Source organism: Streptomyces sp. CB01580, from assembly GCF_001905795.1.
Lineage (GTDB): Bacteria > Actinomycetota > Actinomycetes > Streptomycetales > Streptomycetaceae > Streptomyces.
On sequence record NZ_LIXJ01000010.1, the window covers coordinates 113,383 to 170,926 of the forward strand.

A 57,544-nucleotide genomic window follows, 5' to 3' on the forward strand; every position below is an offset into this window, starting at 1 on the left:
CTCGGGCCACTTCGGCCCCCTGATTCCCTTCATCGACGCGTGCACGGCACGGGGCGACGACGTCCTCGTCGTCGCCCCGCCCGGCCTCGAAACGTTATTGGCGTCCCGGCCCCAGCCGTACCGCATCGGCGCGAACCCCCCGGACGACGAACTGCGGCGGATGATGGACCGGTTGCGCCGCCTGCCCCCGGACGAGGGCGTGTCCTCGATGACCCGTGAGGTGTTCGGCCGGCTGTACCCCGACGCCCTGCTGCCCGCGCTCGACGAGGCCTGCCGCGAGTGGCGCCCCGATCTCGTGCTGCACGAGACGTACGAGCCGGCGTCGGTGGTGGCCGCCGAACGCCACGGCGTTCCGCACGCCCGGGTCGCGATCTGCGCCGCCCGGTTCGCGCGGGCGGGCGACCCGATGCTGGACGCCGCGCTCGACCGCTACGGCCCCGGCCTCGCGGACCGCATCCGGTCCTCCCCGTACCTGACACGGCTGCCGGCCTCCCTCGACCCCTCGCCGTACCCCGTGACCCACCGCTACCACGTCCCGGGGCCGCACACCGCGCCGCCGGAGGGGCGGCACCACGGCGAGGAACCGCTGGTCTACCTCACCCTCGGCTCCGAGGTCGGCGCCCTGCCGACCGCCCCCGACCTGTTCCGGGCGCTGCTCGACGCGATGGACGGACTGCCGGTGCGGGCGCTGCTCACGGTGGGGCGCGGCATCGACCCGGCGAGCCTCGGACCCCTGCCTCCCGGCGTCCGGGTGGAGAGGTGGGTGCCGCAGGACGACGTCCTCGGCAGCGCCTGTGCCGTCGTCTGCCACGGCGGCTCGGGCACGGTCTACGGCGCGCTGGCGGCCGGTCTCCCGCTGGTCTGCGTCCCGCTCTTCGCCGACCAGCCGTTCAACGCGGGGCTGGTCGTCGAGGCGGGCGCCGGGCTCGCCGTCACCCCGGCGAACGGCTCGGCCGGCACGACGGTGACGTTCGGCGGCGACGACGTCTCCCGCATCAGGTCCGCCGTCGAACAGGTGCTCAAGGACCCGGCGTACCGGACCCGGGCCGAGCAACTGGCCGACGAGACGCGGTCCACGGCCACCTGCGCGCAGCTGCTCGGCCTCCTCGACCCCCGCGGCTGAACCGCTGCCACCACGGCCCGCGGGCCCCACCGGCCTCCGGCACGTCCGTACGGTGGGGTTCGCGACCCGGGTGCGGTGCGGCGGCGCACCAGCGGGCATGGGAATGAGATGCCAGCAGTATCCGAGCCCGTGATCAAGCTCGTCCGGCGCACGACCGAGCCCGTCGGGGCGCAGACCCTGCGTTCCACGGCGGCGTCCGTCATCGCCTATGTCGTGGCGGTGTGGACCCTGCCGCATCCGGCCCCCCTCACCGCACCGCTCACCGCGCTCCTGGTCGTACAGGTCACCCTCTACGCCACCCTCACCACCGGGATCAGACGGGTGAACTCGGTCGTCGTCGGCGTGGTCATCGCCGGCGTGTTCAGCTCCCTGGTCGGCCTCAGCTGGTGGAGCCTCGGGCTGACGATCTTCGTCTCGCTGATCATCGGACGACTGGTGCGGGTCGACGAGTTCGTGCCCGAGGTGGCGATCAGCGCGATGCTCGTCCTGGGCGTCGCACAGGTCGCCTCCACGGCGCTGGACCGGGTGCAGGAGACGCTGATCGGTGCGGGCGTGGGCCTGTTGTTCAACCTGCTCTTCGCCCCGCCGGTATGGGTGCAGAGCGCGGGCGCCTCCATCGAGAGCCTGGCGACGTCGATGGGGGCGATGTTCCGCGCGATCGGCGAGGACGCCCACGGCCGGCTCCCCGTGGCCCGGGCGGCCGACCGCCTGCACGAGGCCCGCCGGCTGGACCACGACATCGTCGAGGTGGACGCCTCGCTGCGGCAGGCCGAGGAAGGACTCACGCTCAACCCCCGTGTCCGGCAGGGACTGCTGTACCGGGTCGTGCTGCGCACCGGTCTGGACACCCTGGAGATCTGCGCCGTGGTGCTGCGGGTGCTGTCCCGCACCCTGACCGACCTCGCCAAGGCCCGTACCGAGGAGACGCTGTTCCCCGCCGATGTGGCCGACTCCCTCCGAGAACTGTTCGGGCAGATGGCCGACGCCGTCGAGGCGTTCGCGGCGCTGATCACCACCCCGCTGGCGGAGAACGCCGAGGCGGCGGAGGACCGGCTGGCCCACGCCCTCGCCGCCGGCCGCACCACCAGGGACCGAGTGGCGGGGCTGCTCCTGGAGGACGTCCAGGAACACCCCCGCCAGTGGCAGCTGCACGGCGCGCTGCTCGCCGAGGTCGACCGGATCCTGGACGAGCTGGACATCGACAAGCGCACCGAACGGCTCGGCAAGGAACTCGACCGGCGCTCGGCGCAAGCGCACGAACGCCACCCCTGGCTGCGCGCGGTGTCCCGCAGACTGCGGGGCGGAGGCGACGAGTCCGAGCGGCGCTGAATCCGGATCCGACCGGATCCGCGGGCCGGGATCCGGCGCTGTCCCGATCCGGGCGGCACCGGGCGGGCGCGGAGCCGGACGAAGCGGGGGCCGATGCCGGACCGGTGCGGGGCGGGCGGCGGCTCGCACCGCCGTCGCTCACCCGGACGGTCGGCCGGTTTCACTCCGCTGCTTCCCGCGTCGCGCCGACCGGGCCGGACCCCGGGAACGCTGGGCTCACGACCCCGCCCCCGACGAAGAGAGACCAGCATGACCGCCTCAACCCCCACTGCCCCGCGCGCACGGACGGCCGGGCGCCGCGGACGGACCGTCGCCGCGGCCCTGGTCGCGGCCGCCATCGCCGCGCCGGCCGTACCCGCCGCGGCCGCCGACGGCGCCGATCCGGCGGACGGCAAGCCCACGGTGGTGCTGGTGCACGGGGCGTTCGCCGACGCCTCGGGCTGGAACGGCGTGGCGCAGCGACTGCGGAGCGACGGCTACCAGGTCGTGGTCCCGGCCAATCCGCTGCGCGGGCTCGCCGGTGACTCCGCACATCTGACCGACGAGCTGAAAGGCGTCCGGGGTCCCATAGTGCTGGTCGGTCACTCCTACGGCGGTGCGGTGATCAGCAACGCCGCCGCGGGGAACGCGCAGGTGAAGTCGCTGGTGTTCGTGTCCGCGTTCATGCCGGACAAGGGCGAGTCGCTGAGCGACCTGGGAGCGAGGTTCCCCGGCGGCCGGCTGAACTCGGCCCTGAGACCGAAGCCGTTCAAGAAGGCCGACGGCACCGAGGGCACCGATCTGTCCGTCCACCCCGACAGGTTCCGCGAAGTCCTCGCGGCGGACCTGCCGTCGGACACCGCCGCGCGGCTGGCCGCCGCCCAACGCCCCATCAGCGGGGACGCGTTCACGGACAGGGCGACCGCCGCGGCCTGGCGGACCATCCCGTCCTGGGCGCTCGTCGCCACCGGGGACAAGGCCGTCGTGCCGGATCTCGCCCGCTTCGAGGCCCGGCGCGCCAAGTCGCACACGGTCGAGGTCGACGCCTCCCACAGCGCGATGATGTCGCGCCCCGACGCCGTCGCCGACCTCGTCCGGCAGGCCGCGGGGGGCCGGGCCCCCGACACCTCGGCCCTTGCGTCGATGGGCACCGGCGCCCTGATCCTGGCCGGTCTCGGCGGACTGGCGGGCGTGGCCGCCCTGATCGGTGTGGGCCTCGTCGCGGCGGCCCGCCGACGCCGCGCCGCCGACGGCGGGCCGGGCCCCGCCCTCTGACCTCCGCCACCTCTCAGGAGCAGGCGCGCACCGCCACGATCCGAGGGCGGCGCGCGCCGTTCGTCGCGTCGACCCGCACCCGCAGGGCCGAGACCGAGCGCGGCGTGAACCGGTGGACGCGGTGGCGCCTGCGATTGCCCGTCTCCTCGGCCACCCGCTGCCAGGCGCCGTCCGCCCGCACCTCGACGTGGTAGTCCCGTACCAGCTCCGGCATGATCTCGAACGGTGTGCGGTGCAGGTGCAGGTTGTTGAGGTACTCGTCGACGTCGTCGTCGAAGACGAGCCGCACCGAACCGAGCACGACGGGGGAGTCCCAGTCGAGCCGCAGCCAGCCCGGACCCTCGTCCGCCGCGTGCCACAACTGAGGCCCCCCATAAGGACGTTGACAGCCGCCGACGGCCTTCTGCGGCAGGTAGGCGGCGGTGGTCCCGGATCGGAAGCAGAAGCTGCGCCGGCGCAGCCCGCGCGCCGGCCACTCGGTCACCAACTGGCGTTCGGTCCCTTCTCGGGTGGGCGTGACCGCGGACCGGGGCGCGGCCGGACGGGCACGGTTCTTCGGACACGGGCCCGTTCACGGCACCAGCCTCGAATCCGAGAGACGCGGTGAGGGCGGCGCCGCACCGTCGAGCGTCGCCGAGTACAGCGCGGCGTGCTCCTCGCGGGACACCACCGACCGGCCGCCGCACAGCGTGAGCCGGTTGCCGCGCGGAGTCGTCCAGCGCACCTCGGCGTGGTCACCGGCCGTGGCCACCTCGGGGCCCGGACCCCCGTCGTGCTCCGCGTCGGACGGCACCAGGGACAGCGAACCCGCCGCGAAGGCGTCGCCGACCGCCGCCCAGTCCAGCTCGGCCGGGGTCGCACTCTCGAAGAGGACGACTTCGAGCCGCGCCCCGTCCGCGCGCGGCACCAGCCCGACCGTGGGCGTACGACCGCCGAAGGAGCCCCCGGCCAGTCGGAGTTCCAACCGCGCCGTCCCCAGGTCGAGTGCGATGCCGCGCTCCACCTCGATCGCCTCGGGCACGGGCGGCGCGCCGATCAGGTCCACCACCAGCCGCAGCGACCGGGCCCGGAACCGGTCTCCCGGCCCGATCATGTCGAGGTGGTGGTGCCGGTCGCCCGCCGGGCAGGCGAAGCCCGCCATCCAGGCCACGTGCGGGCCGCTCTGCACGGTGGACAGGACGCCCGAGGCGAAGTCGAAGTCCTCCGCCCCGTCGTCCTTCACCAGGTGGACGTGCAGATGCCCGGCGGAGCCGTCCGGCCGCACCCAGTGCCCGAACAGCGCGCGCCGCTGCAGCCAGGTGTCCTGATGGTTGACGCTGCCCAGCGTGGTGACCGCGTCCAGCCAGGTCGTCCCGGTCTCCGGATGGGCGGATCCGGCGAACAGCTCCCGGTGCTCGTGCTCGCCCTCCAGCGCCGCCAGCCGGGCCGCCGCCCAGTCGGGCATGCGGTAGTCGACACAGGCGTGCACCCCGATCGACATCTCCCCGCCGACCGGGCCGATCTCCGGTGTGCCCAGCGCCCCGCGCACCGCCTTCACCAGGAACGGCGGAACGCCGAGATCGTTGCTGTAGCAGCGGGCCATCGGGCCGGAGAGCTGGCGGGTCGGCGGGTGCCAGCGGGCCAGGAAGTGCAGCCAGAGCCGGTCGTGCAGCCGGTCGTTGAGCTCCAGCACCCGTTCGTCCCGCACGTGCTCCCGGATCAGCGTCAAGGTCTGCAGCACGACGCCCCAGTAGGACGGGCTGTTGAACTCGGTGAAGCTCCCGGTGGTGTCGATCGCCTCGCACAGCCGCGTCATGCGGTCCTTGCCGTAGGCGAACAGGGCCTCGTCGTCGAGGAGTTTCCCGGCGGCGAGCGCGACGAAGGTGCCCATCACGGCGACATTGGTGTACGTCATGGGGACGTCCCTGCGGACGATCGAGGCCGCCGCGTGCCGCACCGACTCCCGCAGTTCGTCCCGTACGCGTGCCGGCAGGAGGTCGCCGTGCCGGGCGTGGATCAGCAGCAGCTGGATGCCGAGGAAATCCGCCCAGTTCCAGTCCGGCGGGTCCATCTTTGCCGCCGGCTCCTCGGCGTAATAGCCCCAGATGCCGTAGGTCGGGCTCTCCTCGGACCGGTCCTGGAGCTCCGCGACCCGCAGGATCGCGGCGTGGGCGCGCTCGTTGTCGCCCGCCGCACCCCGCTCCAGCAGGAGCAGCGCGTACTGCAGGGAGTTGCGGGTGGGGTGTGCGAGACCACCCTTGATGTGGGTGTGGATGGGGTTGTAGGGGGCTTCGACCTGCAACAGGTTCGCCTCGGGGTCCCAGTGGCGGTCGCCCCCGGAAAGGGCCGCTCGCAGCAGGGCGCGGTCGTACTCGGCGGCCGACCAGACAGGGTGCACGGGATGTCCTCCAGCTCGCGATCGTCCGTCCGACGATCTCCGGCAACGCTTGGGAAGCGTTTTCCAGAGGCTAAGCCGAGGGTCACCCTCCGGCAAGGGCCGCGTGGAGAAATCGGGGGCGGAAGACCTGTCCTGACCCATTGACGCGACGATATCGAGCGGTGCAAGGTGACCCCGGCTGGAAAACGCTTTCCGGCCAGTTCCGGTCTGTCCTGAATGGAGTCCCCGATGAGACCCTCCCTGCGCATCGCCATGACGGGCGTCACCGCGGGCGCGCTCGTCTGCGCGCTTGCCTCGTGTTCCGGTTCCGGCGACGACACCGCCGCCGACGGCAAGGTGACCATCACCGTCTCCGGGCGCCCGCCGGCCACCAACGCGGCCGCGGTCAAGATCTTCAATGCGCGGGTGGCGGAGTTCGAGAAGGCCAACCCCGGGATCAGGATCAAGACGAACGAGTACCAGTACGACCAGCAGAGTTTCCAGACCAAGGTCGGCGGCGGCAGCCTGGAGACGATCGTCCGGGTGCCGCTGACGGAGATGTCGGGCCTGATCAAGCGCAGGCAGGTGGCCGACCTCACCGAGGACTTCGAGAAGCTCAAGCACAGTGAGGACTTCAACCAGGTCGCCCTCGGCAGCGCGAAGGGCCTGGACGGCAAGATCTACGGCATACCCACCGAGGAATACGCCCTCGGACTGCTCTACAACCGCGACCTGTTCCGCAAGGCCGGGCTCGACCCCGACAAGCCGCCCGTCACGTGGACCGAGGTCCGTGCCGCGGCCAGGGCGATCTCCGAGAAGACCGGCGCCACCGGCTACGCCCAGATGACCAAGGAGAACACCGGCGGCTGGATGCTCACCGCCATGGCGTACTCCTTCGGCGACTCCATGCAGGAGGAGTCCGGCGGCAAGTGGGCCAACACCTTCGACCGTTCCGGCAGCGGCGCCGAGAAGTCCCTCGACATGCTCAAGCGGATGCGCTGGGCGGACGACTCGATGGGCAGGAACCAACTGCGCAACATGACCGACGTGGAGAAGGACTTCTCGGCCGGGAAGATCGGCATGACGATCGCCGGGCCCAGCTCCGTCAACCACCACGTCCAGCAGTACAAGGGCGACCCCGGGGCCGTCGGACTGGCCGCCATGCCCACCGACGGCACCGCCAAGCGGACCCTGGCCGGCGGCACCATCGCCGTGATCAGCCCCCGAGCAACCCCCCGACAGCGCGAGGCGGCCGCGAAGTTCATCGACTTCTACTACCTCTCCGCCAAGTACGACCCCGCCCTCGCGGAGCGGGACGCCGCCGCCAAGAAGAAGGACGGCGCCATCATCGGCGTGCCGGCCGTCCCGTTCTACGAGCCCGCCGTCGCCGGCCCGGTCGACGAGGCGGTCGCCAAGCAGGCCAACGTACCCGTCGAACACTTCACCCCCTACAGCAAGGCCCTCGGTGAGTTCGACCTGGTCATCGAGCCGCCGGTGGAGGCGCAGAACGTGTACAAGGCCCTCGACAGCGCCGTGCAGGCGGTGCTGACCCGCGAGGACGCGAACCCGGCCGAGCAGCTGAAGAAGGCCGCCGCACAGGTCGAGTCCCAGGTGGAACGGGCGCAGCACTGAGACGTGCCCGGCACGTCGGAACCGAGCACAGCACGAGGAGAGGCGAGGAGAGGTCCATGAGCAGGTCGCACGTGCCTGCGGCGCCCGCCGGGAACCGCACCCACAAGGACCGGACGAACGAACAGCGTGGTGACGACGACCCCGCGGAGCCGGCACGGACCCCGCCGGAGCCGCCGCGCACCGCCCCCTCGCGGCGCGCCCGCACGGTGGAGCGCTTCGTCCGCTGGGCCGGGCAGGGAGGGATCAGCACCATCCTGTTCGGCCTGCCCATGGTGCTGTGCTTCGCCTACTTCTCCTGGTGGCCGATCGTCCAGAGCGTCCGGCTCAGCTTCGAGCAGACCAACCTGATCGGCCCGGCCACCTGGGTGGGCCTGGACAACTTCCGGCACGTGCTGGAGGACCCGCTGCTGTGGACGGCGGTCAAGAACACCGCGCTGTTCGCGGTGCTCGCCCTGGTGATCGGATTCCCGCTGCCGCTCTTCCTCGCGGTGCTCATCGCCGAACTGCGGCGCGGCGGCACGCTGTTCCGCATCCTCGCCTACCTCCCGGTGGCGGTCCCCCCGGTGGTCTCCGTCCTGCTCTGGAAGGTGTTCTACGACCCGGACGGCGGCCTGTTCAACCAGCTGCTGGCCCACGTGGGCCTCGGCCCGTACCCCTGGCTCCAGTCCACCGACACCGCGATGCTGTCCATCGTCCTGGAGTCCACCTGGGCCGGGTTCGGCTCCACCGTGATCATCTACCTGGCGGCGCTGGGCTCCGTGCCCACCGAACTGTACGAGGCCGCGGAGATCGACGGCGCGGGCATCTGGCGCCGGGTCTGGCACATCACCCTGCCGTCCCTGCGCGGCGTCGTCCTGATCATGCTGCTGCTCCAGATCATCGGCACCCTCCAGGTCTTCACCGAACCCTTCGTGATGACGGACGGCGGCCCGGAGGACTCCACCGTCACCGTCCTGATGCTGATCTACAACTACGCCTTCCAGAACGGCGACTTCGGAGCCGCGACCGCGCTCAGCGTGCTGCTGGCCCTCGTGCTCGGCGCGCTCTCGGCGATCTATCTGCGGGCGACGAGGAGCTGGAGCAACTGATGGCCGTACAGACACCCCTGCGCATCCGCCGCGGCAACCGCCCCGAGGAGAGCGGACGCGGACTCGTCTCCCGCGCCGACCGGCGACGGACCTCCGTGCGCGTCTCGCTCGGCTCCGTCCAGGGCCTCACCTTCCTGCTGCTGCTCGCCTTCGGCGCGGCGCCCCTGTACTGGACCTTCAAGGGAGCCGTCTCACCGACCCAGGAGCTGCTGCGCGACCCGCTGGCCCTGTGGCCCGACCACGCGCAGTGGGAGAACCTCTCCCGCGCCTGGAACGAACTCCAGGTCGGCCAGTACCTCTGGAACACCGTGGTCCTGGTCACCGGCTCCGTCCTCGCACACCTCCTCGTCGCCACCACCGGCGGGTACGTCCTGTCCGTGCTGCGCCCCAGGTGGGCGGCGCCCGTGCGCTGGATGGTGCTCGCCACCCTCTTCATCCCCGGATCCATCTCCCTGGTCGCGCTCTACCTCACCGTGCTCGACCTGCCGGGCCTCGGCATCTCGCTCGCCAACAGCCCGTGGGGGGTCTGGCTGCCGCACGCCGCCAGCGCCTTCACCGTGCTGATCGTGATGAAGTTCTTCGACGGCATCCCGCGCGAGCTGTTCGAGGCCGCCAAGGTCGACGGCGCGGGCCCACTGATCATCTTCCGCCGGATCGTGCTGCCCATGTCGCGGCCGATCCTCGCGGTGGTGACCCTGTTGACGGTCATGAACTCCTGGAAGGACTTCCTCTGGCCGATGATCGTCATCTCGGACACCGAGAAGCAGCCGATCTCCGCCGCTCTTCCGCGCCTCGCGGAAACGGCGGAACAGTCGCTGCTCATCGCCGGGATGCTGCTCGCCATCCTGCCCCCGGTCGTGCTGTTCCTGATCTTCCAGCGGCAGATCGTACGCGGCGGGGGAGGCTTCACCGGCCTCAAGGGATGAGCACCACCCGGGAACGGGCGCGGACCGGGTCCGCGCCGGCCGGCGGCGGCAGCGGTGCGCGCCGACGGCTCAGGACCGGTGTGCTCCGCCGGATTACGGCCGACGGAGCACACCACCCGGGAACCCCAAGGAAGCACCGCGCCGATCCGATCGAGAGGTTGCCTCGATGGAACAGAACGGCACGATCCGGCCAGGTCCCCTGGCACCGGCCAGAATAGGGGGCCGCGTCGCGCGGCCCGCCGCATGGGGCACGGCCGCCGCCCTGCTCGGCTGCCTGCTGGTGGCCGCGCCCCTGCCCGGTACGGCCCCGGTCGCCCACGCGGCCGGCACCCTGACCGTCACCTCGCCCGACCTCCTCTTCATCAAGGGACAGGCGAAGATCACGCTCGCCTCCGACCAGGCGTCGGTGGCCTGGAAGGCCGTCGACGACCAGGGCCTGACCGCCGCCTCCGGCACCGCACCGGTGTCGGGCGGCACCGCCACCGTCGACGTCGCACAACTCGGCAGCGGCCACTACACGCTCCGGGCCACGGCCGGAACCACCACCCGGACCGCGAATTTCGGCGTGCTGACCGCGCTGACCGGCGCGGAACAGCGGGACGTGCGCTTCGGCACGGGCATCCACTACGGGTGGAACGACGGCGACGACCAGAAGCTGCTGCGCTCGGTCGGGCTGATGGGCATGCACGGGATCCGCTCCGACATCAACTGGGGCGCCATCGAGAAGACCCCCGGCACGTACTCCTGGAGCAGCTACTCCACCGACCAGCACATCCCGTACGCCAAGTCGCAGGGACTGACCGCCCTGCCCATCTCCGGCTACCGGAACCCCCATTACGACGGCAACCGGACCCCCGCCTCCGACGAGGCGCTCGAGGCCTACGGGAATTTCACCGCCGCCGCGGTGGAGAAGTACCAGCAGTCCTCGAAGGAAATCGAGATCTACAACGAGTACAACTCCACCGGCTTCAACAACGGCACCTGCGGCATCACCGCCGACTGCTACCTCGAGCTGCTCAAGGCGAGCTACGGCAAGGTGCACGCCAAGGTCCCGGACGCCACCGTCGTCGGCGGCGGCCTGGCCGGTCTCCAGACCGACTGGCTGAAGCGGCTGTACGCGATCGGTGGCCTGAACTACATGAACGCGCTCAGCGTTCACCACTACGGCTACCCGAACCCGCCCGAGACCGCGCTGGAGAAACTGCCGCAGGTACGCGCCGACCTGGACGCGGCGGGCGGCAAGAACTTCCCGCTCTGGATCACCGAGAACGGCTACCCGACCCACAGCGACGGCGTCACCCCCGCTCAGCAGGCCGCGTACGTGCCGCGCGCCCAGATCTTCTCCTTCGCCTCGGGCGTCAACCGCTACTACTGGTACGACCTCACCAACGACGGCACCGATGCCACCAACAAGGAACACAACTTCGGCGCCTTCGAGCGGCCCACCGCCGAGATCAAGGCCTGGCAGCCCAAGCCGTCCGTGGTCACCGAGGGCGTCCTGATCCGACAGCTCGCGGGCCGCGCCTACGCGGGCCGTGACGACACGGGTTCCGCCGACGTCCGCTCGTACCGCTTCGGCACCGGAACCGACACCGTCCGGGCGCTCTACACCACGGCCGCGACACCGGGAACGGCCGAGCTGACCGCCAGTGGCCCGGTCACCGTCACCGACCAGATGGGCCACGAGAAGACGTACCTCCCGGTCGGCGGCAAGGTGCAGCTCGGCATCGACGGCACGGTGCTGTACGTCAAGGGCGCGGTCAGCGCGGTCGAGGCCGTGAGCGGGCCCGTGTTCTCCCTCCGGCTGCCGCAGCACTCCAACACCGAGGAGAGCGTCGACGCGGTGCTCCAGGTGGACGGCACCAAGGGCCGGACGCTGCCGCTGCGCTACGACTTCCGGATCGCCGGGGAGAAGTACCGGGTGACCGCCGTGCCCGGCAAGGTCGTCCGCCAGAACGTCCAGCTGCCCACCTCGGCCCTCACCGGCCCGCGCACGGTGAGCGGCACGGTCGGGCTCGGGCCGGTGAACCTCGCCCGCCTGACCTCCGAAACCGAGGTGGTGCCACCGACCCAGGTCACCTTCGACCCGGTGGTGAAGCAGGCGGCACCGTTCGCCGCCGCGCTCGAGGTCACCGTCACCAACAACCGCGCCCACAGCCCGCTCGAACTCACCAAGCTGGACTGGCAGGTGAACGAGGGCACCAACTACGTGGACCGGGGCACCGTCGACGGTCCGATCAAGGTCGGCGCCGGGTCCAGCACCTCGTACACCGTGGACGCGCGCAACATCAAGCAGTGGAAGCGCTACTGGACGGCCGCCCACCTCAACACCCCCGACGGCGCCAGGACCGCCGTGGGCGCCTGGAACGGCTGGGGCGCCGTGCAGCCGGCCGGCACCGACACCACCACCCCCATCGACGTCATCGCCGACGGCTCCGTGAGCTACAAGGGCGGATACAACGGCGCGGCCGACCTGTCCGGCACCGTCCGGCCGCAGTACACCGACACCGGAATCGTGTTCAAGGGCGCGATCACCGACAACGTCCTGGCCCAGCCCGCCACCACCGCCGAGAACATGTGGCAGGGCGACAGCATCCAGTTCGCCGTCACCCCCCGGGCGCCGGGCCGCAGCAAGCAGTACGTCGAGGTCGGCGCCTCGCTCGTCGGCGGCAAGCCGCAGGTGTACACCTGGCGGGCACCGGCCGGACAGTCCGCCGGCCCGACCCCGGGGGCCACCGCCGTCATCACCCGCGACGGCACCACCACCCGCTACACGGTGACGGTGCCGTGGGCCTCGCTCGGTCTGGCCGGCAAGCCGGCCGCGTCCATCGGACTCGGCTTCGTCGTCAACGACAGCGACAACGACGGACGCGCCCGCGGCTGGACCGAGTGGGGCGGGTCCATCGCCAACAACTCCAAGAGCGCCGCCGGCCTGCGGGCCGTCCAGCTGACCGACTGATCCCTTCCCCGAACGGGCGGGGCCGGGCGCACCTGACAGCGCCCGGCCCCGCCGCTCCATCTCCGACACCTCCCGCTCCACCGTCGGCCGCCCCACCGCTTCCCGACCCACCGTGAGGAGACCACCCATGGCCCTGTTCGACCTGCCGCTGAACGAACTGCGCGACTACCGGCCACGGATCGACGAGCCGGACGACTTCGACGACTTCTGGGCGAAGACCCTGGCCGAGACCCGCGCCCACGACCCCGCGGTCTCCTTCGAGCCCGTCGGGACCGGGCTGACCGGGCTGCGCACCTGGGACACCACCTTCGCGGGCTTCGGCGGCCACCCGGTCAGGGGCTGGTTCAGCGCGCCCGCGCACGCCGAGGGCCCGCTCCCGCTCGTCGTCCAGTTCCACGGCTACAACGGCGGGCGCAGCCTCCCGCACTGCTGGGGCCTGTGGCCGCTGGCGGGCTTCGCCCACTTCGTCATGGACGTACGCGGCCAGGGCGGCGGCGGCAACGTCGGGGACACCCCCGACCCGGTCGGCTCCGGCCCCTCCCACGCCGGGTTCATGACCCGCGGCATCGAGGACCCGGAGCGGTACTACTACCGCCGTGTCCACGCCGACGCCGTGCGCGCCGTGGAGGCGGCCCGCTCCCACCCGCTCGCCGACCCCGCCCGCACGGTCGTGCTCGGCGGAAGCCAGGGCGGCGGCATCGCCCTCGCCGTCGGCGCGCTGGTCCCGGACGTGGCGGCCGTCGCCGCCGACGTGCCGTTCCTCTGCCACTTCGAACGGGCCGTCACGCTCACCGACGCCGACCCGTACGCCGAGATAGCCCGGTACCTGCGGATGCACCGGGGCAAGGAGGAGCGGGTCCTGCGCACCCTGTCGTACTTCGACGGGGTGTCGTTCGCCGCACGGAGCGGTGCTCCCGCGCTGTTCTCCGTCGGGCTCCAGGACCAGACCTGCCCGCCCTCCACGGTCTTCGCCGCGCACAACGCGTACCGGGGCGAGAAGGAGATCGAGGTGTACCCGTTCAACGGACACGAGGGCGGGGCCATGTTCCAGGAGGCCGCTCAGCTCCGCTGGGTGCCGCGGATCCTCCGGCGGGTCCGCTGAGGGGCCCGGACGCGTGCGGCGCCCCGGGCCCTACGCCGCCCCCGGCGCGGGGAGCTCGCCCGCGCGGTCGACGGCGGCCCTGACCAGGACCGCCGAGGCGCCGACGACGGTCCCGGCCGGGCCCGCGTCCCCGGCCCGGGTCAGCACCGTGCGCTCGCCGAGGAACGCGTACGTCGTCCGGTCGAAGACCCACTGCGTCTGCTGCCCGTACGCCGTGCGCGCGACGGCGACGCCCTCGCGCCCCGCCGCGTCGGCCGCCGTCCGGACCACCGTGACACCGGGGATCCGCGCGGCGGCCCGGTACAGCGCGGCCTCCACCGCGGGCGGCGCCCAGGTCTCGGCCAGCAGCTCGCCGATCGCGGTGAACGCCCGCTGGTCCGGGTCCCGGCCCTGTCCCCGGGTCTCGTGCCGGATCAGTTCCAGCAGCGCGTCCGGGTCCGTGGGCAGCGACGCGACGAACCGGTGGGTGGGCTCGGTGACCGACGGGCCCGCCGCGCGCGAGGCTTCCGTTCCCGGCGTCGCGCCCCGGTGGTCGAGGCCGTGGACCGGCGCGTCGGCGCCGAGCCGGGTATCGGGCCCGCCCTCCTCGCGCAGCAGACCGGCGCGGCCTCCGTCGGCGGACGACCACACCTGCCGCCGGTGCGCCGGAGGCATCGTCACCGGTCCGCCGCCGGCGCTCTGCGCGGCGTACGCGACCCTGCTCTCGACGTACACGAACTGATCGGCGCGGACCGCGGGCCGCTGCGTCCGGGCGGCGGCGAGGGCGACCCGGTCGAGGAGCCGGTCCGCCCCGGGCGCGGCGGCGTGCCGTCCTGCGACCGGCGCGGCGCCGCGGTCCGGAAGGTCCAGCGCCACCACGCCGACGGCCGCCAGGGCGCAGGCGAGCGCCGGTACCGCGAACCTGGCCGGATGCCGGCGCGGACGCGCGGCCCGGGCACCGGCACCACCGGGCGCACGGTTCCGGGCGGCCTCGCGCAACAGCGCCTCCCGCAGCAGCAGTTCCCGGTCCGGGGACAGGCCGGGGACCGGGGGAGGGGGCAGCGGACCGGTGAGGTCAGGGCGGTCGATCTCCTCGGACCGGTGGTCGGTACGACGCCACGGTGCGGTGTTCATCAGAGCTTCTCCTGGGTCAGAGGACGGGCCGCGGAAAGGCGGGCCGGAGAGGGCCGGTCGGGGACGGAGGGGAGAGGACCGCTCCTGCGCGCGCGGAGCCGTCCGGCGATGCCCCGCACCGTCCGCGCGCGGGCGGTGCGGGCCTCGGCGTCGGTCAGCTCGCGCAGCCGGGCACGGGCGCGGGACAGGCGCGACCGGACGGTTCCCACCGGCACACCGAGCGCCTCGGCCGCCGATTCGTAGTCCAGCCCGGCCCAGACGACGAGGGTGAAGACCTCGCGGTCACGGGGGCGCAGCCGGGCCAGCGCGGTGTGCGCGGCACGCAGCTGCTCGGTGTCCGCGAGGTGCGTGACGAGATCGTCCACGAAGTCCGGCACCGAACCGCGCTCCGGGACCCGGGCGAGCGCGATGTCACGACGCCGCCGCGCGCGTGCGTCGCGCCGCATGACGTTGGTCGCGATGCCCAGCAGCCACGGTCTCAGGCTGTCCCCTTCGGGGCGCAGTCCCTCCCGGCCGCGCCACGCCTCCAGAAAGGTCACCGAGACGACGTCCTCGGCCTCGGCCCAGTCGCCCGTCACCCGCAGCGCATAGCGGTACAGCACCTGGGCGTGCTCGTCGTACAGCTCTCCCAGGGCGTCGCGGTCCCCGTGGCGGAGGCGATTCCTCATGAGTGTTTCCACACTCTGCTCTGCCACTTCCGTTGCCGCGGTTCCGGTGACCTGCGTCACATGCGCACCGAAGGGCCGTCCCGCCCCATGTGACTCAGGTCACGGGAACTCCCGCTCCCGTCGGCGCAGTGCAGATCGTGAACACTTCTTCCGTGCCCCGCCGCCGCGTCCTGCGGAACCTGGCCCTCGCCGTCGTCCTGGTCGGCGCCGCCACCCCCGCGCTGGACACCGCCGCCCTCGCCGCCCAGCCGACCACGTACGCCCTGACCATCGTTCACCTCGGCCGCGACGGCCGGCCGACCGACGACTACGAGACCGCCGTCACCGGGATCTCCGGACCGGGCGCCGACACGTCCGTCCGGCCGCACGACGCCTCCGGCACGACCACCGTGCGCCTGCCGCGCGGCCGCTACCTGCTGAACAGCGAGCTGACCGACACCGACGGCAGGAGCACCGACTGGATCATCCAGCCGCGCCTCGACCTCGACCACGACACCACCGTCACCGTCGACGCCCGGACCGCCGCCCCCGTCGACGTCAGCCCGCCCGACAGCACCGCCACCTTCCAGGGCGGTGCCATGTTCGTCGAGGTCACGCACGACGGCGTCACCCGGGACATCAACCTGGTCAAGTACACCCCGACGCTGCGCGTCGCCCACCTGGGCCCCGACGCCGAGCCGGGATCCGTGAAGCAGTGGTACGACTCCTACTGGACCGGCAGCACCGTCGGCTACGCGCTCGGCCACACCGGCACCGGCAGCCGCGCCCTGACCGGGCTCGTCCGCCACCCCTCCGCCGCCGAACTGGCCACAGTGCGGATCGACGCGGCGGCCCGGCCGGGCACCCGGCAGAGCGCCTCCGTGGACATCAAGCCGACCGGCCTGGCGATGGGCGGGTCCCGGTCCCTGCCGGCCCCCGGCACCCTCACCTATCTCGTGACGCCCGAACGCGGCACCTGGGACCTCACCTACACCGTCCCCGACACCCCCGGCGCCGAGAGCAACCGCTACTCCGCCGACCGCATCGCCGTCCGGGCCGGGAGGACGACCACGCACACCTTCGACAACGCCGTCTTCGGCCCCACCCTCACCGACCGGCCCGGCGTGGTCCGCGACGGCGACGAACTGACCCTCGACGTCCCGATGCTGGCCGACGGGGACGGCCACGTCCCGTCGGAGCCGCCGCACGAGACCGCCACCACCACCCTGCACCGCGACGGGGTGCTGATCGGGAAGCGGACCGGCGACCCCCGGCGCGCCTCGTTCACCGTGCCCCCGGGGCGCGCGGCCTACCGGATCACCAGCACGGTGAACCGCGGCGGCGCACCCGGAACCGCCACCCGCGTGAGCGCGTCATGGACCTTCACCTCGGGCACCACGACCGGCCCGGTCCCGGTGCCGGTGAGCGTCGTGCGGTTCTCGCCCGAGCTGAGCCCGACCGGCACGGCCGCGGCCGGTGCCCAGTTGCGGGTCCCCGTCACCGTCCTGGGCGCCGCCGACGGCGGACGCGTCCGCTCCGCCCTGTACGCGTACTCCACGGACGGCGGCACGACCTGGACCCGCGTCCCGGTCGAGCGCGGCGCCCTGACGATCCGCAACCCCCGCGCGGGCACAGGCGTCTCGCTGCGCGCGGAGCTGACCGACACCGCGGGGAACACGCTCACCCAGACCCTCGTCGACGCCTACCGCACCCACTGATCCCCTGGCGGGCCCGACCGGGCCCGCCGACACGCCACCCCGACGGGCCCCGCCGGGGAGTTCGCCGCTCCCCTCCGGGCCGGTCGGGGTGGTGTGGATCACGGACAGGTACTGGACGGCACATGTATGGTCCACCGGGGCCCGTCGTGGCCCCGTGACCGGCGACGACCAGGGGCGGACAGTGCGGCAGAGGGCCTACGGGCAGATGATGCGGGCCACCGCCTGTCTGCTGATGGCGTGGCAGGTCTGGATGGTCTGGTACATCGCCAGCAACGAGGCGGCCGGTGTGAGGTGGACCTGCGACGGGACGGGCAGCTGCGGCAGCGACCAGTTCGCGTCGGCGGCCCCGATCGTCGGGCTGGGCTCGGCCGTCGTCCTCGGTCTGCTCTCCGCCCGGTTCCTGCACCGCGCCACGCCCGGCGCGATGGTCGCGCTCAGCGCGGTCGCCGCCATCGCGGGCTGGTACGACGCGCTGGCGGAGGGCCGCGTCGACCACGACTCCACCACCTCCTTCCACATCTTCTTCCCGTTCATGGAGTTGTCCGTCTCCGCGTGGCTCACGTTCCTGTGGACCGTCGCCGGGGCGGGCTGCCTCGCCGCCTGGTGGGGTGCCGCCGTGAGCCTGCGCCGCACCGCGGGACTGCGCCGTCTCTCCCGCCGCTGCGCCACGGCCGACGCGGTGCTGGAGGGCTGGCGGTCGGCGGGCGGCAAGTACGGCGAGGCCGTGGTGGTGTTCGACGACGCGGCCGGGGTGCGCCACCGGGTTCCCGTGGTGGTGGAACGCGTCGCTCTGCAACGCGACGTCCGTGCCGTGTACGACGTCGACCGCCCCGGCGACCCCGCCCGCACCAGGGTCGCCGTCTCCCGCCGAAAGGTGACGAGCCCCGCATGAACCGACCGCTGTCCTCCCTCCGCCGGTTCCTCACCGCGTTCAGTCTGCTGTCCGTGGTCGCCGCGGGGCTCGCGTTCGCCGCGCTCGTGCACGGTGCCCTCGACGGACCCCGCTGGCTCCTGCTGCTCGGCGTCCCCGCGTCTGCCCTGGCCCTGGTGGTGTTCGGCAAGGTGGGCGAGCCGTCGCGGTCGGACATCCTCGTCCGCGGACTGCGCCCCGGCGGCCCGCGCGCCTTCGCCCCCGCTCTGGTCCACGGGGTGAGGGCGGTCGACACACGGACCGGACGGCTCGCGCGCGACGGGCAGTCGCTGGAGTCCGTGTTCGCCTTCGACCTGACCGTGGTGCCCGACGGGCTGCCCGCGTACCGGATCCAGGTCCGGCACCCGCTCGATGTGCAGGGACTGCTGCACCGGCCCAGAGGGGTCGTCGAGTACGACCCCGAGCAGCCCTGGCGGGTCGTCATCCCCGACAACCCGCCGCGCGAATGGCTGGCCCGGGCGAACATCGTCACCCCGCCCGCCGTGGTGAAGCAGAGCGTCGCCGCGTCGCCGGCCGGCCTGTGGACCTTCGTGGCGAGCGCGGCGTTCGCGGCCGTGCTGCTGGTGCTGGTACGCGTGCTGGGCTGACCCCGCCCGCCGCGCGGGCCGGGTGCGCGCCGGGGCGGACGGGCCGGAGGCGGCGCCGGTCAGCCGCCGCGCGGGTACTGCTTGAGCACCTTGCCGCGCACGTCGGCCCGCAGATACGCGCCGCCGTACTCGTCGGAGACATAGACGCTGATCGTCGGCTGGTAGCCGTCGAACGGCGAGGCCGGATCGATGTTCACGTAGTGGCTGGTCGGCTCGGCGATCCCCAGTTCCTTGTCCGCACGGCGGATCAGCGCCGGGAGCACGTCCCAGTCGTACTTCCTCAGATCCACCACCTTGTCGTTCGGCATGAGCGTGCCGCCGGCCCGGTCACGGGTCACCTTGCCTTCCCGGTACGTGTACACGTCGTACAGGTTCTTGTCGGCCTTCACCGGAGCCTCGATCCGCGCGAACTCCTCGTACAGCGAGAAGGAGGTGATCCGGCTGTCGCCCGTGGTCCGTTCGAGCGCGGCGATGACGGACCGGGCCCCGTCCGGCGTCAGCAGGTCACCCTTTCGCCCCTCCTGGGGCTCCGCCGTGTCCTTCGTCTCCTGTCGCGTCTGCTTCGGCGCGACGGACGCAGGGCCGTCGGAGGGGTGGTGCCGGACGGACGCGGGGTCGCCGGTGGCCTTCGTGTCCGGGGCGGGCAGCAGGGCCCACACCAGGGCACCGGTCAGAGCGGTCCCCGCGAGAGCCGTCGAGAGCGCGACGGCCCGGCTCCGGCGCACCCGGCTGCGGACCTCGTGCTCGCCCAGCGGCGCGGGACGCGGAGGCTCGGGAACGGCGGACGGAGGCAACGCGGTGGTCGGCAGCACGGTCGTCGGGCCGCCCGGCCGGTGACCGGGCGGCACCGCGTCCTGCGGCGGCACGGAGGCACGGGGCGGGGCGGGAGGCTCGTCCGCCGGCCCGGCCGCCGGGGAGGCGACCGGAGCGTCCACCGGGGAGGCGACCGCCTCCAGCATCCGGTCCAGTTCCTCCGGGCCCGGCCGCGCGGCCGTGTCCCGGGTCAGCAACGCGGTCAGCACCGGGGCCAGCGCACCGGCCCGCCGGGGCGGCGGGATCTCCTCGTCGAGCACGGCGGCCAGCGTGGCCAGCGTGGTCGCCCTGCGCAGCGGATGCCGGCCCTCGACGGCCACGTACAGCATCATCCCGAGCGACCACAGGTCCGACGAGGGATCGCCCTCCTCGCCCCGGATCCGCTCGGGCGCCATGTAGTCGGGCGATCCGATGATGGAGCCGGTCGCCGTCAGACTCGTGGACTCACGGATCGCCGCGATACCGAAGTCCGTGAGCACCGGGCTGCCGTCCGGCCGCAGCAGGACGTTGGCGGGCTTGACGTCGCGGTGGTGGATGCCCGCGGCATGGGCGGCGCGCAGCGCGGACAGCACCCCGCGGCCCAGCCGGGCGGCCTCGACGGGGGTGAGCGTGCCCTCGGCCAGACGCTCGGCCAGCGACATGCCCGGCACCAGCTCCATCACGATCCACGGGTAGGCGTGTTCGCCGCCGTCGACGATGTGATGGACCGTGACCACACCCGGGTGGTCGAGGCGGGCCAGCGCCCGGGCCTCGCGCAGCACCCGCTCGCGCAGCATCCGGGCCGACTCCGGGTCGTTCTCCGCGAGCGCGGGGTCCGGGGGCCGTACCTCCTTGAGCGCCACGTCGCGGTGCAACGCGAGGTCACGGGCGCGCCACACCATGCCCATGCCGCCGCTGCCCAGCCTGTTCACCAGTTCGAAGCGGTCGTCGATCACACGGCGCACAGGCCCCCCAGCGTTCATGGAACAGAGCCTACGGGGCGGGTGCGCGGCGCCCCGCACCCGCCCCGCGCCCTCACGCGTCGTCGCCCGGCGTCAGCCGCAGCGTCAGAATCTGGAACGGCCGCAGCCGCAGCCGCACCCCGTCGCCCTCCGCCGAGGCCGCCCCGGACCCGTCGGACGTGTCGGCGAGTGGACGCTCCAGCAGGTCCGTGACGGCTGCGCCGGCCAGGGCGAAGCCCGTCGTCAGACGCGCCGAGGCACGCCCGCCGTGGGCCTCGTGCAACCGGACCACCACGTCCCCGCTCCCGTCGTCCGCGAGCTTCACCGCCGTCACGACCACCGCGTCGTCGTCGACGGAGACCAGCGGCACCACCGCGGCGCTCCCCGGCACCCGGCGCTCGGGCAGGTTGAACCACCAGCCCTCGCGCACCGCGTCACCGACCGTCGCACCCGGCAGCAGCGCGTACCGCAGGCGGTGCACCCCCTGGTCGGTCTCCGGGTCGGGATAGCGGGGGGCCCGCAGCAGCGACAGCCGCACCGTCGTCGTGGTGCCGCCGTCCTCCCGGACCGTGCGCGTCACATCGTGTCCGTACGTCGAGTCGTTGACCAGCGCCGCGCCCCAGCCCGGCTCACCGACGTGCAGGAACCGGTGGGCACAGATCTCGAACTTCGCCGCCTCCCAGCTGGTGTTGGTGTGCGTCGGCCGCCGAACGTGCCCGAACTGGGTCTCCGCCGTGGAGTGTTCGGCCCGCACGTCGATCGGGAACGCCGCCTTCAGGAACTTCTCCCGCTCGTGCCAGTCGACCTCGGTGTCGATGTCCAGCCGCCGGGCGCCCGGCGGCAGCGACAGCACCTGCGTGACGCGGGACGCCCCGAAGGCGCGCACCACCTCGACCCCGTCACCGACGCGCCGCACCGCCTCCACCCCGGTCAGATCGGTCACCGTGTTCCGGTAGAACGCGTCGACGTCCCAGGCGTCCCAGTGGTTGGGCAGGTCCGGATGGACCTGGAGCAGATTCGCCGCACAGCCCGGTGCGATCGTCTCGCGGCCGGCCACCAGGTCGACCACCGAGACCACCAGCCCCCGGGCGTCCACCGTCACCCGCAACAGCCCGTTGTCCAGCCGGAAGCCGCCGTCGACCGCCTCGACCACGATCGGCGCCCGCGGCTCCTCGGGCCGATTCGCGGCGAGCGCCGCGCCGCCCGCAGCGATCCCGGACCGCTCGTGCGGAGCCGCGTTGAAGACGACCGTGCCGCCCTCGTCCGGCGAACCGGAGAGCGCCCGCTGCGCCGCCCCGATCACGGATTCGAGCTCCTCGGCGATCCGGGCGTACGTGGCCTCCGCCTCGCGGTGCACCCAGGCGATGGACGAACCCGGCAGGATGTCGTGGAACTGGTGCAGCAGCACCGTCCTCCAGATCCGGTCCAGCTCCTCGTGCGGGTAGCGGAAGGCGGTCCTGACCGCGGCGGTCGCCGCCCACAGCTCCGCCTCCCGCAGCAGGTGCTCACTGCGCCGGTTGCCCTGCTTGGTCCGCGCCTGCGAGGTGTACGTGCCCCGGTGCAGCTCTAGGTACAGCTCGCCCAGCCACACCGGCACACGCCGGTACTCGGCCTCGGCCGCGGTGAAGAAGTCCGCCGGCTTCTCGACCGTCACCCGGGGCGAACCTTCCAGGTCCGCCAGCCGGTCCGCCCGCGCCAGCATCTCGCGGGTGGGGCCGCCGCCCCCGTCGCCCCAGCCGAACGGCACCAGCGAGCGGGTGGCGTGCCCCTTGTCCCGGAAGTTCCGCTCGGCGTGCGCGAGTTCCTCGCCGGACAGCTCCGCCACATAGGTGTCCACCGGCGGGAAGTGCGTGAACACCCGCGTGCCGTCCAGCCCCTCCCAGAGGAACGAGTGGTGGGGGAACCGGTTCGTGGTGTTCCACGAGATCTTCTGGGTGAGGAACCAGCGCGAACCGGAGAGCGCCACCAGCTGCGGCAGCGCCGCCGAGTATCCGAACGAGTCGGGCAGCCACACCTCCTCGGTCTCGATCCCGAACTCCTCCAGGAAGAACCGCTTGCCGTGCACGAACTGCCGGGCCAGCGCCTCCGATCCGGGCATGTTGGTGTCCGACTCCACCCACATCCCGCCCACCGGGACGAACTGCCCGGACGCGACCTTCTCCTTCACTCGCGCGTACAGCCCCGGGTGGTGCTCCCGCAGCCAGTCCAGCTGCTGCGCCTGCGACATCGCGAAGACGAACTCCGGATGGTCGTCCATCAGCGCCAGCACGTTGGAGGTGGTGCGGGCGACCTTGCGGACCGTCTCGCGCACCGGCCACAGCCATGCCGAGTCGATGTGCGCGTGGCCGATCGCCGAGATCCGGTGCGCGGAGGCGTGCGCGGGGGAGGAGAGCACCGGCCGCAGGATCTCCCGGGCGGCCGGGGCGCTCGCGCCGACGGCGTCCAGGTCCAAAGCGTCCAGCGCGCGTTCCACCGCGCGCAGGATCTCCCAGCGGCGCGCCGAGCCGACCGGCAGCTGCCGCATCAGCTGGTCCAGCACCTCCAGGTCCTGGACGAGTTCCCAGACCTGTCGGTCGAACACGGCGAGGTCCATCCGCTCGACGCGGTACAGCGGCTCGTCGCCCGCGGTCTCCCGGTCGCCGAGCGCGCTGACGCCGTCCAGGATCTCCGGATTGGCGGCCGCCTCCAGGTAGTACGTGAACTCCTCACCGCCCGTGACCCGTTCGCCGATCCGCAGCCAGGTGTTGCGCGGGTTGAGCGCCTTGACGACGCTGCCGTCCGGCCGGTGGGCCAGTGCCTCGGCGGAGAATCCCGGCCGGTCCCGGGCGAAGCCGAGGTCGATCACGGCCTCGACGGTCTCGCCCGCCCAGTCCTCCGGGACGCGGCCGGTCACCCGGAACCAGCTGGTGCCCCAGGCGGGCCCCCAGGCGTCGCCGACCGAGCCCGGCCCGTAGCCGGCGCCCACGGCCTCGTCGAAGGGCACGGGTTCACCGGGCGCGTGCCAGACCTCGAAGCGCAGGGGGACGGCGCGGGGGTGGACGGCGGGGCGGACGCGCTCGCGCAGGACGCGGTCGAGGCGTTCCTCGGTCAGTGTGCGGTCGTCATGCATGAAGGCAGGGTCTCTCTGATGGGTGGGTGCGGCGGGAAGGCGGTTCAGGGCAGTTCGTCGAAGCCCACGCAGGGCAGCGACAGCTCCCCGGCCAGGGCCAGGAGTCGCTCCAGCCGGGCCGGGGTCACGTGGTTGGCCTCGTGGGCCTCGGCGACGCAGTGGGCGTAGAGCGTGGTGACGCCGCCGATGCCGGCGGTCCGGCGCAGCGCCGCGACCACGCCGGTCAGATCGTCCTCGTACGCCACGGCCCCGCGTCCGGAGTCCACCGAGCAGCCCGGCAGCACCCGCCGGGCGGACAGTTCGGCGGCCGGGACGCGCAGTTCGTCGGCGAGGGACGGATCGGCGCGGCGGTCCGCCGGCACACCGCCGCGCAGCCGTTCGAACAGCGTGAGCAGCAGCCGGTCGGTGGTCCCGTCGCGGGCACTGCACGGGTAGGCGAAGCTCCGGGCCGGGAAGCCGAGGCGGCGCAGCGACTCCAGGGCGGGCACCACCTCCCGTTCGAGGTAGGCGCCCGCGCCGTGCGCGGCGACGAAGTCCGGCGCCCGCTCGTGCCGCAGACCGTGGCATCCGACGGTGTGGCCGTCGTCCGCGAGGCGGCGCAGCAGCCGCATCTCGTCCCGGTCGAGCCGGTCGGGTTCGCAGACGAAGAACGTGACACGGGCGTCGTACCGCGCGAACAGCGGTGCGGTGGCGGCCCATTCGCGCACGTGCCGGTCGTCGAAGGTGAGCAGGAGAGCGCGGTCGGTCCGGCGGTCCGCCCTGCCGGTCACCGCCCGGACCCCTCGGGCGCCCAGCCGGGCACGGAGCCGTGCAGCGCCGTGTAGAACGGATCGCCCGGGGCGATCTCACCGGCCAGGACGGGACGTCCGGTGAGCGCGGACTTGTACATTGCGCTGATCAGCTCCAGGGCGCGGCGGCCGTCCCCGGCGCTCGCCCGGGGCCGTCGGCCCGCCCGCATGTCGGCCAGCAGGGAACGGAGCTGTGCGGCGTGCGAGCTGGGGACGTCCTCGGCCGGGCGGGTCCAGGCCGCGGCCCGCGCGGCTTCGACCCCCGGCGCCGGGGTGTAGGTCCAGTCGTCGTTGCCGTGGCCGTACAGATGGTCCAGCTCGATCGTGGCGTCCCGCAGGTCGATTCGCAGATGGCTGGACTGGCGCGGTGAAAGGGCGCTGTTGACGACGGTGGCCAGCGCGCCCGAGGCGAACCGGACGGTGGCGGTGGTGACGTCGTCGGTCTCCACGTCGCGGGCCAGTCGGCCCGCCATGGCCCGGATCTCCGCCCATTCCCCGAGCAGGTCGAGCAGCAGGTCGATCTGGTGGATGCCGAGCCCCAGGGCGGGGCCCGCGCCCTCCGTCGCCCACGTCCCGCGCCAGGGCACCGCGTAGTACGCGTCGTCGCGGTACCAGGTCGTCTGGCAGTGGGCGACCAGCGGCGGCCCGAGCTCTCCGGAGGCGATGAGGGCCCTGGCGTGTTCGGCGCCCGATCCGAACCGGTGCTGGAAGACGATCGGCGCGTACGGGCCCTGTTCGCCCTCCGCCGCGGTCATGGCGTCGTACTCGGCGAGACTGAGCGCGGGCGGCTTCTCGCACCAGACCCAGGCCCCGGCCCGCAGCGCGGCGGAGACCTGTTCCCGGTGGGCGACGGGCGGCGAGGCGACGACGACGAGATCGGGCCGGACCTCGCCGAGCGAGGCGGGGAGGTCGGTGGAGTGGTGCGGGATCGAGAAGTCGACGGCGAGGGAGCGGGCCGCGGCCGGATCGGTGTCGACGACGCCGGCCACACGGAAGTCCGCGGGCAGTTCGAGGAACGCCGGCAGATGGACGGCGCGGGCGATGTTGCCCGCGCCGACGAGCAGGACACGATAGGGGGTCACAGTCACGAGGGCCGTCCAGGCTGAGTGCGTGTTTCGGAAGGGAGCGGATGTCGGGAAGAGGGTGGAAAACGCTTTCCGTTCGATCGGGGAGGTGCCCTTCCCGAAGGAGGGGCGGGGAGGCGCCCTCCTCGGAAGGGGCGGGGTGTCAGAGCGTGGCGTAGAGCGGCCCGGCGCTGGTCACGGGGCCGGTGCGGAGCCGGTCCGGCCAGTCGAGGGCGAGCCCGAGCGTGTCGCCGAGCCTGCCCTGGAAGGAGGCCAGCCGGTGCTCGTCCGCGCGGACCGCGCGCGGCGGCAGCCGGTGTTCCAGGCAGTACGAGACGAGCGCGCCGACGGCCTCCCCGATGCTCCACTGCCCGGCGTGCCCGCCGACGGCGGACGCGCTGATGTGCGTGGCGCCGATGTTCCGCCCGGCCGGGAGCAGATTCTCCACTCGTACGGGCAGCAGCGCGCCGAGCGGCAGCTGGAAGGGCAGGCACTCCAGATCGAGCCCCGCGCCGCCTCCGGTCCCGGGGCCGAGGGTGATTCGGGATCGCAGGGTGCCCACGCTGTCCGTGAAGGTCTCGGCGCCCGCCGTCCCGGCCCGCGCGGCCACTGTCAGATGGTGTTCCAGCAGGGTGAACTCGGCCCGGATGCGCCGGGATTCGCGGACGTGCGGACTCTTCGCGAACCCGTCGGCCGTGCCCGTCGCGTCGGGTCGCGGGCGCAGCTCGGGGTATCCGTGGCCGCCGTCGTGACGGGGCGCCCGCGTCTGCATCCAGTACAGGAAGGACCGTGCCTGTTCCCGGGCCTCCCGCTCGGCGAGCGCCCGGGCCTCGTCCCCGGCGCCGACCAGCGGCAGGCGGGTGTAGGCGGTCTGCTCCCAGTCGACCAGGGTGATGTCGCTGTCGAAGGTGCCGGGCAGGTAGCGGCTGCGGGCCAGGGCCCTTTGCCGGTGCCAGCGGTCGTTGGGCGGTGCGGCCCAGGGCGGCAGCTCGTCCGGCGCGTGCAGGAAGAGCGGCACCGGACGGACCGGTCCGCCCCCGGGCTCCGCGGTCTCCCACGAGAACGCGTCGGCCCACCGGGCGTAACCCGCCGGCCGGTCGATGGTGTGGTCCTCGCCGGGACGGTGGTCGAGGGCGAAGACCCAGGAGAAGGCCTGCTGGTCCAGCGGATCGGCGACGGCGGCGGCGTGCGGCTCGCCGGTCTCCTCGCGGGACTCGGCGCCGATGACGTGCTCCACGCCCGCCAGGTCGAGCAGATCGCCCAGGTCCGTCGCGTCGACGACGTACGGCGCCACGACCGTCACCGGCTCGCCGTCCGGCGCCTCCAGCGTCACCGCGGTCACCCGGTCGCCGTCCGTGCGGGCCGCGACCGGCCGGTGGCCGGGCAGCAGCGTGAGCCGGCCCGAGGCGAGGTGCGGGGCGAGTAGTTCGTGGACGACGGCGAGCGCGGCGCGCGGCTCGTGGCTGAGATGGCCGGTGGTGCTCAGGCCGGGGTCGAGCAGCGGGTCGGCGAACGGCTCGGGGCGCAGCGGGTAGTTGCGCCGGTAGAAGTCGCGTATGCGTTCCCGCAGATCGCGGTAGCCGGGGGAGACCGGGTCCAGTTCGATGCGGTGGCCGTCGGCGAGCGGCACCGCCTGCGCGGTGAGCAGACCACCGGGCCAGTCGGTCGCCTCGGTGAGCACGACACGGTGTTCGAACCGGGCGGCCGTCAGCGCGGCGGCGAGACCGCCGAGACCTGCGCCGACCACCAGGACGTCGGTCCCGAGTTCGCGGGTACGGGGAGCGGGGGCGACGGACACTGGAGTCTCCTCCCTCAGGGCCGGCGGGCGGCGACGGTACGGAGCCGGACCGGCACGGACTCGCGTGTCCTGATCCGGACGGGGAGCACGATCTGCTCGGCGCTGCGGTACGGGTCCTCGCCCGCCGCGCGCTCCGCGATCCGGGTGACCAGCTGCTCGACCGCGCGGCCGCCGATCTCCCTGGCGGGCAGCCGGGCGGCGAAACTGGTGAGCGGCAGCAGGTCGTAGGGGCCCGCGTCGTCCATGCCGGCCAGCACGATCTCGTCGGGCACCGCGATGCCCAGCGCGGCCAGGTCGGAGGCGGCGGTGGCGACCGCGAAACCGTGCGCGCACAGCAGCGCGGTCGGCGGCTCGGGCGCGGCGAGCAGGTCGCTCAGCAGCCGTCGGCGGTCGCCCTCGGGCAGAGCCGTGTACGAGCGCAGGGCGGTCAACTGCGGGAGCAGGGGCTGACCGTGGGCGCGCAGCGCCTGTTTGTGCCCGGTCATCCGGTCGTGGACGCTGGTGCACTGCGTCTCGCCCCAGAGCGTGGCGATGCGCTCGTGACCGTCGGCCAGGAGGTGCTCGGTGAGCCGGTGGCCGACGTCGTAGTTGTCGGCGGTGACCGCGTCGATGGCATGGCCGGGGAAATACCGGTCGACCAGGACCATGGGGATGCGCAGCCGCCGGGTCTCCTCCAGCACGTCGAGGTCGGGAACCCCCTGGACGGGATAGAGGATGATTCCGTCCACGCGGTCCTCGACGGCCTGCCGCAGGGCCTGGTCCTGTCGGGCCAGGGACCCGGCGTGATCGGCGTGGCCCGTGTCCGTCACATGGACGGCGGAGTCCGAGAAGAACAGCCGCAGACCGCGCTCCGAGCAGCCGGACTCGATCCCGCGCAGAACCTCGGACTGGTAGGGGCCCTGACCGCTGATGACGCAGGCGACCACCCCGGACCTGGGGGCGGAGGAGGTCGCAGCGGCGGCCCGTTCCTCCGGACCGGCGACGAACGTCCCCCGGCCCCGGCGGCGTACCAGCAGTCCTTCCGCGACGAGGTCGTTGAGCGCGCGGACGGCAGTGGTGGAACTGACGCCGAAGCGCTCGCGCAGCTGGTTCTGCGTGATGAACGGGGCGCCGGCCTCGTATTCGTCACGGGCCACCTCGGCCCGCAACTCGTCCTTGATGCGCTGGTACTTGGGTCCGGACGTGCCCATCCAGCCACCACCCTCTCGGTTTTTACGCGTCAAACCTGCGTTGAATGCAGTGTGGCGGTGATTAACGCGTCATTTCAAGGGGGTTGCGGGGAAAGAATGTCAGCTTGATGCGTCAAGCACGGTGGTTGACGGTTCGACACGTCAAGCGGACGGGAGGCGGGCCGGGGCAGCCGCAAGGGCCCGGACGGCGTGGGCCGTCCGGGCGGTGGCGGTCGTTCGGGCGGTGGTGGCGCGCTGCCGGTCAGGCGGGCGGGGGCGCCGTGCTGGCCCGTACCACCAGGCGCGAGGGTACGGCGAGCGTGCGCGGCGAGGGCGTCGCGTCGCCGAGGGCCAGCAGCAGTGCCCGGCGGCCGATCTCCTCCAGCGGCAGCCGCACGGTGGTCAGCGCGGGCGTGACGTCACCGGCCACCGGAAGGTCGTCGAAGCCGACCACCGAGACATCGGCGGGCACGACCCGGCCCAGATCGTCGCGGAGTGCCGCGAGCGCGCCGAGCGCCATCGCGTCGTTGAGCGCGAACAGCGCGGTGACCCCCGGGGCCGCGCGGAACAGCCGGACCGTGGCGGCCCGTCCGCCGTCCCGGGTGAAGTCGGCCTCGACGCGGTGGCGTTCACCCACCACCACCCCCAGTTCGGCCGCGCGCTCCAGGAAGCCGTGCAGCCGCTCCTGCACCGAGACCAGCGTGAGCGGTCCGCAGATGACACCGATCTCCGTGTGCCCCAGCCGGGCGAGGTGTTCGGCGACGGCCCGGCCGCCCTCGCGGTTCCCGGGTGCGATCGTGTCCACCGGCAGGTCCTGGTGCGCGACCGCCGTCACCCGGCCGCCCTGCGCCGTGAACGCCTCCACCTCCTGGACGAGCGCCGGATCCGGGCCGGTGAAACCCGATCCCGCGAGGACGACGGCACGGGCCCGCTGCGCCCGCAGCCGTGCCACGTACTCCGCCTGGAGCCCCGGCTCGTGGAAGGTGCCCGCGAGCATCACGAGAAGCTTGTGGTCGCGGGCGACCTCCATGACGCCGGAGGCGATCGCGGAGTAGTGGGCGTCGTTCACGTCGTGCACGACCAGGCCGACGATGGACGTCGTGGACTGCACGAGAGCGCGGGCCGGCGCGTTGGACACGTAGCGAAGCCGGGCGGCGGCCTCCAGGACGCGCTCCTGGAGCTCCCGGGTGACGTTGCGGTCGCTGTCGCTGAGCACGCGCGAAGCCGTGGCGAGAGAGACCCCGGCGTCCTGCGCGACCTGCTGGAGCGTCACGGCGGACGACGGGCGGGGGCGGGCGGAACGTCGATTGACCTGGCTCTGCATAGGGCTACGATAGCCGCACTGAAAGCGTTTTCCCATTGTGCGCGCAATAGGTTACCCGCGGCTGGGGCCGTCGTCCCGCCCGCAGGGTCAGCGCGTTCGCCACCGGCCCGGCTCGGTCGGCGGCACCGCGGTCGCACAGCGGTAGACGGCATCGTCCCGGAACGCGTACCGCCGCTCCGTCTCCGGGGCGAGCCGGACACCGAGCCCCGGGGCCCGCGGAGCGATCAGGTGTCCGTCCGCCAGGCGGAACAGCTCCACCAGCCTCCGACCGTAGCGGATACGACGGCATCGGCCACTCGGCCGGCCGACCGCCGCCGGCGCACGCGGCGTGGTGGTTGGCCGCCTGGCACACCGCACTGCCCCAGCAGTGGACCACCGGGTCGACGCCGTGTTCCAGGGCCCCCGCGAAGACCGCCAGTGTCTGCCGTGGCCCGCCGACGACCGTGGCATCCGGCTGGACCATGTCGTAGTACCCTGCGGCCACGCGCTCCAGCAGCTCCCGCGCGGTGGTGACGGTCTCCCCGCCCGCCACCGGGCAACCGGCCGCCCGCCGCAGGGCCGGGTACTCGTGCGCACGGGCCGGCCCCAGAGGTTCCTCCAGAAAGCGGTGCAGCGCGAGTATGCCCGCCAGGCACGACTCGGCCACCGGGTCGGCGAGGACCTCACCCAGGTTGGTCACGGTCAGCCGACGGCCGAGGACCGGCCAGTCCAGACCGAGATAGCCGTCGATCCCCGACCGAGGCGAGCTGCAGCCATCGGAGCCGGGGGACTCGGCCACCCGGGCCGCCCCGGGGTTGCCGAGCGCGATGTCGGCATCGGCGAGGGCACGGGCGTCGGCCGCGGAGACCGTCCCCGGCTCGGCGAACCACACGGGCCCGGAACCGAGTTCGCGCAGGCGGGCGCGGCCGGACTCGTCGAGGGCGGGGCGGTGGCTGCTCGCGTTCACCACGGGTGCTCCGCGAGGTACTCGGCGATCCGCTCCCGGTCCCACTCCCCGTCCGCGACGGTGACCCGGTAGCGGCGGGACAGGGTGTCGCCGGGGGCCAGCACCAGTTCCTGGTGGAACGCGTAGGAGGGGGCGACGGCGGCGAACGGCTCGTTGCGGACGAACCAGTGGGCGGGGTGCGTGCCGCGCGCCCCCGTGTGGTCGTTCTCCGGTGCGTGCCGGAAGATCAGGGTTGCGTGGCCGTCGACGCCGTCCAGTTCACCGCCGTAGGCCAGCCACGGGGCCTGCGTCCCCATCAGACCGGGGCCCTCGCCGTCCGGGCCGAGGATCCGGCCGCCGCGGAAGGCCCGTGGCCCGCGCCAGAAGAGGCCGGTGTAGCCCGCCGCCTCGCGGCCGTGCGTCGTGGGGCTGCCGAAGCGCAGTGGCTCGTCGCGGCGGTTGGTGATCGCACTCGACCAGGTCAGTGTCCAGCTGCCGCCGGTGTCCGCCGCGCCGGCCCCGTCATCGTCCGCCCGGTCGGTGCCCGGGGCCGCGTGCTCGACGTCGTGCAGCTCGATGCGCCGCCGTTCGTCGGCCCAGTACGTGCCGTCGTGGTGGTGCCAGCTCAGCCGCTCGGCGATGACCGCGTGTCCGGCGTCCGCCGCCACCTCGTCGAAGCCGAGGTGCGCCATCGACCCGACGCGTTCGGGCAGGGGCTGGTAGTCCTGGCCGTGCACATAGGTGTGGCCGCCCCAGAGGTTCTGTCCGGACAGATGGGAGGCCGTCATCTGGAGGCCCTTGTGCCAGCGATGATCGTTGGGCCGGTAGTCGGTGACAACGTTGTCAGCCAGCGTGCGCAAGGGATGGGCGTACGGCTTGGGGGCCTCCCAGGCCGCTTCCGGGCGGTAGACGTAGCTGATCAGATCGACGCCGCGGCGCTCCTCGGTGACCGTGATCCGGTCTCCGAGGACGTGCGTGACGCGCAGTGCAGGGCTGCTCATGTCCGAAGTCTCCCCGGCTCGGCTGGAAAGCGCTTACCGCAACCTAGGTCCTGGAGCGGGGGACGTCAACACGGGGCGGGCGCGCGTCGCGAGGGGGCGCGGGCGAGAAGTGGGGGAGGAGCGTGCGGGGCGGGGGCGGACGCGGGAGAGCGGCCGACGCCGCCGCTCGCTCGGGGAGGAGCGGCGTGCGCCGGCCGTTCGCGCGGTACTACCGCTGGGGCGGGCGGTTGCCGCCGCCCATGCCACTCTGCTGTTCGCTCTGTTCCTGAAGCTTCCGGGCCTTCTCCTGGAGCCGCTGACGCTGCTCAGGGTCGGTGGTGCGCTCGGCGGCCTCGGTCATGTGCCGGGCCTTCTCGCGCAGCTGCTGCGCACGGTCACCGGATTCACGTGCAGCGCTCATCATCGCTCCTTGTGCGGTCGGGGAAGAGCGGGCTCCCTCAGAGAACCAGTGCGGCCGGGCCACCGCACCTCGAACGGTCACTCAGCGTGATGGCTTGTCGGGGAGGTGGCGCCGGGGTGTGCGCGGGAGGGGAGATGGGGCGCTGGCATGATCGAGGGATGAACGAGAGCATCATCGCCGCGTGTGACGGCGCATCGAAGGGCAATCCCGGACCCGCCGCCTGGGCGTGGGTCGTGGCCGATGCGCAGGGGCGGCCGCAGCGCTGGGAGGCGGGCCCGCTGGGGACCGCCACCAACAACGTCGCCGAACTCACCGCGCTGCGGGAGCTGTTGGAGTCCACGGACCCGTCCGCGGCGATCGAGGTGCGGATGGATTCGCAGTACGCGATGAACGCGGTGACCAAATGGCTTCCCGGATGGAAGCGCAACGGCTGGAAGACGTCGGCGGGCAAGCCGGTGGCCAACCGTGATCTGGTGGTCCGCATCGACGCCCTGCTCCAGGGCCGGTCCGTGAAGTTCGTCCACGTCGCCGCGCACCGGGTGGGCGGCGACCCGCTGAACGCCCTCGCCGACCAGGCGGCGAGCGAGGCCGCGGCGACCCAGCGGCCCGACGGCACGGCGCACGGCGCCACCGGGTTCCCGACCCCCGCCGCCTCGCGCGCGACCGAGGGGCGGAGCGGAGGCGCCCCGGCGAGAAAGACGTCCGGCCCGTCCCGCTCCGGGCGTTCCGGCGGCACCATCCGGGCCAGATATGCCGGCCGGTGCCACTGCGGAAAGCCGTACGCCGCACAGGAGATGATCGCGAAGTCCCCGAACGGCTGGGGCCACCCGGAGTGCCGTACCGCGTCCTCCTGAGCGTCGTTCGCGACGGACCGGGCACTCCCGGCCGGGCACCGGGGCACGGGGTCCGCCCGGCGCCCGGCCCGGCACGGGCGGCGCCGGACGGACCCGGCGGGCAGGGGTACCGGCCGACCGCAACCAGCGCACCGCGCGCGGGCCGGGCCCGCCGGACCCCGGTCCCCCGGACGGCGGGCGGTCCCGTCGGGCAGTGCCGTCGAGTACCCCGCGCGAGCGGCGCCCCGCGTGCCATGATGCGGCGGGACGGCGGTGCCGGCACGGACACGCTGGGGGGCGTATGGGAGACATGGGTACGGTCCTGCGCGAGTTGCGAGGCGCGCAGAAGACGGCCAAGGGGGTGTCGCTGTACTCGCGTCACGTGAACCGGCCCCTGGGCCGGCTGTTCGCGGCAGGCGCGTACCACGTCGGACTGACTCCCAATCAAGTCACCTTGCTCAGCGCTCTGTTCACCTTCGGCTCGCTCGCGTCGGTGGCGCTCGTACGGCCCTCGTGGGGGCTGGGGGTGGCGGTGTACGCGGGTCTCGTGACCGGCTTCGCACTCGACTCGGCCGACGGCCAGCTGGCCAGACTGACCGGGCGGGGCGGCCCGGACGGCGAGTGGCTGGACCATGTCGTGGACTGCGCCAAGATGATCCTGGCGCACACCGCGGTGCTGATCTCCTTCCGGCGGTTCTTCGCGCTGCCGTCCGAGGGATGGCTGCTCCTGCCGCTGGGCTTCCTGTTCGCCGCCGTGCTGACCTTCTGCGCCGGACTGTTGCGCGAACAACTGGGCAGGGCTGCGGCGTTCGGCCGGACCGTGGCGGGCGGCGGCGCCCCGGCCCGGGCCTCCCGGGCACGGGCCGTCGCGCTCCTGCCCGCCGACTACGGAGTGTTCTGCCTGGTGTTCCTGCTGCTGGGCGACCGGACCGCATTCCGTCTCGGCTATGCGGCGCTCGCCGTCGTGCACGCGCTGTTCCTGGTGCTGTTCCTCGTCAAGTGGTTCAGGGAGCTGAGAGCGTTCCGGACTCCGGACTGACCAGCGTGTCCAGCACCCGGCGCAGCTGGGTGCTGGACGTGTGCACGGTGTACGGGAAGTAGACGACATCGACGCCGACCTCGGCGAAGTCCCGCTCCAACCGTCTGCCCCGCTCCGTGTCCCGCCAGTCGTCCCCCTTGAAGATGACGTCGAACCTGACCTGCTGCCAGGTCTCGACCTTGTCGGGCACGGTCTCGACGAACGCGGCGTCCACGTAGCGGACACTGCGCACGATCTCCAGCCGCTCCGGCAGCGGGATCACCGGCGCGTGGCCCTTGGCCAGCGTGGCCATCTCGTCCGAGACGACGCCCGCGACGAGGTAGTCGCAGTGGTCGCGGGCGTGCCGCAGGATGTTGAGGTGCCCTATGTGGAAGAGGTCGTAGACCCCCGGCGCGTAGCCGACCCTGTACACCATCCGTTCTCTCCCCCCACGGTGAACGTGATCCCCCGTTCCCGCGGTGGCCGTCCGGACGAGGCGTCCGGTGCCGCGGGACTTCGGCGGTCGGTGCTGATGGTGCAACGACCTTACTGCGAGGATCAGTTGCTCATCTCGTGAACGGATAAGCTCGCTTTTGGGGCTGTTCCGCAGGGGACTGTTCCCCGGGGGGAGGCGAACAACCATGTCCGAAGCCGGCCGTCACCATCCGTTCGAGGGCCGCACCCTGCTGGTCGTCTCGACGAACTACGCGCCGGAGGTGACGGGCATCGGCCCCTACGCCGCGCAGCTCGCCGAGCACTGGGCCGCGTCCGGCGCCGAGACCCATGTGCTGACCGGGATGCCGCACTACCCGTCGTGGCGGACCGAGGAGGACTACCGCGGCGTGTGGCGGGTCACCGAGCGGCGGGCCGGGGTCGTCGTCCATCGACGCAGACACTATGTGCCGCCCCGTCAGACCGCCCTGCGCAGAGGTGCGTTCGAGGCGTCGGTGCTGGCCCACGGCCTGCTGCCGCCGTCCGTCCCGCGCCCGCCGGACGCGGTGGTCTCCCAGATGCCCAGCCTCGCGGGCGGTGTCCTCGGGGCCCGGCTGGCCCGCCGCCACCGCGTCCCGTACCTGCCGGTCGTGCAGGACCTGATGGGGGCCGCGGCCGAACAGAGCGGGATCAGGGGCGGGGGCCGGGCCGCGGCCGTCGCCTCGGCGGCCGAACGCCACGCGCTGCGCCGCGCCGCCCTCGTCGGGGTCATCCACGAGAGCTTCGTCCCGCGCGTCGCCGGGTACGGCGTCGACACCGGACGCATCCGCGTCGTCCCCAACTGGTCGCACGTACCGGCGCCCAGGGCCGAGCGCCGGGTCACCCGGGCGCGGCTCGGCTGGGACGAGGGCACCCCCGTCGTCCTGCACTCCGGCAACATGGGTCTCAAACAGGGCCTGGAGGTCCTCGTCGACGCGGCGCGCATCGCTCCGGACGTCCGCGTCGTCCTCATGGGCGACGGGAGCAGGCGCGAGGCACTGCGACGGCGCGCGGCGGGCCTGCGCAACATCGACTTCCTGCCACCCGCCGACGCCCGCGAGTTCACCGACGTCCTCGCCGCCGCCGACGTCCTCGCCGTGACCCAGCGGGCGTCCGTGCTCGACATGAGCGTCCCGTCCAAGCTCACCTCCTACTTCGTCGCCGGCCGCCCGGTCGTCGCCTCGGTCGCTGGCGGGGGAGGCACCGCGCAGGAGATCCAGCGGTCGGGCGCGGGCGTCCTCGTCGCCCCCGAGGACCCCGGCGCGCTGCTCTCGGCCGTACGCAAACTCGTCGAGGCGCCCGCCGAGGCCGCCGCCCTCGGCGCCAACGGGCCGCAGTACGTCGCCCGGCACCTGGGCCGGGAGGCCGCCCTGGCCCGCTTCGACGCCCTGCTCACCGAGGCCCTCGCGGACGCACAAGGGAGAGAGCACCGATGACCCATCCGATCCGCGCCCTGGAGGACCAGGACGAACCCGCGCTGCTGAGGGACCAGTTCCGCCAGCTCCTGCGCTACCGGGCACTGCTGGCCACCGGGGTGGCCGCCGGGCTGCTCGGCGGCGGATGGCTCGCCCTGAGCGGCGAGAAGAGCTACGCCTCGACCGGCGAGGTGGTCGTGCGCTCCGCCACCTCGGACCCCTTCGCGGCGGGAGCCTCCGCCGACAAGGGGATCAACATCGGCTCCGAACGGCAGACCGCGGTCAGCGACACCGTGGGCACCCTGGCCGCCAAGACCCTCGCCCGGAGCGGCGACCCGGTCGAGGTCGGGCCGCTGCTGAAGGGCCTCCAGGTCACCAACCCGCCGAACACCCTCGTGCTCCGCTTCGCCTACACCGGCCGCACCCCCGCCCTGGCCCGGGCGCGGGCCCAGGCGCTCGCCGACGCCTATCTGGAGATCCGCCGGCAGCGCACCGAGAACAGCATCGCCAACATGGTCGACGGCTACCGCGCCCAGCTCGAACCGCTCACCGAACAGCGCGACCAGCTCGCCGGGCAGGCCGGCGGCAGCGGCGAGGCGGCCAACGCCCGGGCCGGCCTCCTGGTGACGATCTCCGAACTCAACCGGAAGATCTCCGAGCTGCGCGCCCTGGACACCACCCCCGGCTATCTGACGAAGAAGCCCGCCGAACCCACCGGGCCCAGCGGTGCCGGGCTGCCCCTGCTGCTCGGACTCGGCGGTGTCGTCGGGCTCGCCCTCGGACTGCTGCTGTCCTGGGTGCGCCTGGTCTTCGACCCGGCCGTGCGCTCCACCCGGGAACTCGTCCGCTCCCTCGGCGCCCCCCTGCTCGGCACCCTGCCCAGGGAACGGACCTCGTCCGGCACCCCGCTCGCCATCGGCGGCGGCGGGAGCCGGCTCGCCGAGGAGTACCGGGCGGTCGCCTTCCGGCTCGCCTACGACCCCTCGTTCGCCCAGCGCCGCAGGCTCCTGGTCGCGGCACCGCGCGGGGACGGCGGCGCGGCGGCGGCCGCCGCGGCCAACCTGGCGGCCGCCTTCGCCGAGATGGGCCGGGACGTCATCCTGCTCGAAGCGGATCTGCGCACCCCCTCCCTGGCCGCGGCCCTGGGCCCGGCCGTGCGGGGCCCGGGCAGCGGCCGGATGACGCGGGGCCCACTGCCCTGGCCGTCGGACAGCCGGATGAACGTGGACGTGCCGGGGTCGGGCGCCTTCACCCTGGTGGCGGGCCGACGCACGGACAACGTGGCGCGCGCCCTGACCTCCGTTCCGGTGGGCCGGATCGCCGACGAGGCGGACCGGCCGGGCGCCGTCGTCATCGTGTCGGCCCCGCCCGTGCTGTCGTACGCCGACGCCGTCGCCCTGATCGACCGGGTGCCGGGCGTCCTGGCGGTCTGCGACGCGCGGGAGGTCCACCGCAGCGACCTGGAACGGATCCGCGAGATCGTCGAAGCGGCCGGCGGCACCGTCCTCGGTGCCCTGCTGCACCCCGCCCGGGGCCGCCGCGAACGCCGGACCCGCGAGAAGGTCGCCCGGCGCCGCACGACGGGCGAACGGTACGGCACCTCACCGGGCCGGGGCGAGCGCCACGGCCGCGGCGGCCCCGAGCACACCGGCGACCCGGCCGAGACGCTCGGGCTGCGCGCCGTCGACCCCACCGCGGGACGCGGATGAGGGCACGTACCGCGATCGTCTGCTCGGTCGCGGACCAGGGCGTGGCGGCACTCACCAACATCCTGGTACTGGTCGCGGCCGCCCGGCTCTCCACCGCCGCCGAGTTCGCCCGCTTCTCGGCGGTCTACCTCGTCTTCACGGTACTGCTCGGCGTGTCCGGCGCCCACACCGGACAGCCGCTGGTGCTGCGGCGCGGCGAGGGCGACGAGGTGCGCGGCGCGTGCCGGTCGGCCGTCGCCTTCACCCTGCTCGCCGCCGCCGCGCTCGGCCTCCCGCTCGCCGCCGTCTGCCTGGCGCTGCCGGGTGCCACTCCCCGGACCCTGGCGGTGCTGGGGCTGGTCCTGCCGGTGGTGCTCGGACAGGACGCCACGCGCTACGCCTTCTCCACCCTGCACCTGCCGCATCTCGCGCTCGCCTGCGACACCCTCCGACTGGCCGGGGTGCTCGGCGCGCTGGCCGTACAGCCGCCCGGCACCCCGGCCGGTCGGCTCGTCCTGGTCTGGGGCCTGTCCGCACTGCCCGCCCTGCTGCTCTCGGCCGCGCTGCTGCACCGCGCGACGGCCGGAACGCCGCTGCACCCGGGCGACCTGCTGCGGCGCGGCCACCTCGGGCGCCGCTTCGTGGTGGAGTTCGGGGTGGGCAACGCCACGAGCCAGCTGTCCGTGCTCGGACTCGGCGCGGTCGGCGACCCGCTGGTCGTCGGTGCCCTGCGCGGCGCCACCACCCTCTTCGGGCCGTTGAACGTGCTGTTCACCTCCGCCACCGGTTTCGGCCCGCCCCTGCTAGGGCGGCTTCCCTCCGCGCGCCACCGGGTCCGCGCCACGGCGACGCTCGCCTCCGTGCTCGCCGCGACGGCCGCGCTCTGGGCCGCCGGGCTCGCCCTGCTGCCCGAAGGGGCCGGCCGCTCGCTGCTCGGCGACACCTGGCCCACGGCGGCCGCGCTGCTCCCGGCGACCGGCAGCCAGTACGCGGCGATGGCCGTCGGCACCTGCGGGCTGCTGGCCCTGCGGACGCTCGACCCCCGCACCACCCTCCCCGTCCAGGTGGTGTTCTCGCTCGTCTCCGTCGTGCTCCTCGCCGCCGGTTACGCGCTCGGCGGGATGCCGGGTGCGGCCTGGGGCCTGTGCCTGGGATCCGTCTGCAAGGCGGCGGCCACCTGGACCGGGGTGGCGCGCCTGCGGCGCCGCGCCGCCGCGCCCCCGGTGCCCCTCAGTGCGGACGCCGCCCGGCCCGGCCACCGAGGGCCGTGACCAGCAGCAGACAGAGCACCGCGATCGCCGGTTTGCCCATCGCCTGCAGCAGCGGGCCGCGCAACAGGATGAACGTGTACCCGGCGACCAGCGGCACGACGACGGCCGTCACACTGCCGGGCCCGGCCCGGGAGACCGCGCGCGCGTAACGCCGGTCGGTGCGCGCCGCGGCGTACCCGATCAGCGCGAACGCCCCGGCCATGCCCGGGGCGCCGAAATCGACCCAGAGCTCGGCCCAGAGCGGCGCCGACAGGTTGGTCATGTTCATCCCCATCCACTGACCGACCCGCACCCCGGTGTCCTCGGGCTTGTCGCTCCACACCGAGCGGGGCACGAAGAACAGCGCGGAGCCCGCCAGTTGCCGCCCGTAGGTGTGGCCCCGGGTGCCGACCCAGGTGACGGTGTTGGCGACCATCACCGTCTGGTCGTAGTCCTTCGTCGCCAGCGGCTCGAACATCGACGACGACTCGACCGGCCGGTAGCCCGCGCCCTCGTAGCGGAACCGGTCCGCGTACGGGAACAGCACCAGCGCCCCGGCCACCCCCAGCGCCAGCACCGTCCGGTACATCGCCGCGCTCCTCGGGAACGCGGTGAACAACAGCGAGACCAGCACGGTCAGGAACCAGTAACGGGCATTGGAAACGGGGTTGTTGACGATCACGTTGACAACCGCCAGCGCCCCCCACACCAGCACCGTCGACGGGGAGCGCCGGGCCCGGCGCGAGGTCACCAGCCGACGGGTGTACAGGAGCAGCGCGAGCAGCGCGGGCACCGTGCCGAAGCCCTTGAGGAACGCCGAACCCACGTTGGATCCCTCGGACCCGACACCGCTGACCGCGACCGACGCGCTGATCTCCTGTCGGCTGGTGAAGAAGATCGCGGGCCCGCCCAGTTTCACGACGTAGTACCCGCTCGCCGCGAAGGCCAGCAGCACCAGCAGCCCGAGCCGCGCCCGGTGCGCGGAGGACGGGCCCCGGCCGGGACGGCCCGGGTCCCGCTCGCGCAGCGGACGCCGGGACGCCAGCAGTGCCCCGAGGTCGAACGCGGCACAGCCGACCAGGACCAGGGCGACGGCCGTCACCAGATCGGAGCGCGGGCCGACCAGCGGCGTGGGGGTCTGCCCGATGACCGCCTGCGCGAACGGTGCCACCCCCATCGCGATGTACACGAACATCCAGAACACGCCCTGCAGCAGTCGCCGCCGGGTGGACAGGATCATGGTGGCGAGCCGAGTGCCCGCGTAACACGTCAGCACGAGCTGCAACCAGTACGCGGTGTCCCGGACACCGCTGCCCGGCTGGGCGGCGATCACCGCCGGCAGGAAGCACACCAGGGCGAGGATGAGCGGGACGGCCAGGGCGCGCGACAGCATCGCCCACGACATGGGATTCGCCCGAGGCCGATTCCGGGGACCGCTCCCCGGCACGGGTGCGGACGGCGCCGTCCCGCGCACCGACGTCATGGGCTCCCCGTTCCACCGACCTGTGAACACTCTAACGAATCAACCCACTTGGGAAGTCCCGGCGACTAACCTGTGACGGGTCGGCCGAGGTCTTGGGGGGCCTGGTGAGGATCCTGCACGTCGTCACACTGCACACCCCGGACCACGCCTTCGGCGGGCCGACCAGGGTGGCGCTCAACCTCTCGAAGACCCAGCGGGCCCGAGGGGACGACGCCCGCGTCATGGCCCTGGGCGACGGCTTCACGGGCCGGCTGCCGCGCGAGGTCGAGGGGGTGCCGGTCCACCTCTTCCGGGCGCGCCACGTGCTGCCGAGGTACGAGGTCAGCGGGATCACCTCCGGTGCGCTGCTGCTCGCGGCCCGACGCATGATGCGCGGCGCCGATCTCGTCCATGTGCATCTGATGCGTGACCTGGTGACCCTGCCCGTCGCCCTGCTCGCCCTCGCGTCCGGCACGCCCCTGGTCGTCCAGACGCACGGCATGGTCGACCCGACCGAGAACCCCGTCGCCCGGCTGACCGACCTGCTGGGGGTGCGCAGGGTGCTGCGCCGGGCGGACGCGGTGCTGCATCTCACCGAGGCGGAACGCCTCGACGTGAACGCGGTGGCCGCGCCCGTGCCGCCCGCCCGGAGCGTGCGGCTGGTCAACGGCGTCCGGCCGCAGGAGCACAAGCCCGCCCGCGAGCCGGGCAGCCCGCCGACGGTCCTGTTCCTGGCGCGGATCCAGCAGCGCAAACGGCCGCAGGACTTCGTCGCCGCCATGCCGGAGGTCCTGGCCGTCCATCCCGACGCCCGGTTCGTGCTGGCCGGGCCCGACACCGGCGCACTGCCCGAGACCCTCGAACTCGCCCGCGAACTCGGGGTGACGGGCTCCCTCGACCACGTCGGGCCGCTCGACCACGAGGAGGTCCTGACGGCGGACCGGCGGGCCGATGTCTATGTACTGCCGTCGATCGAGGAGCCGTTGGGCGTCTCCGTCCTGGAGGCGATGTCGGTGGGCACCCCTGTCGTCATCACCCGCACCTGCGGCCTCGCCCCCGACGTGGCACGGGCCGGGGCCGGCCGGGTGATCGACAGCCGGGTCGGCGAGGACGCGGAGAACGCGTCGAAGGTCGCCGGCGCGATCCTCGAACTCCTCGAACCCGGGACCGGCGCACGGGCCGGTCTGGCCGCCCGGCGACTGGTCGAGGAGCACTTCACCATCGAGGCGGTGACCCGTGCCCTCCGGCGGACCTACGAGGACGTGGTCCGCGGGAGGGCACGCGGCGTCAGGTCGCCCTCCTCTCACGGGACTTGAGCCCGATCTGCCAGCGGTAGAAGCTCATCGCCAACGCGAAGTCGAACCCCGCCCGCCCGTCCAGGAACCCCCGCCGGTAGACGTACATGTACGCGAACGACACCAGCGGCTTGAACGGTGCCTTGTGGAACAGCTGACCCTGGCGCGACTTCACCCTGCGCACCTGCTCCTTGACGTCGGGGTGGTGCTCCAGCCACGCCTCCCAGTCGGAGTAGCGGTTGTGCCGCTCGAACCAGGCGGTCACCGGGTCGAGATCCTGGTGCTCGATCGGATGGCGCAGCGCCCCGACCGATGCGGCCACCGGCTGGTAGTGGCCCTCCACCTCGCCGATGCCCGGCGCGTCGAGATCCCCGACCTCCGGGTAGTGGCAGCGGGTGCGGTCGGTCAGCGAGCGTTTGCGGATGGTGTAGCCGTGCCGCAGACGTTTCCCGGAGAACCAGTAGCCGAGCGGGATGTCGTACGCCGCCGGTCTCGGCGCCCCCGGATCGGCGAACTCCCGCCGCAGTTCGGCCAGCAGACCGGGGCTGATCCGCTCGTCGCCGTCGAGCAGCAGGATCCAGTCGAGGTCCGTGCGGACGTGGTCCAGGCACCACTGCTTCTTGCGCGGATGGCCCCCGTCCCAGGTGTACGTGATCACCTCGGCGCCGCTCCCGGCGGCGATCTTCGCCGTGTCGTCGGTGCTGTGCGAGTCGACGACGACGACCGCCTCGAAGTGTTCGATGACCGACCGCACGGCCTCGGCGATGTTCAGCGCCTCGTTCTTCGTCGGGATCGCCACGGCGATCGGCAGCTTCGTCATCCGGCCCCTCCTTCGGGCAGCCAGGCGTAGCAGCCGGTGGAGACGAAGGCGCGGGCCGCCTCCGGGACGGTGATCCGGGCCGGCTTCCCGCCGGTGGTGGAGCCCGATGCCAGGGCCCTGCCGTCGTCGCCGGTGATCTGCCAGGTGCAGGAGTCGGTGGGGGAGACGCCCCGGTAGCGGCCCGGCCGGACCTCTTGGCCCTCGTACGTGCCGTCCGCGTATCCGCGCCCGGCCTCCCGCAGCAGATCGCGGTGGCGGACGCACAGGTGCTCGACGGCCGGTTCGGCGTCGGCGATCTCGCCGGTCACGATGGCGCCGACGGCGGTGTCCCGGTCGGCCTTCACCAGGAACGTCAGCCGGTCGCAGGTCTCCTGGCCGGTCTGCAGCACGGCCGCCGGGTCCATGCCCCGGGGCACCCGGTCGGTCAGGTACTCCTTCTCCTTCTCGGTGAACGAACCCGTGGCCGGGGTGAGTTCGGCGGCGGGCAGCTTCGGCTGCTCCTCGTCCGGCGCGGTCCGCGGAACGGGGGCCGCGGGGGCCGCGGGTCCGGCCGGCGGGGCGGTGACGGGGGGCCGTGACACCGGCGGTGCGGGGGTGCCCGCCGTCTCCCGCCCGGAGGAGGACGAGCCGCAGGCGGCCAGCGCCGCCGCCAGGACGACGGCGGCGGCGCCGGTGCGGAACGGATGCGCCATCAGCCCGTCCTCAGCGCGTAGTGGGCACCGACCGTCGAGGCGCTCAGCGCGGTCGGGTAGACGGCGGTCTCGTCGACCTGCCCGGCGAAGAAGTTGCTCGTCGGCCTGCCCGGCCAGTTGTTCAGGTTGTCGCCGCCCACGCGCCAGTAGCCGCTGTAGTTCTGGTTGACGGTGTAGGAGGTGTTGGAGGCGCGGAGCTTGCCGTCCACGTACAGGGCCATGCCACCGGTCCCCTGGGTGGCGACGATGTGGTGCCAGGCACCGTTGTTGTAGGCGGCGGGCGTGGTGATGGTCCTGGCCCCGCCGTTGTAGACGCCGAAGACGAGGCGACCGTCGTCGCGCATGTACACGTGCTTGTCGAACTGGGTGCTGTTCTGCATGGTCACGTTGCCGAAGCCGATGATCCTCCCGCCCTTGGCGGTCGTCGTCCTGATCCAGGTCTCGACCGAGAACCTGGCCGGGTGGGCGTGGCGCTTGTTGCTGTACGCGTACTGGTTCGTTCCGTTGAAGCCGATCGCGGTCGAGGGACCGGCGATCGCGGCGGGCGTCTGCCGGTAGGCGGGGGAGTTGCGCAGGAAGCCGTTGTTCCGCCCGGAGCCGGTGTCGGCGGCGAAGGTCGACGTGCCCTCGTCGTAGCGCCAGTACAGCGATGCGCCGTCGGACAGGACCCTGGCGGGGTACTTCTGGGCGGTGGCGGTCACGGTCGCCGACAGGGCCGGCGACTTGGCGCTGGTGTTGGTGCCGTCGCTCGCGCTGATCCGGTACGAGTGCGTCTCGCCGGGGGCGACGTCCGTGTCGGTCCACCTCAGTTGCGGGCGGTCCCAGAACAGCGAGTACCCCGTCGTGGTGTGCACCGGGGTGGCGGCGCCGTCCTTGTAGATCCGGTAGGTGAGCTCCCCGTCGTCGGCGTCGAAGCTCGTCTGCCAGTTGACCTCGATCTTCCCCGGGACGACCGTGGACAGGCTGACGTTGGGCACCCACGGGGCCCCGGTGTCCGGGCCGTCGGCGAACCGGGTCAGGCCCTGCTGGCGGACCCCGTTGACGGTGGTGAACTCGCCACCCACCCACAGGTAGTGGTGGCCGCCCTTGTCGGTCTGTGCCATCACCCGCGGCCCGACCGGCTCCCCGATGCCGTCATTGGTGTCCGGGAACCAGGGCAGCAGCTTCGGGTCGTTCACGGACTGGGCCAGCAGATGTCTGCGCGGCTGGTCAGGGAACCCGCCCATACTGGCGCAGTCGTGGGCGTGACTCCCGCTGTACAGCACTCCCTCGTGGACGAGCACGGCCTGTGTCGCCCCCAGGCAGGTGTCCCGCCAGCGCTGTGCGAAGTCGCCGAGGTTCAGCGCGATCCGGCCGTCGAACACACCCCCGCCGGTTCCCTCGTTGGCGGTGTAGAAGCCCGTCGCGTCGGTGGTGATGTCCTGCACCGTGGAGGTGTCGGGGATGAACCCGGCCGGGTAGCCCTTGACGACGGACCCGGTGGTGGCGTCCACGACCGCCAGGGCGTGCGAGGTGGTGCCGTTGACCTTGAAGAAGTTGCCGCCGAGCAGGACGCGCCTGCCGTCGGGGGTGAGTTCCACGGCCCGTCCCACATCGTCCGCGTCCGCCTTCCACGCCTTGAGGACGGCGCCCGTGGTGACCGCGGCGAACTTGTTCCGGGTCTGCCCCGCGACCTTGTTGAAGTCGCCGGCCAGGTAGACCGTGTCCGAGGTGACGGCCAGGGCCCGTACCGTCGCGGTGACGGACACCTTGAAGTCCTGGCGCGGGGTGCACGTCGCCGTGTCGATCGCCGCGATGTTGCTCACCCCGACCCCGCTCACCGCCCCGAACTGCCCGCCGACGTACAGGGTCTTCTGGTCCGGGGAGAGCGCGAGCGCCCGTACGGTCGCCGTCCCCGACGAGAGGGTGAACGACAGTGCGCAGCCGGTCGGTTCACCGGTCGCGGCGTCGAACGCCGCGAAGTTAAGCGCCGGTTGCTCGGAGGTGCCCGCGGCCGCGCCCGGCGGCCGGACACTGGAGAAGGTCCCGCCGGCGTAGACGACCCCGGCGTCCGAGGCCGCCATCGACCAGACGATGCCGTTGGTCTGCCAGGTGGTGAGATCGTCCGCCGTCAGGGCGACCGGTGGCGTCAGGGCCGAGACCGGGGAGGCCCCGGACGCGGTGGCGGTCAGCGCCCCGGCGAGCAGGCACAGCGCACCGGCCGCGGCTCGCGCCCGGCGGCGGCGTCCGGTGGGTTCGCGCCGCGTGGTTGGGTTCATCATTCAGCTCCGAGAGTGAGAACGGTCCGCGGCCCGGGGGCCGCGGCTCCTGTCCCGCCCGGCGGTGTGACGGGGACGGGCCGCCCCGTCGCGGGTGCGGGGGAGTGGGTGGGGGTGGTGCCGGTCCCCGCCGGAGGGCTGGGGGCGGGGTGCGCGGAGGGGACCGGGCGGCTCATCGGTCCACCCGCACGGTCGTCCCGGCGAGCTGGTCGGAGAGCAGGCGGATGTCGGCGTCGACCATGATCGCGGCGAGTTCACGCGCCCGCACGGCCGGTTTCCAGCCCAGCAGCTCCTCGGCCTTCGCGGCGTCACCGATCAGCGCGTCGACCTCGCTCGGCCGCTCGTACTTGGCGTCGTGGCGGACGTGCTCGCGCCAGTCCAGACCCGCGTGCGCGAAGGCGTGCTCCAGGAACAGCCGGACGCTGACGCCCTCCCCGGTCGCCACGACGTAGTCGTCCGGGGTGTCGCGCTGGAGCATCCGCCACATCGCGTCCACGTACTCGGGGGCGTAGCCCCAGTCGCGTACCGCGTCGAGATTGCCGAGATGCAGTCGGGTCTGCAGGCCCGCCTTGATCCGCGCCACCGCTCGTGTGATCTTCCGGGTCACGAAGGTCTCGCCGCGGCGTGGGGACTCGTGGTTGAAGAGGATCCCGTTGACCGCGAACATGCCATACGCCTCACGGTAGTTGACGGTCGCCCAGTACGAGTAGACCTTCGCCACGCCGTACGGGCTGCGCGGATGGAACGGCGTCCGCTCGTTCTGCGGCGGCGGGCTGGCGCCGAACATCTCGGACGACGACGCCTGATAGATCCGGGTGTCGATCCCGCCGGCGCGCACGGCCTCCAGCAGTCGCATGGTGCCCAGAGCGGTGATGTCCCCCGTGTACAGCGGGGCGTCGAACGAGACCCGCACGTGCGACTGCGCACCCAGGTTGTAGACCTCGTCCGGGCGGATGTCCCGCAGCAGGTTCACCAGCGCCACCCCGTCGGCCAGGTCGGCGTGGTGCAGCACGAACGAGCGGTCCGGCTCCTGCGGGCCCTGGTAGATGTGGTCGATCCGCTCCGTGTTGAAGCTCGACGACCGGCGTATCAGCCCATGGACCGTGTACCCCTTGTCGAGCAGCAACTCGGACAGATAGGAACCGTCCTGTCCCGTCACACCCGTGATGAGCGCGGTCTTCGCCATGAATCCCCCCAATGTCTTCCGCCCGATGGGCTGTTGGTCCCAACCGATGCCTCCCGACCCGTCTCCCGCCCGTCCCGCGCCGGCGCTCCACGACGGGAGATCCGCGTACGACGTCACTCTGTCCCGTGGCCGCTGGCACAATCCGAGACATGACGACTGATTTACCCGGCCCGCCCCAGGAACCCGTCCGCCCCCTGCTGCGCCCCGGCGCCCGTGTGTTCGTCGCGGGCCACCGGGGTCTGGTCGGCTCGGCGGTGCTGCGCCGCCTCACCGCCGCCGGACACGAGGTGATCACCCGTGACCGCGGCCTCCTCGACCTGCGCGACGCCGAACGGACGCTTGCGTTCCTCCGCGAGGCGCGCCCGGACGCCGTGGTGCTGGCCGCCGCCCGGGTCGGGGGGATCATGGCCAACGACACCTACCCGGTGCAGTTCCTCGAGGACAACCTGCGCATCCAGCTGAGCGTCGTCTCCGGGGCGCACGCCGCCGGGGTCGAGCGGCTGCTCCTGCTCGGCTCGTCCTGCATCTACCCCCGGCTCGCCCCGCAGCCCATTCCCGAGAGCGCCCTGCTCACCGGCCCGTTGGAGCCGACGAACGAGGCGTACGCACTGGCCAAGATCGCCGGTGTCGTGCAGGTCCGTTCCTACCGCAGGCAGTACGGCGCCTCGTACATCAGCGCCATGCCCACCAACCTCTACGGGCCCGGTGACAACTTCGACCTGGAGACCTCGCACGTCCTGCCCGCGCTGATCCGCCGGTTCCACGAGGCGCGACGGGACGGCGCGCCCGCGGTCACGCTCTGGGGATCGGGCCGGCCCCGCCGTGAGTTCCTGCACGTCGACGATCTGGCCGCCGCCTGCCTTCTGCTGCTGGAGCGCTACGACGGCGAGGAGCCCGTGAACATCGGGTGCGGCGAGGACCTGTCCATCGGCGAACTGGCCGAGCTCGTCAAGGAGGTGACGGGGTATCGGGGCGCGGTCGAATGGGACACCTCGAAGCCCGACGGGACCCCGCGCAAGCTGCTCGACGTCACCCGGCTCGCCGCCCTGGGATTCACCCCCCGGATCCCGCTGCGCGACGGCATCGCCGGCACCTACGCCTGGTGGCTGGAGCGGTCGGCCGCGCCGCCGGTGGTTCCGTGATCCGCGCATCGTCGCCCGCCCTCAGTAGGCACCGCGCCCGTCGGCGACGGCGCGCAGCGTCCGGGCCATGAGCCCCAGATCGGTGGCCGGCGACCAGTTGTCGACGTACCACAGGTCCAGCGAGACGGTCTCCTGCCAGGACAGGTCCGAGCGCCCGCTGACCTGCCACAGCCCGGTCAGTCCCGGCCGGACCGCGAGCCGTCTCAGCTCGCGGTCGTCGTAGCGGGACACCTCGTCCGGCAACGGGGGACGCGGACCCACCAGCGACATGTCGCCCCGCAGCACATTGACCAGCTGCGGCAGCTCGTCGAGCGACGTGCGGCGCAGCAGACGGCCGATGCCGGTCACCCGCGGGTCCCGCCGCATCTTGAACATCGGGCCGTCGCTGTCGTTCGCCGCCGTCAGCAGACGCTTGTGGCGTTCGGCATCCACCACCATCGTGCGGAACTTCCACATCGTGAACGGGCGGTTGTGGAGCCCCTGGCGGATCTGCCGGTGGAACGCCGGACCGTCCGAGCCCAGGCGCACCGCCGCTCCGATCAGGAGCAGCACGGGCGCGAGGAGCAGCAGCCCGAGCGCCGCGCCCGCACGGTCCAGGGCTGTCTTCAGGAGCATCTGCGGGCCCCGGCGCAGGGGCGGGGCGATGTGCAGCAGGGTCAGCCCGGCCGCGGCGGCGGGCCGCACCCGTTCGGCCGCGATGCCCGACAGTTCCGACAGCACGGACAGCGGGAGCCCGCCGTCGTGCAGTCCCCAGAAGAGGCGGCACAGCCGCTCCTCGGAGAGATGCGCACCGGGAGCGACCAGGGCGAGGTCCGCGTCATGGGCGAAGGCCGCGCCCAGGACCGTCGAAGCGTCGTCCCCGGCGGGTTCCGGGGCGAGCCGCCCGGCCACCCGGACCCCGCACTCCAGCGGCGCGGCCCCCACCGGTACGGCGGCCACGACCGCGTAGGGGTGGCCGGGGCGGGAACCGAGCAGCCGGACCGCACGCTCCACCCCCGGGTTCTCGCCGACCACGAGCACTCTGCGCACGGACCGCCGACGCCGCCCCGCGCGGGGCAGCCACCGCAGCGCCGCGCCCACCGGCAGACCGGGCAGCAGCGCCACGAGACCGTCCATCGGATCGACGGGGTCGCCGGCCATGGTCTGCAACACGGCGAGCACGCCGACCAGAAGCAGCCAGTCGCCGACCGTGCTCAGCGGACGCGAAGAGCTCCCTGCGGAACGGTCGTCCGCGTACCGGCCGCGCGCGGCCCGCACACAGGCCCACGCGAGCGCGGCCACGCCCGCCGCCACCACGGCCCCCGGCTGTCCGCCGGCGCGCAGTACCCACCACGCCGGGACCCCGAGCCCGAGAAGCTCGGCCCCGACGAGAGCGGGTACGCGGCGGCCGGTCCGCCACATCCTCGCCGCGGCCGGGGAAGGCCGCTCACGGGGAACGGCCGACGCCTGCCGCAGGGCGTCGAACTCCGTGCCGTGCGGCCGGGACGCGGCAGTCCGTGGGCGAGGCGTCCCCCACCCCCGCGCGGATTTCGGCCGGTCCGAATCCGATAACTCGACATGCCCCATGAACCCCCCAGTCACAGTCGCATCGTCATGAAGGGGGCGCATCGGCCGATCCTGTGGACCGACGGATGCGCCCTCGCCCGGTGCACGATATCCACACACGTGCCATTTCGCTGGAGTTCCGGTGAAGTTCAGACATCCGCACCGACTCGGGACTCGTCCCGTTCCGTGCCGGATCTCTGGCTCTGTGGTCATCTGCTCTTATGTGGGGGATATCGGGCCTGTCGGCGTGCGGATCTGTCCGTGATCTGTCGCATGGTCCCATCAACCGGCGCGTCCCGGGAGACCGCCCCGGCGGGCCGCGGCCTTCTCCCGGTGTCTCACGGGGCCGGGCGGTCCGGTGGGACACGGTCCGGGCGGAAGGTCTTGGCCGCCGTTCGGGCCGGAGGTCCGGTTCAGCGTCCCCCGGCCTCGTCCTCGGCCCGGGACGGCCAGGCCGCCGCCGTTCTTCCCGGCGCCAGCCGGTCCACCACCTCGGCCAGCTCCTCGCAGGCGTGCTCGATCCTCAGGCGGATGTTGCCCTGCTCGGTGACCACGGCGGCGAGCAGCAGTGCGGTCAGGGCCACGGAACCATTGAGCAGGGCCAGGTTGACCATGACATGGAGGACGCTGTGGCCCTCGAACGGACCCACGCCCTGCGTCCCCGCGATCGCGGCCATCACCGACACGAGGAACGCGCACGGCGCGCTGCCCGCCAGCCGGAACCTCAGCGCCGCCCAGACGAGCAGCGGGAAGACGAGGTAGATCATCTCCAGCGAACTCCTGGTGGCCACCCACGAGACCGCCACGGTCACCACCGCCAGCGCGCCCGCCTCGATCCACCGGTCGGTGAGCCGGGGCACCCGCGCCCCGCGCAGCACCAGCAGCAGCGGGGTGACGACCAGCACCCCCATCGCGTCCCCCGACCACCAGGCCGTCCAGACCGGCCAGAATCCGTGCGCAGGGAGATCGCCGTCCAGCACGAGCACGGAGGCGCCCACCGTCGCGCTGACGGTCATGCCCAGCAGCGCGCCGGGGAGGACCAGTGCCAGTCCGTCCCGCAGCCGGTCCAGCTCCCTGCGGAAACCGGCTCTGCGCAGCATGAGGTACGAGCAGAGGGGGGCCAGGGTGTTGCCCGCCACGAGGGCGCAGGTGAGGAGCGAGATCGAGTCCTCCAGCGTGGAGACGACGCAGAGGGAACCCAGTGCGATGCCGGGCCAGACCCGCGGTCCCAGCTGGATCAGGGCGCTCAGCGCGATGCCCGTCGGAGGCCAGAGCGGGGTGACGGCGGCGCCGTGGACGGACACCCCGGGGATCAGTCCGAGGCCGCCGGCGGCGTAGTAGGCGGCGGCCACCGCCAGGACCTGCAGGACGGCCCGGGCGGTGCGTCTGGTTCTCTCGCTGCGGATCACGCACCTCATCAGACACCGACCCCGATGGGTGACGGCAACATGACACGCTCGGCCCCGGCCCGGTCGTCAGTTCTGGCCGGGCGCGGCCCCGTGGCGCAGAACGAGGACGGCCGCGTCGTCACGGTGCCCCGTCCGGTCCGCCGCGCGCAGGACCGCGTCGGCCAGCTCACCGGCATCGGCGGCGACCCGGGAGGACACCAGGCGCGCCACGGCCGCCAGGCCCTCGTCCACAGGGATCGAGGGCCCCTCGACCACGCCGTCCGTGAGCAGGACGAACGCCCCGGGCGCGGTCAGCCGCCGCCGGGTGACCGGGTACCGTTCCCCCGCCCGTATGCCCAGCGGCAGACCGCCCTCGTCGGAGGTGACCCCGGCACGGCCGTCCGCCGTGGCCCACACGGCGGCCACGTGCCCGGCGCGGGCGCTGCACAGCTCCCGGGTGACCGGGTCGAGGCGGACGAACGTACAGGTCGCGAAGAGGCCGGAGCCCACGGACAGCAGCAGGTCGTTGGTCCGGCCCACGATCTCCCCGGGGTCCGAGGCCGTGGCGGCCATCGCCCGCATCGCGACGCGGACCTGGCCCATGAACGCCGCCGCCTCGACGTCATGCCCCTGGACGTCCCCGACGGCGAAGGCCAGTGCCCCGTCGGGGAGCACGAAACCGTCGTACCAGTCGCCCCCGATGTCCAGCCCGCTGCGGGCCGGTGCGTAGCGGGCGGCGGTCCGCAGTCCGGGAAGGTCCGGCAGCGACGTGGGCAGCATGCCGCGTTGCAGCGCCTCGGCGAGTTCCACCCGTGCCCGGTGCAGCTCCACCTCACGGCGCGCCCGCGAGGTGAGCTGTTGCAGAGTGGTGAGCAGTTCGCCGGCGCTCGCCGAACGGGGAGGACGACGCCGGTTCATGAGGCGCTCCGCACTCGGTGGAAGTGACGCACGCATCCTATTTCGGCGGTGTGCTTCCCGCAGGGCGAGCCGGGGGAGCGGAACGCACCCGGACGCGCGGAGCGGGGACGCACCCGTATGCGCGGAGCGGGGACGTACCCGTATGCGCGGAGCGGGGACGTACCCGTATGCGCGGGGCGGACCGGAACGCGCGGACGGACCCGGTCGGGTGGATGCTGAGGAGAGGGGCGGCAGGAGGTGCGCGATGACCCGCACGCTGGAATGGAACGTCCACGTCGGCCTGACCGAGGAGGACGGCACGACCAGGGCCGAGGCGGTGCTGGACACCGGCTCGGAGAGACTCGTCGGGCACGGGGTCGCCCGCTGCAATCCGCAGGACGTGGACATCCCCGCCATCGGCGACGAACTCGCGGCGAGCCGCGCCATGAAGGACGTAGCCGCCCAGCTCATGAAGGCGGCCGACGAGGAACTGGAATCGGTCGGCGCGGGACCCGCCGGCGGACCCGTGGCGCCCCCCTACGCCTGGTCCGACACCACGGCCTGAGCCCGGGCCTTTGGGGCGCGGCGGTGCGCACCCGGCAGCCCGGCCCCGGCGCGCCGGGCTCGGGTCGGCATGCACCGGCACCCGGTGGGACCGTCGTCGGTGGACGCCCGTCCGGGCTCAGCCGGACGCGGCCTGGTCGGAGGCGGGCAGACCGATCGGGTTCGGGAACGGCAGCAGCGCGTCCGCCACCCGGCGGGCGGGTGCCTCCAGCGCCGCCAGCAGCGCGTCCGCCGTGCTCTCGGCCAGTGGGCCCAGCAGCCGGCCGGCCAGCCGGTCGGTGGTGTCCTCGACCAGATCGCGTTCGGCGCGCCCGCGGGCCGTGACGGCCGAGTGCGCGTCGATCAGGCCGCGCGAGCGCAGGCGTTCCTCGGCGTCCGCCCACTCCGGGTCGCTCCATCCCCGGTCGAGCTGGATGCCCTCGCGCGGGACCCGGCCGGTGGCGGCGGCGAGCACGAGCGCCTCCGGGGCGTCCAGACCGTGGTCGGCCAGCGCGGCGGCGTGCGCGTCGCCCCGGAACTCCCGTAGCGCGGTGGTCAGTTGCCAGAGCCGTTCCACCGGGTCGGCGCGGTCGCACAACGGGCGGTTCGCGGCGAACAGGGGGCGGGCGAGGTCCGAGGCGGCCTCCACCATCGCCATGAGATACGGGGCGAGCTGACCGGCCAAGACGTCGACACCGGGCACCAGCCCGCGCAGCGCCCGCGCGGCCAGCCGCGCGCGCAGATCGACGAGCGCCCCGGGTTCGACGATCTTCCACGAGGCGGGCAGTGCCCGCGCCACCATGCCGGGGGCGAAGACGGCCAGGACCGAGGTCGCGGTCTCCGGGCGGACCGGCCCCATCGGGGCCGTACGGGTGGCGAAGTACCCCATCCAGAAGCCCTTGAGGCCGACGGACCTGCCGATGCCCCGGCACTCCTCGTCGAAGTAGATCACCGCGTGCAGCGGTTCGGTGCGTTGCCACAGCGTGCGCGCTCTCGATTCCATGGCCGCCAACCTAACCCGCCCCGCCGGACGGGCGCCCGGCCCGCCCGGACGTGCGCGGGCCCCTCACACGGCGGCGCCGGCGTGCCGCTCGACGATCGCCGCCGCGTCGGTGCCGCGCGGCAGCACCCCGTACTGGTGGCCGCGCTCCTCCCCGAGCCGGGCGGCGACGAACGCCTCGGCGCCGGCCGCGGGCGCGTGACGCAGCATCAGCGAGGACTGCAGCGCCAGGGCCATGCCCTCGACCGTCGCCCGGGCGCGGGTCTGCGCGGCGAGCGGATCGCGCAGGTCGTCCGCCAGTTCCCGGCGCAGCCGGTGGATGTGCGCGTCCAGCACCGGATGGGCGCCGGACGTGGTCTCCAGCTCGGCCCAGAAGGCGTCCAGCGACCGTGGGGTCCGGCCGATGCCGCGCAGCACGTCGAGGGCGACGACATTGCCCGAGCCCTCCCACACGGCCATCACCGGCTGCTCGCGGTAGCGCCGGGCCAGCGGCCAGTCCTCCGTGTATCCGTTGCCGCCCAGGCACTCCAGCGCCTCATAGGCGTGGTGCGGGCCGCGCTTGCAGATCCAGTACTTGGACACCGCGGTGGCCAGCCGCCGGAACATCTCCTCGTCCTCGCCGCTGTCGGCCTCGTACGCGTGGGCCAGGCGCAGCGACGTCCAGGTCGCGGCCTCCGTCTCCAGCGCCAGGTCCGCCAGGACCGAGGTCATGGCGGGCTGGTCGGCCAGCCGGGCGCCGAACGCGCTGCGGTGCCGGGCGTGCCAGATCGCCTCGGACACCGACTCGCGCATCCCCGCGGTGGTGCCCAGCACGCAGTCGAGACGGGTGTGGTTGACCATCTCGATGATGGTGCGGACCCCGTGCCCGGGTTCACCGATCCGTACCGCCCAGGTGTCGTCGAACTCGACCTCGGAGGAGGCGTTCGACTTGTTGCCCAGCTTGTTCTTCAGCCGCTGGACCCGGATGGTGTTGCGGGTGCCGTCGGCCAGCACGCGCGGCACGAGGAAGCAGGTGAGCCCGGCCTCGGCCCGGGCCAGTACGAGGAAGGCGTCCGACTGCGGGGCGGAGAAGAACCACTTGTGGCCGGTGAGCAGATGGGCCCGGCCCTCGGGGTCGGAGGCGATCGGCACGGCCCGGGTGGTGTTGGCGCGGACGTCGGAACCGCCCTGCTTCTCGGTCATCCCCATGCCGAACGTCAGCCCGGACTTGTCGGCGGGGGCGATCGGCCGGGGATCGTACGAGCGACTCAGCAGTCCCGGCAGCCAGTCCCGCCCCACCTCCGGATCGCGCCGCAGCACCGGGACCACGGCATGGGACATGGAGATCGGGCAGGCGTGGCCGGGCTCGACCTGGGCGAACAGCATGAACGCCGCAGCCCGTGCCACCGCCGCCCCGGGCCTGGGGTCGGCCCAGCCCGCCGTGTGCGTGCCGTGGCCCACCGCCGCGCCGATGACCTCGTGGTACGCGGGGTGGAAGTCGATCTCGTCCACGCGGTTGCCGTAGCGGTCGTGGGTGCGCAGCACGGGCGGGGAGCTATGGGCGAGTTCGGCGTTCGCCCGGAACCGCTCGGACCCGACCAGGGCGCCGATCTCGTGCAGCTCCGGTTCGCGCCAGGCCGCGCCGAAGGCCTGCACGGCCTGGACGAGCGGCGGGTTGGCGGCGTACTCGTCGATGCCGGTGCGGGGCGGAGCCTGGTTGGTGACCTCGTGGGTGCGGTACGGGGTGGGTGCCTCGGGCCGGGGGCCGGCCGCCTGCGGGGTGAGGGTCATCGCGGATTCCTTTCCTGGGTCGGTGGGCGGGCGACGAGGGCGACGGTCCGGCGGGGGAACGCGTGCGGTGGAACGGGACCGGACGATCGGCTGCGGGACTGCGGGACTGCGGGACTGCGGGACTGCGGGACTGCGGGACTGCGGGACGTCGTGGGGTGCGCGCTCGGGGGCGGTGTCGAACGGTCACCGGGGGCGTGGTGGGGCGGTGTCGGCCCCGACCGCGCGCAGGCACAGCGCGGTGATGCCCGTCACGACCGGCTCCGGGTCGGTGCGCCCACCGACCGGCGACAGCGGACCGAGCAGGGCCTCGCCGACCGCCCCGATCACGGCCGCGGCCGACAACCGCGCGTTCTGCTCGGGCAGTTCACCCGTGGCCACCCCGGCGGCGACGACCGACTCGGCGAGTGCGTGGTAGTCGCGCCGGTAGGCCAGGCGCTCCTGTTCGACGAGGGGATCGACCGGTTCGGCGAGCAGCGCCCAGGCCGTGCGCGGGGTGCGCAGCGCACGGCGGGAGAAGACCTCGACCAGGGCGCGCAGCTGTCCGGCGGCCCCGGTCCCGGCCTCCACCGCCTCCCGCACCGCGCTCAGCTCGTGACCGGCGACATGACGGAAGACGGCGGCCAGCAGTTCCTGCTTGGAGGCGAAGTGGTTGTAGACGCTCCCGGTGGCGACCCCGGCCCGGTCGGCGAGCGCGGAGACGCTCGCCGCCGCGTACCCGCCCTCGGCCAGGAGTTCACGGGCGGCGTCCAGCAGCCGTTCCCGGTGGGCGAGCCGGGTCGCCTCCGTACGGGCGGTGGGTCGATAGGCCACGATGTTCTGAACCTCGATTCATATCTTCGTGTGGCACTCAACCATGCTTGTGCGCAGGGGGCAATGGCCCTGCGGCGGACGCGTCCGGGAGCTCCTGCTCGGTCCACAGCGTCTTGCCTTCGGCGCCGTACCGCACGCCCCAGTGCGCGGCGAGCCGGGAGACGATGAACAGCCCGCGCCCGCCCTCGTCGACGGTGCGCGCGTGGCGCAGATGGGGTGACACCCGGCTGCTGTCGTGCACCTCGCAGGTGAGCGTGCGGTCCAGGATCAGCCGCAGGCGCAGCGGAGGGGCTCCGTAACGGATCGCGTTGGTGATCAGTTCGCTGACGATGAGTTCGGTCGCCTCCGCCGTCTCCTCGTCGAGGTTCCAGCCGTCGAGCCGGTCGCGCACGAGCGTGCGCGCGATGCCGGGGGTCGTCCGGTCGTGGGCCAGGTCCCACGCCGCGACCCGGTCGTCCGGCACCGCTCCGGTGCGGGCGACCAGGAGGACGGCACCCTCCGCGTGCGTCTCGCCCGGCAGGCCGTAGACCACGTCGTCGCACAGGTCCTGGACGCTCCGTCCGGGCCGCGCGAGCGCCTCCCGCACCCGCTCCGCGGTCTCCTCGCCGGACAGGAGGGGCCCGGTGAAGAAGGCCAGGACGCTGCCCTCGGCGAGCCGGAGAACGGCCATGGCGAACGGCGAGCCGTCGGTGTCGAACAGCGCGGGGCCCTCCGGGACGTCCAGGGCGGTCGCGGTGCCGTCCGGCGTGACGAGGACCGGCGCCGGGTGTCCCGCCCGGGCCACGGTGCAGGTGCGGGCCAGGGGATCGTAGACGGCGTAGACGCACGTCGCGGTCAGCGGCTGGGCGTGCCCCCGGCCGACGGGCGGCGGCTCCGCCTGCTCGGCGGCCAGCCGGACGGCGGTCTCGGCGAGCCTGGCCAGGACCTCGTCGGGCTCCAGATCGAGACCGGCCAGGGCGTGGATCACGGTCCGCAGCTGCCCCATGACGACGGCCGCCCGCAGACCGGAGCCCTCGACGTCGCCGACGACCAGAGCGGTGCGCGCGCCGGAGAGATTGATGGTGTCGAACCAGCCTCCGCTGCCGCGTCCGGGCAGCAGTACGTGCGCCGTCTCGACGGCCACCCCGTCGCCCTCGCGCTGGGGCAGGAGCCTGCGCTGCACCGCCGACGCGATCACGTGGTCGCGCACGTAGCGCCGCGCGTTGTCGACACTCAGGGCGGCGTGGGCGGCCGCCGTCAGGGCGAGGGGAAGATCGCTCTCCTCGTACGGGGCCGTGCCCCGGCACCGGTAGAGGCTCACCAGGCCGAGCACCGCCCCGCGCAGCGTCAGCGGGACGACGATCAGGGAATGGGCCCCGGTCGCCCGGACCAGTCGGGCGGTGTCCGGGGCGGCGTCGAGCCATGGCGTCCGGTCGTCGATCGGTACGAGGCGGGCCCGCAGGTCCGACGCCGCCAGGGAGTGCGGCGTGCGGGCGGGCAGTCGGCGCATCTCCCCGACGAGGCCGTCCAGGCGGTCCTCCGCGTCGGGGCCGCGCACGGCCGCGCGGCGCAGCGGGACCGCGGCTCCCAGAGGGCCGGGCGGTGGATCCGAGCCGCGCACCACATCGTCCACCACCTCCACCACCGCGAGGTCGGCGAAGATCGGAACGACGGCTTCCGCGAGCGCCTCGCAGGTCGTCGCGATATCGAGCGACGTACCGACCTTCGTCCGCACGGCCGCCAGGCTCGCCGCCCGGACGCGTTCCTTCTCCCGCTCGTCGACGTCGACGACGGTGGCCAGCAGCCCGAGGACACGGCCGTCCGCCTCCTCCAGCCGGTGGACCGAGACCATGAGGCCGCGGTCCGGGCCGGGGGTGTCCGCGAGCCTGCCCCGGACGACGTGGTCGTACACGGAGACGCCGGTGTCCAGCACCTCGCGCAGCAGCCGCTCCTCCCTGTCCGGCCGCTCGCACCGGTACACGTCC

46 protein-coding genes (2 of these 46 running past the window's edge) are annotated in these 57,544 nt (G+C 73.3%); 19 read left to right on the forward strand and 27 right to left on the reverse strand.

Translation table 11 applies throughout. From position 1 onward, the window contains the following. The 3 genes from AMK22_RS16910 to AMK22_RS16920 all read left to right on the forward strand — a co-directional run. Positions 1–1,123 carry the 3' portion of a glycosyltransferase gene (locus AMK22_RS16910; protein WP_073785836.1) on the forward strand. 29 nt of this gene lie to the left of the window's left edge, so only the last 1,123 of its 1,152 coding nucleotides appear in the window; its start codon lies off the left edge, out of view; its stop codon occupies positions 1,121–1,123. A gap of 108 nt (positions 1,124–1,231) precedes the next feature. Then, a complete protein-coding gene (locus AMK22_RS16915) occupies positions 1,232–2,452 on the forward strand; it encodes an FUSC family protein (protein ID WP_073785838.1) in 1,221 nt (406 codons plus the stop codon). Positions 2,453–2,701: 249 nt separating this feature from the next. Beyond that, positions 2,702–3,706 (forward strand): alpha/beta fold hydrolase, encoded by a 1,005-nt coding sequence (locus AMK22_RS16920; protein WP_073785840.1) that lies wholly within the window; start codon positions 2,702–2,704, stop codon positions 3,704–3,706. Between the two features lie 13 nt (positions 3,707–3,719). On the opposite strand, the gene AMK22_RS16925 is transcribed toward AMK22_RS16920, so the two are convergent. Both AMK22_RS16925 and AMK22_RS16930 read right to left on the reverse strand, forming a co-directional pair. Next, positions 3,720–4,190 (reverse strand): galactose-binding domain-containing protein, encoded by a 471-nt coding sequence (locus tag AMK22_RS16925; RefSeq protein WP_073785842.1) that lies wholly within the window; start codon positions 4,188–4,190, stop codon positions 3,720–3,722. Between the two features lie 87 nt (positions 4,191–4,277). Further along, a complete protein-coding gene (locus tag AMK22_RS16930; protein ID WP_073785844.1) occupies positions 4,278–6,083 on the reverse strand; it encodes a hypothetical protein in 1,806 nt (601 codons plus the stop codon). A 228-nt stretch (positions 6,084–6,311) separates the two neighbouring features. Between AMK22_RS16930 and AMK22_RS16935 the strand changes: the two genes are divergently transcribed. The 5 genes from AMK22_RS16935 to AMK22_RS16955 all read left to right on the forward strand — a co-directional run bounded on the left by AMK22_RS16935 (position 6,312) and on the right by AMK22_RS16955 (position 13,769). Beyond that, positions 6,312–7,694 carry an extracellular solute-binding protein gene (locus AMK22_RS16935; RefSeq protein WP_073785846.1) on the forward strand — a complete coding sequence of 461 codons (1,383 nt, stop codon included), beginning with the start codon at positions 6,312–6,314 and terminating at the stop codon, positions 7,692–7,694. A gap of 56 nt (positions 7,695–7,750) precedes the next feature. Next, positions 7,751–8,782, forward strand: coding sequence for a carbohydrate ABC transporter permease (locus AMK22_RS16940; RefSeq protein WP_079186198.1), 1,032 nt, complete (start codon positions 7,751–7,753; stop codon positions 8,780–8,782). Beyond that, complete coding sequence (locus AMK22_RS16945; protein WP_079186199.1) at positions 8,782–9,708, forward strand: carbohydrate ABC transporter permease; 927 nt, start codon at positions 8,782–8,784, stop codon at positions 9,706–9,708. The genes AMK22_RS16940 and AMK22_RS16945 overlap by 1 nt, the downstream gene beginning before the upstream one ends. 166 nt (positions 9,709–9,874) lie before the next feature. Then, the gene (locus tag AMK22_RS16950; protein WP_073785848.1) at positions 9,875–12,667 is read left to right on the forward strand and encodes a hypothetical protein; all 2,793 of its coding nucleotides are present in this window, start codon (positions 9,875–9,877) and stop codon (positions 12,665–12,667) included. A 127-nt stretch (positions 12,668–12,794) separates the two neighbouring features. After that, positions 12,795–13,769, forward strand: coding sequence for an acetylxylan esterase (locus AMK22_RS16955; protein ID WP_073785850.1), 975 nt, complete (start codon positions 12,795–12,797; stop codon positions 13,767–13,769). A 30-nt stretch (positions 13,770–13,799) separates the two neighbouring features. On the opposite strand, the gene AMK22_RS16960 is transcribed toward AMK22_RS16955, so the two are convergent. Both AMK22_RS16960 and AMK22_RS16965 read right to left on the reverse strand, forming a co-directional pair. Continuing rightward, positions 13,800–14,882: a CU044_5270 family protein gene (locus tag AMK22_RS16960; protein ID WP_073785852.1), complete on the reverse strand. Its 1,083-nt coding sequence runs from the start codon at positions 14,880–14,882 to the stop codon at positions 13,800–13,802. Next, positions 14,882–15,550 carry an RNA polymerase sigma factor gene (locus AMK22_RS16965; protein ID WP_079186200.1) on the reverse strand — a complete coding sequence of 223 codons (669 nt, stop codon included), beginning with the start codon at positions 15,548–15,550 and terminating at the stop codon, positions 14,882–14,884. The genes AMK22_RS16960 and AMK22_RS16965 overlap by 1 nt, the downstream gene beginning before the upstream one ends. 137 nt (positions 15,551–15,687) lie before the next feature. Between AMK22_RS16965 and AMK22_RS16970 the strand changes: the two genes are divergently transcribed. The 3 genes from AMK22_RS16970 (at position 15,688) to AMK22_RS16980 (ending at position 18,765) form a co-directional block, all read left to right on the forward strand. Then, entirely contained in the window at positions 15,688–17,247 is a 1,560-nt protein-coding gene (locus tag AMK22_RS16970) for a serine protease (protein ID WP_073786028.1), read from the forward strand. A 154-nt stretch (positions 17,248–17,401) separates the two neighbouring features. Next, positions 17,402–18,139 (forward strand): hypothetical protein, encoded by a 738-nt coding sequence (locus tag AMK22_RS16975; RefSeq protein WP_242434007.1) that lies wholly within the window; start codon positions 17,402–17,404, stop codon positions 18,137–18,139. Then, positions 18,136–18,765, forward strand: coding sequence for a hypothetical protein (locus AMK22_RS16980; protein WP_073785854.1), 630 nt, complete (start codon positions 18,136–18,138; stop codon positions 18,763–18,765). The genes AMK22_RS16975 and AMK22_RS16980 overlap by 4 nt, the downstream gene beginning before the upstream one ends. 59 nt (positions 18,766–18,824) lie before the next feature. Here the strand turns inward: AMK22_RS16980 and AMK22_RS16985 are convergent, their stop codons facing one another. The 10 genes from AMK22_RS16985 to AMK22_RS17030 all read right to left on the reverse strand — a co-directional run bounded on the left by AMK22_RS16985 (position 18,825) and on the right by AMK22_RS17030 (position 32,097). Then, complete coding sequence (locus AMK22_RS16985; RefSeq protein ID WP_079186201.1) at positions 18,825–20,540, reverse strand: serine/threonine-protein kinase; 1,716 nt, start codon at positions 20,538–20,540, stop codon at positions 18,825–18,827. Between the two features lie 52 nt (positions 20,541–20,592). Continuing rightward, complete coding sequence (locus AMK22_RS16990) at positions 20,593–23,628, reverse strand: alpha-mannosidase (RefSeq protein ID WP_073785858.1); 3,036 nt, start codon at positions 23,626–23,628, stop codon at positions 20,593–20,595. A 44-nt stretch (positions 23,629–23,672) separates the two neighbouring features. Continuing rightward, positions 23,673–24,398: a polysaccharide deacetylase family protein gene (locus AMK22_RS16995; protein ID WP_073785860.1), complete on the reverse strand. Its 726-nt coding sequence runs from the start codon at positions 24,396–24,398 to the stop codon at positions 23,673–23,675. Beyond that, positions 24,395–25,504: a Gfo/Idh/MocA family protein gene (locus AMK22_RS17000; RefSeq protein ID WP_073785862.1), complete on the reverse strand. Its 1,110-nt coding sequence runs from the start codon at positions 25,502–25,504 to the stop codon at positions 24,395–24,397. The genes AMK22_RS16995 and AMK22_RS17000 overlap by 4 nt, the downstream gene beginning before the upstream one ends. Positions 25,505–25,643: 139 nt before the next feature. After that, positions 25,644–27,278 carry an FAD-dependent oxidoreductase gene (locus AMK22_RS17005; protein ID WP_073785864.1) on the reverse strand — a complete coding sequence of 545 codons (1,635 nt, stop codon included), beginning with the start codon at positions 27,276–27,278 and terminating at the stop codon, positions 25,644–25,646. A gap of 14 nt (positions 27,279–27,292) precedes the next feature. After that, entirely contained in the window at positions 27,293–28,468 is a 1,176-nt protein-coding gene (locus AMK22_RS17010) for a LacI family DNA-binding transcriptional regulator (protein WP_073785866.1), read from the reverse strand. Positions 28,469–28,709: 241 nt separating this feature from the next. Beyond that, positions 28,710–29,771: a LacI family DNA-binding transcriptional regulator gene (locus AMK22_RS17015; RefSeq protein ID WP_073785868.1), complete on the reverse strand. Its 1,062-nt coding sequence runs from the start codon at positions 29,769–29,771 to the stop codon at positions 28,710–28,712. Positions 29,772–29,775: 4 nt separating this feature from the next. Continuing rightward, positions 29,776–30,717 (reverse strand): enolase C-terminal domain-like protein, encoded by a 942-nt coding sequence (locus AMK22_RS17020; protein ID WP_143203569.1) that lies wholly within the window; start codon positions 30,715–30,717, stop codon positions 29,776–29,778. Further along, positions 30,714–31,697, reverse strand: coding sequence for a PmoA family protein (locus tag AMK22_RS17025; protein WP_073785872.1), 984 nt, complete (start codon positions 31,695–31,697; stop codon positions 30,714–30,716). The genes AMK22_RS17020 and AMK22_RS17025 overlap by 4 nt, the downstream gene beginning before the upstream one ends. A 208-nt stretch (positions 31,698–31,905) precedes the next feature. After that, entirely contained in the window at positions 31,906–32,097 is a 192-nt protein-coding gene (locus tag AMK22_RS17030; protein WP_073785874.1) for a DUF6381 family protein, read from the reverse strand. 158 nt (positions 32,098–32,255) lie between these two features. On the opposite strand from AMK22_RS17030, the gene AMK22_RS17035 reads away from it, so the two are divergent. After that, positions 32,256–32,951, forward strand: coding sequence for a ribonuclease H family protein (locus AMK22_RS17035; protein ID WP_073785876.1), 696 nt, complete (start codon positions 32,256–32,258; stop codon positions 32,949–32,951). A gap of 280 nt (positions 32,952–33,231) precedes the next feature. After that, positions 33,232–33,969 (forward strand): CDP-alcohol phosphatidyltransferase family protein, encoded by a 738-nt coding sequence (locus tag AMK22_RS17040; RefSeq protein WP_073785878.1) that lies wholly within the window; start codon positions 33,232–33,234, stop codon positions 33,967–33,969. Here the strand turns inward: AMK22_RS17040 and AMK22_RS17045 are convergent. Then, entirely contained in the window at positions 33,935–34,384 is a 450-nt protein-coding gene (locus AMK22_RS17045; RefSeq protein WP_073785880.1) for an adenylyltransferase/cytidyltransferase family protein, read from the reverse strand. The two genes, AMK22_RS17040 and AMK22_RS17045, sit on opposite strands and share 35 nt — an antisense overlap. Positions 34,385–34,589: 205 nt before the next feature. On the opposite strand from AMK22_RS17045, the gene AMK22_RS17050 reads away from it, so the two are divergent. The 3 genes from AMK22_RS17050 to AMK22_RS17060 are packed head-to-tail and all read left to right on the forward strand — an operon-like array spanning position 34,590 to position 38,793. Further along, a complete protein-coding gene (locus tag AMK22_RS17050; RefSeq protein ID WP_073785882.1) occupies positions 34,590–35,855 on the forward strand; it encodes a glycosyltransferase in 1,266 nt (421 codons plus the stop codon). Continuing rightward, entirely contained in the window at positions 35,852–37,543 is a 1,692-nt protein-coding gene (locus tag AMK22_RS17055) for a lipopolysaccharide biosynthesis protein (protein ID WP_073785884.1), read from the forward strand. The genes AMK22_RS17050 and AMK22_RS17055 overlap by 4 nt, the downstream gene beginning before the upstream one ends. Then, positions 37,540–38,793: a hypothetical protein gene (locus AMK22_RS17060; RefSeq protein ID WP_073785886.1), complete on the forward strand. Its 1,254-nt coding sequence runs from the start codon at positions 37,540–37,542 to the stop codon at positions 38,791–38,793. Before AMK22_RS17055 ends, AMK22_RS17060 begins: the two co-directional genes overlap by 4 nt. Here the strand turns inward: AMK22_RS17060 and AMK22_RS17065 are convergent. Further along, complete coding sequence (locus AMK22_RS17065) at positions 38,753–40,255, reverse strand: hypothetical protein (protein ID WP_073785888.1); 1,503 nt, start codon at positions 40,253–40,255, stop codon at positions 38,753–38,755. The genes AMK22_RS17060 and AMK22_RS17065 overlap by 41 nt on opposite strands. Before the next feature lie 104 nt (positions 40,256–40,359). On the opposite strand from AMK22_RS17065, the gene AMK22_RS17070 reads away from it, so the two are divergent. Then, a complete protein-coding gene (locus AMK22_RS17070) occupies positions 40,360–41,550 on the forward strand; it encodes a glycosyltransferase (protein ID WP_073785890.1) in 1,191 nt (396 codons plus the stop codon). Here AMK22_RS17070 and AMK22_RS17075 read toward each other — a convergent pair. The 4 genes from AMK22_RS17075 to gmd form a co-directional block, all read right to left on the reverse strand. Beyond that, the gene (locus AMK22_RS17075; RefSeq protein ID WP_073785892.1) at positions 41,522–42,349 is read right to left on the reverse strand and encodes a glycosyltransferase family 2 protein; all 828 of its coding nucleotides are present in this window, start codon (positions 42,347–42,349) and stop codon (positions 41,522–41,524) included. The genes AMK22_RS17070 and AMK22_RS17075 overlap by 29 nt on opposite strands. After that, on the reverse strand, positions 42,346–43,041 hold the full coding sequence (locus tag AMK22_RS17080) for a hypothetical protein (protein WP_073785894.1): 696 nt from the start codon (positions 43,039–43,041) through the stop codon (positions 42,346–42,348). Before AMK22_RS17080 ends, AMK22_RS17075 begins: the two co-directional genes overlap by 4 nt. Beyond that, on the reverse strand, positions 43,041–45,299 hold the full coding sequence (locus AMK22_RS17085) for a LamG-like jellyroll fold domain-containing protein (protein WP_443333297.1): 2,259 nt from the start codon (positions 45,297–45,299) through the stop codon (positions 43,041–43,043). Before AMK22_RS17085 ends, AMK22_RS17080 begins: the two co-directional genes overlap by 1 nt. A gap of 172 nt (positions 45,300–45,471) precedes the next feature. Then, positions 45,472–46,485, reverse strand: coding sequence for a GDP-mannose 4,6-dehydratase (gene gmd / locus AMK22_RS17090; protein WP_073785898.1), 1,014 nt, complete (start codon positions 46,483–46,485; stop codon positions 45,472–45,474). 149 nt (positions 46,486–46,634) lie between these two features. On the opposite strand from gmd, the gene AMK22_RS17095 reads away from it, so the two are divergent. Beyond that, positions 46,635–47,627 (forward strand): GDP-L-fucose synthase family protein, encoded by a 993-nt coding sequence (locus AMK22_RS17095; RefSeq protein ID WP_073785900.1) that lies wholly within the window; start codon positions 46,635–46,637, stop codon positions 47,625–47,627. A gap of 21 nt (positions 47,628–47,648) precedes the next feature. Here the strand turns inward: AMK22_RS17095 and AMK22_RS17100 are convergent, their stop codons facing one another. The 3 genes from AMK22_RS17100 to AMK22_RS17110 form a co-directional block, all read right to left on the reverse strand. After that, complete coding sequence (locus AMK22_RS17100; protein ID WP_073785902.1) at positions 47,649–49,193, reverse strand: sugar transferase; 1,545 nt, start codon at positions 49,191–49,193, stop codon at positions 47,649–47,651. A 392-nt stretch (positions 49,194–49,585) separates the two neighbouring features. Next, a complete protein-coding gene (locus AMK22_RS17105) occupies positions 49,586–50,581 on the reverse strand; it encodes an MASE1 domain-containing protein (RefSeq protein ID WP_073785904.1) in 996 nt (331 codons plus the stop codon). 66 nt (positions 50,582–50,647) lie between these two features. Beyond that, entirely contained in the window at positions 50,648–51,478 is an 831-nt protein-coding gene (locus AMK22_RS17110; protein ID WP_073785906.1) for a PP2C family protein-serine/threonine phosphatase, read from the reverse strand. A gap of 244 nt (positions 51,479–51,722) precedes the next feature. Here AMK22_RS17110 and AMK22_RS17115 point away from each other — a divergent pair, with 244 nt between their 5' ends. Next, entirely contained in the window at positions 51,723–52,022 is a 300-nt protein-coding gene (locus tag AMK22_RS17115) for a DUF1876 domain-containing protein (RefSeq protein WP_073785908.1), read from the forward strand. Between the two features lie 117 nt (positions 52,023–52,139). On the opposite strand, the gene AMK22_RS17120 is transcribed toward AMK22_RS17115, so the two are convergent. The 4 genes from AMK22_RS17120 to AMK22_RS17135 all read right to left on the reverse strand — a co-directional run. Next, positions 52,140–53,003 carry an SCO6745 family protein gene (locus AMK22_RS17120; RefSeq protein ID WP_073785910.1) on the reverse strand — a complete coding sequence of 288 codons (864 nt, stop codon included), beginning with the start codon at positions 53,001–53,003 and terminating at the stop codon, positions 52,140–52,142. 63 nt (positions 53,004–53,066) lie between these two features. Further along, on the reverse strand, positions 53,067–54,770 hold the full coding sequence (locus tag AMK22_RS17125; RefSeq protein ID WP_073785912.1) for an acyl-CoA dehydrogenase family protein: 1,704 nt from the start codon (positions 54,768–54,770) through the stop codon (positions 53,067–53,069). Between the two features lie 183 nt (positions 54,771–54,953). Further along, positions 54,954–55,580: a TetR/AcrR family transcriptional regulator gene (locus AMK22_RS17130; RefSeq protein WP_073785914.1), complete on the reverse strand. Its 627-nt coding sequence runs from the start codon at positions 55,578–55,580 to the stop codon at positions 54,954–54,956. A gap of 37 nt (positions 55,581–55,617) precedes the next feature. Further along, positions 55,618–57,544, reverse strand: partial view of a SpoIIE family protein phosphatase gene (locus AMK22_RS17135; protein ID WP_079186205.1) — the 3' portion only. 140 nt of this gene lie beyond the right edge of the window; only the last 1,927 of its 2,067 coding nucleotides appear in the window; its start codon lies off the right edge, out of view — the gene reads right to left on this strand; it ends in the stop codon at positions 55,618–55,620.

Excerpts from the sequence above, each read along its gene's own strand:
- AMK22_RS16915 (WP_073785838.1), top strand. The coding sequence starts at position 1,232 with ATGCCAGCAGTATCCGAGCCCGTGATCAAGCTCGTCCGGCGCACGACC.
- AMK22_RS16920 (WP_073785840.1), top strand. The coding sequence starts at position 2,702 with ATGACCGCCTCAACCCCCACTGCCCCGCGCGCACGGACGGCCGGGCGC.
- AMK22_RS16935 (WP_073785846.1), top strand. The coding sequence starts at position 6,312 with ATGAGACCCTCCCTGCGCATCGCCATGACGGGCGTCACCGCGGGCGCG.
- AMK22_RS16940 (WP_079186198.1), top strand. The coding sequence starts at position 7,751 with ATGAGCAGGTCGCACGTGCCTGCGGCGCCCGCCGGGAACCGCACCCAC.
- AMK22_RS16945 (WP_079186199.1), top strand. The coding sequence starts at position 8,782 with ATGGCCGTACAGACACCCCTGCGCATCCGCCGCGGCAACCGCCCCGAG.
- AMK22_RS16950 (WP_073785848.1), top strand. The coding sequence starts at position 9,875 with ATGGAACAGAACGGCACGATCCGGCCAGGTCCCCTGGCACCGGCCAGA.
- AMK22_RS16955 (WP_073785850.1), top strand. The coding sequence starts at position 12,795 with ATGGCCCTGTTCGACCTGCCGCTGAACGAACTGCGCGACTACCGGCCA.
- AMK22_RS16960 (WP_073785852.1), bottom strand. The coding sequence starts at position 14,882 with ATGAACACCGCACCGTGGCGTCGTACCGACCACCGGTCCGAGGAGATC.
- AMK22_RS16965 (WP_079186200.1), bottom strand. The coding sequence starts at position 15,550 with ATGAGGAATCGCCTCCGCCACGGGGACCGCGACGCCCTGGGAGAGCTG.
- AMK22_RS16980 (WP_073785854.1), top strand. The coding sequence starts at position 18,136 with ATGAACCGACCGCTGTCCTCCCTCCGCCGGTTCCTCACCGCGTTCAGT.
- AMK22_RS16985 (WP_079186201.1), bottom strand. The coding sequence starts at position 20,540 with ATGAACGCTGGGGGGCCTGTGCGCCGTGTGATCGACGACCGCTTCGAA.
- AMK22_RS16990 (WP_073785858.1), bottom strand. The coding sequence starts at position 23,628 with ATGCATGACGACCGCACACTGACCGAGGAACGCCTCGACCGCGTCCTG.
- AMK22_RS17010 (WP_073785866.1), bottom strand. The coding sequence starts at position 28,468 with ATGGGCACGTCCGGACCCAAGTACCAGCGCATCAAGGACGAGTTGCGG.
- AMK22_RS17015 (WP_073785868.1), bottom strand. The coding sequence starts at position 29,771 with ATGCAGAGCCAGGTCAATCGACGTTCCGCCCGCCCCCGCCCGTCGTCC.
- AMK22_RS17025 (WP_073785872.1), bottom strand. The coding sequence starts at position 31,697 with ATGAGCAGCCCTGCACTGCGCGTCACGCACGTCCTCGGAGACCGGATC.
- AMK22_RS17030 (WP_073785874.1), bottom strand. The coding sequence starts at position 32,097 with ATGAGCGCTGCACGTGAATCCGGTGACCGTGCGCAGCAGCTGCGCGAG.
- AMK22_RS17035 (WP_073785876.1), top strand. The coding sequence starts at position 32,256 with ATGAACGAGAGCATCATCGCCGCGTGTGACGGCGCATCGAAGGGCAAT.
- AMK22_RS17040 (WP_073785878.1), top strand. The coding sequence starts at position 33,232 with ATGGGAGACATGGGTACGGTCCTGCGCGAGTTGCGAGGCGCGCAGAAG.
- AMK22_RS17045 (WP_073785880.1), bottom strand. The coding sequence starts at position 34,384 with ATGGTGTACAGGGTCGGCTACGCGCCGGGGGTCTACGACCTCTTCCAC.
- AMK22_RS17050 (WP_073785882.1), top strand. The coding sequence starts at position 34,590 with ATGTCCGAAGCCGGCCGTCACCATCCGTTCGAGGGCCGCACCCTGCTG.
- AMK22_RS17055 (WP_073785884.1), top strand. The coding sequence starts at position 35,852 with ATGACCCATCCGATCCGCGCCCTGGAGGACCAGGACGAACCCGCGCTG.
- AMK22_RS17060 (WP_073785886.1), top strand. The coding sequence starts at position 37,540 with ATGAGGGCACGTACCGCGATCGTCTGCTCGGTCGCGGACCAGGGCGTG.
- AMK22_RS17065 (WP_073785888.1), bottom strand. The coding sequence starts at position 40,255 with ATGACGTCGGTGCGCGGGACGGCGCCGTCCGCACCCGTGCCGGGGAGC.
- AMK22_RS17075 (WP_073785892.1), bottom strand. The coding sequence starts at position 42,349 with ATGACGAAGCTGCCGATCGCCGTGGCGATCCCGACGAAGAACGAGGCG.
- AMK22_RS17080 (WP_073785894.1), bottom strand. The coding sequence starts at position 43,041 with ATGGCGCATCCGTTCCGCACCGGCGCCGCCGCCGTCGTCCTGGCGGCG.
- AMK22_RS17085 (WP_443333297.1), bottom strand. The coding sequence starts at position 45,299 with ATGAACCCAACCACGCGGCGCGAACCCACCGGACGCCGCCGCCGGGCG.
- gmd (WP_073785898.1), bottom strand. The coding sequence starts at position 46,485 with ATGGCGAAGACCGCGCTCATCACGGGTGTGACGGGACAGGACGGTTCC.
- AMK22_RS17095 (WP_073785900.1), top strand. The coding sequence starts at position 46,635 with ATGACGACTGATTTACCCGGCCCGCCCCAGGAACCCGTCCGCCCCCTG.
- AMK22_RS17100 (WP_073785902.1), bottom strand. The coding sequence starts at position 49,193 with ATGGGGCATGTCGAGTTATCGGATTCGGACCGGCCGAAATCCGCGCGG.
- AMK22_RS17110 (WP_073785906.1), bottom strand. The coding sequence starts at position 51,478 with ATGAACCGGCGTCGTCCTCCCCGTTCGGCGAGCGCCGGCGAACTGCTC.
- AMK22_RS17115 (WP_073785908.1), top strand. The coding sequence starts at position 51,723 with ATGACCCGCACGCTGGAATGGAACGTCCACGTCGGCCTGACCGAGGAG.
- AMK22_RS17120 (WP_073785910.1), bottom strand. The coding sequence starts at position 53,003 with ATGGAATCGAGAGCGCGCACGCTGTGGCAACGCACCGAACCGCTGCAC.
- AMK22_RS17125 (WP_073785912.1), bottom strand. The coding sequence starts at position 54,770 with ATGACCCTCACCCCGCAGGCGGCCGGCCCCCGGCCCGAGGCACCCACC.